The organism is Amycolatopsis echigonensis, from assembly GCF_014174495.1.
Classification (GTDB): Bacteria; Actinomycetota; Actinomycetes; order Mycobacteriales; family Pseudonocardiaceae; genus Amycolatopsis; species Amycolatopsis echigonensis.
In genome coordinates this window covers 1-57671 of record NZ_JACJHR010000024.1, presented here as the reverse complement: position 1 = coordinate 57671, position 57671 = coordinate 1, and the positions used below count along the sequence as shown (strand labels likewise).

General features: G+C 69.3%; 44 protein-coding genes and 1 other RNA gene (1 of these 45 running past the window's edge). 31 read left to right on the top strand and 14 right to left on the bottom strand.

Annotation, left to right across the window (positions count from 1 at the left end; all coding sequences use genetic code 11):
• From H5411_RS18450 to H5411_RS18435, 4 genes are all read left to right on the top strand, one after another.
• Positions 1 to 110, top strand: partial view of a Nif3-like dinuclear metal center hexameric protein gene (locus H5411_RS18450; protein ID WP_183124441.1) — the end only. It extends 709 nt beyond the left edge of the window; the window shows 110 of its 819 coding nt (coding positions 710-819); the start codon falls outside the window, past its left edge; the stop codon is at positions 108 to 110.
• A gap of 17 nt (positions 111 to 127) precedes the next feature.
• Entirely contained in the window at positions 128 to 865 is a 738-nt protein-coding gene (locus H5411_RS18445; RefSeq protein ID WP_183124440.1) for a zinc ribbon domain-containing protein, read from the top strand.
• Positions 862 to 2019 carry a bifunctional RNase H/acid phosphatase gene (locus H5411_RS18440; protein WP_183124439.1) on the top strand — a complete coding sequence of 386 codons (1158 nt, stop codon included), beginning with the start codon at positions 862 to 864 and terminating at the stop codon, positions 2017 to 2019. The genes H5411_RS18445 and H5411_RS18440 overlap by 4 nt, the downstream gene beginning before the upstream one ends.
• A gap of 179 nt (positions 2020 to 2198) precedes the next feature.
• Positions 2199 to 3944, top strand: a complete 1746-nt coding sequence (locus H5411_RS18435) for a hypothetical protein (RefSeq protein WP_101435687.1) — start codon at positions 2199 to 2201, stop codon at positions 3942 to 3944.
• Here the strand turns inward: H5411_RS18435 and H5411_RS18430 are convergent.
• On the bottom strand, positions 3941 to 5119 hold the full coding sequence (locus H5411_RS18430; protein WP_183124455.1) for an SLC13 family permease: 1179 nt from the start codon (positions 5117 to 5119) through the stop codon (positions 3941 to 3943). The genes H5411_RS18435 and H5411_RS18430 overlap by 4 nt on opposite strands.
• A gap of 77 nt (positions 5120 to 5196) precedes the next feature.
• Positions 5197 to 6327: a dimethylsulfone monooxygenase SfnG gene (gene sfnG / locus H5411_RS18425; RefSeq protein ID WP_183124438.1), complete on the bottom strand. Its 1131-nt coding sequence runs from the start codon at positions 6325 to 6327 to the stop codon at positions 5197 to 5199.
• Between the two features lie 109 nt (positions 6328 to 6436).
• Between sfnG and rnpB the strand changes: the two genes are divergently transcribed.
• From rnpB to H5411_RS18375, 10 genes are all read left to right on the top strand, one after another.
• An RNA gene (gene rnpB / locus H5411_RS18420) (RNase P RNA component class A) lies at positions 6437 to 6830 on the top strand.
• Positions 6831 to 6852: 22 nt separating this feature from the next.
• On the top strand, positions 6853 to 7710 hold the full coding sequence (locus H5411_RS18415) for an SCO6745 family protein (RefSeq protein ID WP_183124437.1): 858 nt from the start codon (positions 6853 to 6855) through the stop codon (positions 7708 to 7710).
• A 480-nt stretch (positions 7711 to 8190) separates the two neighbouring features.
• Positions 8191 to 8460 (top strand): hypothetical protein, encoded by a 270-nt coding sequence (locus tag H5411_RS18410; protein WP_101435684.1) that lies wholly within the window; start codon positions 8191 to 8193, stop codon positions 8458 to 8460.
• A gap of 12 nt (positions 8461 to 8472) precedes the next feature.
• Positions 8473 to 8961, top strand: coding sequence for a hypothetical protein (locus H5411_RS18405; protein WP_101435683.1), 489 nt, complete (start codon positions 8473 to 8475; stop codon positions 8959 to 8961).
• A gap of 3 nt (positions 8962 to 8964) precedes the next feature.
• Positions 8965 to 11922 carry an ATP-binding protein gene (locus H5411_RS18400; protein WP_101435682.1) on the top strand — a complete coding sequence of 986 codons (2958 nt, stop codon included), beginning with the start codon at positions 8965 to 8967 and terminating at the stop codon, positions 11920 to 11922.
• 46 nt (positions 11923 to 11968) lie between these two features.
• Positions 11969 to 14047: a magnesium transporter gene (locus H5411_RS18395; protein WP_183124436.1), complete on the top strand. Its 2079-nt coding sequence runs from the start codon at positions 11969 to 11971 to the stop codon at positions 14045 to 14047.
• Between the two features lie 3 nt (positions 14048 to 14050).
• Complete coding sequence (locus tag H5411_RS18390) at positions 14051 to 14650, top strand: hypothetical protein (RefSeq protein ID WP_183124435.1); 600 nt, start codon at positions 14051 to 14053, stop codon at positions 14648 to 14650.
• A 2-nt stretch (positions 14651 to 14652) separates the two neighbouring features.
• Positions 14653 to 15651 carry a C40 family peptidase gene (locus H5411_RS18385; protein WP_183124434.1) on the top strand — a complete coding sequence of 333 codons (999 nt, stop codon included), beginning with the start codon at positions 14653 to 14655 and terminating at the stop codon, positions 15649 to 15651.
• 2101 nt (positions 15652 to 17752) lie between these two features.
• Entirely contained in the window at positions 17753 to 17929 is a 177-nt protein-coding gene (locus tag H5411_RS18380; protein ID WP_183124433.1) for a hypothetical protein, read from the top strand.
• Between the two features lie 24 nt (positions 17930 to 17953).
• Positions 17954 to 18151, top strand: coding sequence for a hypothetical protein (locus H5411_RS18375; RefSeq protein WP_037815747.1), 198 nt, complete (start codon positions 17954 to 17956; stop codon positions 18149 to 18151).
• Positions 18152 to 18317: 166 nt separating this feature from the next.
• Here the strand turns inward: H5411_RS18375 and H5411_RS18370 are convergent, their stop codons facing one another.
• Positions 18318 to 19277, bottom strand: coding sequence for an ATP-binding protein (locus tag H5411_RS18370; RefSeq protein WP_101435678.1), 960 nt, complete (start codon positions 19275 to 19277; stop codon positions 18318 to 18320).
• A 113-nt stretch (positions 19278 to 19390) separates the two neighbouring features.
• On the opposite strand from H5411_RS18370, the gene H5411_RS18365 reads away from it, so the two are divergent.
• Positions 19391 to 20809, top strand: coding sequence for an RNB domain-containing ribonuclease (locus H5411_RS18365; RefSeq protein WP_376772175.1), 1419 nt, complete (start codon positions 19391 to 19393; stop codon positions 20807 to 20809).
• Positions 20806 to 21570 (top strand): helical backbone metal receptor, encoded by a 765-nt coding sequence (locus tag H5411_RS18360; RefSeq protein WP_183124432.1) that lies wholly within the window; start codon positions 20806 to 20808, stop codon positions 21568 to 21570. The genes H5411_RS18365 and H5411_RS18360 overlap by 4 nt, the downstream gene beginning before the upstream one ends.
• Here H5411_RS18360 and H5411_RS18355 read toward each other — a convergent pair.
• Together H5411_RS18355 and gabT are read right to left on the bottom strand one after the other, a co-directional pair.
• Positions 21551 to 22978 carry an aldehyde dehydrogenase family protein gene (locus H5411_RS18355; RefSeq protein ID WP_183124431.1) on the bottom strand — a complete coding sequence of 476 codons (1428 nt, stop codon included), beginning with the start codon at positions 22976 to 22978 and terminating at the stop codon, positions 21551 to 21553. The two genes, H5411_RS18360 and H5411_RS18355, sit on opposite strands and share 20 nt — an antisense overlap.
• The gene (gene gabT / locus H5411_RS18350; protein ID WP_183124430.1) at positions 22975 to 24330 is read right to left on the bottom strand and encodes a 4-aminobutyrate--2-oxoglutarate transaminase; all 1356 of its coding nucleotides are present in this window, start codon (positions 24328 to 24330) and stop codon (positions 22975 to 22977) included. Before gabT ends, H5411_RS18355 begins: the two co-directional genes overlap by 4 nt.
• A gap of 104 nt (positions 24331 to 24434) precedes the next feature.
• On the opposite strand from gabT, the gene H5411_RS18345 reads away from it, so the two are divergent.
• Positions 24435 to 25865, top strand: coding sequence for a PucR family transcriptional regulator (locus tag H5411_RS18345; RefSeq protein ID WP_183124429.1), 1431 nt, complete (start codon positions 24435 to 24437; stop codon positions 25863 to 25865).
• Here the strand turns inward: H5411_RS18345 and H5411_RS18340 are convergent.
• Both H5411_RS18340 and H5411_RS18335 read right to left on the bottom strand, forming a co-directional pair.
• Positions 25843 to 26610: a cache domain-containing protein gene (locus H5411_RS18340; protein WP_220817103.1), complete on the bottom strand. Its 768-nt coding sequence runs from the start codon at positions 26608 to 26610 to the stop codon at positions 25843 to 25845. The genes H5411_RS18345 and H5411_RS18340 overlap by 23 nt on opposite strands.
• Positions 26611 to 26616: 6 nt before the next feature.
• Entirely contained in the window at positions 26617 to 27360 is a 744-nt protein-coding gene (locus tag H5411_RS18335) for a FadR/GntR family transcriptional regulator (RefSeq protein ID WP_101435673.1), read from the bottom strand.
• A gap of 113 nt (positions 27361 to 27473) precedes the next feature.
• On the opposite strand from H5411_RS18335, the gene H5411_RS18330 reads away from it, so the two are divergent.
• The 5 genes from H5411_RS18330 (at position 27474) to H5411_RS18310 (ending at position 33056) form a co-directional block, all read left to right on the top strand.
• Entirely contained in the window at positions 27474 to 28889 is a 1416-nt protein-coding gene (locus H5411_RS18330) for a gamma-aminobutyraldehyde dehydrogenase (RefSeq protein WP_183124427.1), read from the top strand.
• 32 nt (positions 28890 to 28921) lie between these two features.
• Positions 28922 to 29998, top strand: coding sequence for an ABC transporter ATP-binding protein (locus tag H5411_RS18325; protein WP_183124426.1), 1077 nt, complete (start codon positions 28922 to 28924; stop codon positions 29996 to 29998).
• Between the two features lie 26 nt (positions 29999 to 30024).
• Positions 30025 to 31230: an ABC transporter substrate-binding protein gene (locus H5411_RS18320; RefSeq protein WP_183124425.1), complete on the top strand. Its 1206-nt coding sequence runs from the start codon at positions 30025 to 30027 to the stop codon at positions 31228 to 31230.
• Between the two features lie 125 nt (positions 31231 to 31355).
• Positions 31356 to 32237, top strand: coding sequence for an ABC transporter permease (locus tag H5411_RS18315; RefSeq protein WP_183124424.1), 882 nt, complete (start codon positions 31356 to 31358; stop codon positions 32235 to 32237).
• A gap of 15 nt (positions 32238 to 32252) precedes the next feature.
• The gene (locus tag H5411_RS18310; protein WP_220817101.1) at positions 32253 to 33056 is read left to right on the top strand and encodes an ABC transporter permease; all 804 of its coding nucleotides are present in this window, start codon (positions 32253 to 32255) and stop codon (positions 33054 to 33056) included.
• Positions 33057 to 33120: 64 nt separating this feature from the next.
• Here H5411_RS18310 and pip read toward each other — a convergent pair whose 3' ends face one another.
• Complete coding sequence (pip, locus tag H5411_RS18305) at positions 33121 to 34068, bottom strand: prolyl aminopeptidase (protein ID WP_183124422.1); 948 nt, start codon at positions 34066 to 34068, stop codon at positions 33121 to 33123.
• A 149-nt stretch (positions 34069 to 34217) separates the two neighbouring features.
• A complete protein-coding gene (locus H5411_RS18300) occupies positions 34218 to 35192 on the bottom strand; it encodes a right-handed parallel beta-helix repeat-containing protein (RefSeq protein ID WP_183124421.1) in 975 nt (324 codons plus the stop codon).
• Between the two features lie 233 nt (positions 35193 to 35425).
• Between H5411_RS18300 and H5411_RS18295 the strand changes: the two genes are divergently transcribed.
• Both H5411_RS18295 and H5411_RS18290 read left to right on the top strand, forming a co-directional pair.
• Positions 35426 to 36373, top strand: coding sequence for an undecaprenyl-diphosphate phosphatase (locus tag H5411_RS18295; RefSeq protein ID WP_183124420.1), 948 nt, complete (start codon positions 35426 to 35428; stop codon positions 36371 to 36373).
• 41 nt (positions 36374 to 36414) lie between these two features.
• Positions 36415 to 37329, top strand: coding sequence for a cytochrome c oxidase assembly protein (locus tag H5411_RS18290; protein ID WP_244194590.1), 915 nt, complete (start codon positions 36415 to 36417; stop codon positions 37327 to 37329).
• Positions 37330 to 37361: 32 nt separating this feature from the next.
• On the opposite strand, the gene panB is transcribed toward H5411_RS18290, so the two are convergent.
• Complete coding sequence (panB, locus tag H5411_RS18285; RefSeq protein WP_183124419.1) at positions 37362 to 38252, bottom strand: 3-methyl-2-oxobutanoate hydroxymethyltransferase; 891 nt, start codon at positions 38250 to 38252, stop codon at positions 37362 to 37364.
• A gap of 298 nt (positions 38253 to 38550) precedes the next feature.
• Here panB and lysX point away from each other — a divergent pair, with 298 nt between their 5' ends.
• The 3 genes from lysX (at position 38551) to H5411_RS18270 (ending at position 44045) form a co-directional block, all read left to right on the top strand.
• Positions 38551 to 41874 (top strand): bifunctional lysylphosphatidylglycerol synthetase/lysine--tRNA ligase LysX, encoded by a 3324-nt coding sequence (gene lysX, locus H5411_RS18280; RefSeq protein WP_183124418.1) that lies wholly within the window; start codon positions 38551 to 38553, stop codon positions 41872 to 41874.
• Between the two features lie 973 nt (positions 41875 to 42847).
• Positions 42848 to 43456, top strand: coding sequence for a hypothetical protein (locus tag H5411_RS18275; protein ID WP_183124417.1), 609 nt, complete (start codon positions 42848 to 42850; stop codon positions 43454 to 43456).
• Positions 43457 to 43463: 7 nt separating this feature from the next.
• Positions 43464 to 44045 (top strand): DinB family protein, encoded by a 582-nt coding sequence (locus tag H5411_RS18270; RefSeq protein ID WP_101435663.1) that lies wholly within the window; start codon positions 43464 to 43466, stop codon positions 44043 to 44045.
• A gap of 645 nt (positions 44046 to 44690) precedes the next feature.
• Here the strand turns inward: H5411_RS18270 and H5411_RS18265 are convergent.
• From H5411_RS18265 to secA2, 3 genes are all read right to left on the bottom strand, one after another.
• A complete protein-coding gene (locus H5411_RS18265; RefSeq protein ID WP_183124416.1) occupies positions 44691 to 45224 on the bottom strand; it encodes a methylated-DNA--[protein]-cysteine S-methyltransferase in 534 nt (177 codons plus the stop codon).
• Between the two features lie 788 nt (positions 45225 to 46012).
• On the bottom strand, positions 46013 to 47731 hold the full coding sequence (locus H5411_RS18260; RefSeq protein ID WP_183124415.1) for an NAD+ synthase: 1719 nt from the start codon (positions 47729 to 47731) through the stop codon (positions 46013 to 46015).
• Positions 47732 to 47840: 109 nt separating this feature from the next.
• Positions 47841 to 50180 carry an accessory Sec system translocase SecA2 gene (gene secA2 / locus H5411_RS18255; protein WP_183124414.1) on the bottom strand — a complete coding sequence of 780 codons (2340 nt, stop codon included), beginning with the start codon at positions 50178 to 50180 and terminating at the stop codon, positions 47841 to 47843.
• A gap of 99 nt (positions 50181 to 50279) precedes the next feature.
• Here secA2 and H5411_RS18250 point away from each other — a divergent pair, with 99 nt between their 5' ends.
• Positions 50280 to 51902 (top strand): alpha/beta hydrolase, encoded by a 1623-nt coding sequence (locus H5411_RS18250; RefSeq protein ID WP_183124413.1) that lies wholly within the window; start codon positions 50280 to 50282, stop codon positions 51900 to 51902.
• Between the two features lie 202 nt (positions 51903 to 52104).
• Here the strand turns inward: H5411_RS18250 and H5411_RS18245 are convergent, their stop codons facing one another.
• Entirely contained in the window at positions 52105 to 52740 is a 636-nt protein-coding gene (locus tag H5411_RS18245) for an LppX_LprAFG lipoprotein (protein ID WP_101435659.1), read from the bottom strand.
• Positions 52741 to 52832: 92 nt separating this feature from the next.
• On the opposite strand from H5411_RS18245, the gene H5411_RS18240 reads away from it, so the two are divergent.
• The 3 genes from H5411_RS18240 to H5411_RS18230 all read left to right on the top strand — a co-directional run bounded on the left by H5411_RS18240 (position 52833) and on the right by H5411_RS18230 (position 57153).
• Positions 52833 to 54113 carry an MFS transporter gene (locus H5411_RS18240; protein ID WP_101435658.1) on the top strand — a complete coding sequence of 427 codons (1281 nt, stop codon included), beginning with the start codon at positions 52833 to 52835 and terminating at the stop codon, positions 54111 to 54113.
• Positions 54114 to 54178: 65 nt separating this feature from the next.
• Entirely contained in the window at positions 54179 to 55522 is a 1344-nt protein-coding gene (gene glnA, locus H5411_RS18235; RefSeq protein WP_101435657.1) for a type I glutamate--ammonia ligase, read from the top strand.
• 44 nt (positions 55523 to 55566) lie between these two features.
• Positions 55567 to 57153: an amidase gene (locus H5411_RS18230; protein ID WP_101435656.1), complete on the top strand. Its 1587-nt coding sequence runs from the start codon at positions 55567 to 55569 to the stop codon at positions 57151 to 57153.
• Positions 57154 to 57671 lie beyond the last annotated feature (518 nt).

Here is a 57671-nt window from a genome sequence, read left to right as displayed (position 1 = left end):
GGTGCGGACAGGCCTCGGCCCTTGTCGGCGCGGCCTTTGCGGGTACCGTCGAAGCTCACGTCTCCACGCGGTGCACCGACCCGTGGACCATCCGCGCTACCGCCCAGTAACTAAATCAGGGAGCACAGTGAAGGCCGACCCCGCCGTCCAGCGTCAGCTGCTCGAACTCGCGAAGGTGGACGCCGAGCTCTCGCGCGTCGCGCACCGCCGCCGCACCTTGCCCGAGCTCGCCGAGATCGAGGCCGGGGAGAAGGCCGTCCGGGACAAGCGCGACGCGCTCGTGTCCGTCCAGACCGCGACGTCCGACCTCGACCGGGAGATCGCCCGGCAGGAAAAAGAGGTCGAATCGGTGCGGGCGCGCGTGGACCGCGATCGCAAGCTGCTGGAGTCCGGATCGGTCGGCGCCAAGCAGATGACCGACATCGAGCACGAACTGCAGACGCTCGGCCGCCGGCAGAGCGCGCTGGAGGACGACCTGCTGGAGCTGATGGAGCAGCGCGAGGCACTCGGCCTGGACGCGCAGCGCACCAGCGCCGAGGTCGAGAAGGCGGCGCAGGCGGTCGAGGCCGCCAAGGCGCGGCGCGACGAGGCGTTCAAGGACCTCGACACCACCGAGGCCCGCCGCAAGGAGGACCGCGCGAAGCTGCTGCCGCGTTTCCCGGAGCCGCTGCTCAAGCTGTACACCCGCGTCTACGACCACAAGGGCATCGGCGCGGCGCTGCTGCGGGCCCGCCGCTGCGGCGCCTGCCAGCTGGAAATCGACCGCAACGCCATCTCCGAGATCAAGGCCGCGCCCGAGGACGCGGTCGTGCAGTGCGAGAACTGCGGCGCGATCCTGGTCCGCACGCTGGAGTCGGGCCTGTGACCGACCGGGTGATCGTCGAGGCCGACGGCGGATCGCGGGGCAACCCCGGTCCGGCCGGCTACGGCGCGGTCGTCAAGGACGCGGCCACCGGCGAGGTGCTGGCCGAACGCCACGAATACCTCGGCATCGCCACGAACAACGTCGCGGAGTACTCCGGGCTCGTCGCCGGGCTCGCCGCGGCCGCCGAACTCGGAGCGTCCATTGTGGACGTCCGGATGGATTCGAAGCTCGTGGTCGAGCAGATGTCCGGACGGTGGAAGATCAAGCACGCCGCGCTGCAGCCGCTCGCCGCGCAGGCGCGCGAGTTCGCGGCGGGCTTCCAGCGGGTCGGCTACACCTGGATCCCCCGCGCGGAGAACGTGCACGCGGACCGGCTCGCGAACGTCGCGATGGACAGCGCCGGGTCCGCCGCCACCTCGCCCGCCCCGGTCGCCGAGGTGCGGGAAAAGGCCGGGACCGCGAAGACCGAGGTCACGGAAACGGACCGGGTTTCCCCGGCGGGCTGGACCGGAGCCCGCGGCACGCCCACCAAACTGCTCCTGCTGCGGCACGGCCAGACCGAGATGTCGGTCGACCGCCGCTACTCCGGGCGCGGCGACGTCCCGCTCACCGAGCACGGCCGGGGGCAGGCCGCCGCGGCCGCCAAACGGCTGGCCGCGATGCCCGGGCTGATCGGCGACGACGGCGAGCCGGCTCCGATCGTCTCGTCGCCGCTGATCCGCACCAAGCAGACCGCGCAGGCGGTCGCCGACGCGCTCGGCGGCCGGGTCGAGACGCATCCCGGGCTCATCGAGACCGACTTCGGCGAATGGGAGGGCCTCACCTTCGCCGAGGCGGCGCGACGGGACCCGGACCTGCACCGCTGCTGGCTGAGCGATTCGTCGTGCCCGCCGCCCGGCGGCGAGAGCTTCGACGCGGTCCACGAACGGGTCGGCAAGGCCCGGCGCGACCTGGTCGAACAGTACGACGGGCGCACGGTCCTCGTGGTCAGCCACGTGACGCCGATCAAGACCCTGCTGCGGATGGGGCTCGACGCCGGGCCGTCGCTGCTGTTCCGGCTGCACCTGGATCTGGCGTCGCTGTCGATCGTCGAGTTCTACCCGGACGGCAACGCCTCGGTCCGGCTGGTCAACGACATCTCGCACCTCTCCTGAGCAGCACTTATGTGAGGTGGATCACGGTCGGGGATAACGTGTGAAACGGCCCCGATGAGGTATTGGCTAGAGTGCGGTGTCGACCGCGGCGCCGCGGCGCCGGTCCCGTCCGGGACCTCAAGGGGGGCGCAGGCTCGTGCGTTTCTTCGGCATCCACAAGTGGAAATAGTGACGAGGACATGACGGCTAGCGCACTCACCGCAGTATCCGAGCCCGACCTGCCGGGGGAGGAGACGACCGACCCGCCCGCGCGGTTCAAGCTGAGCTGGCTGGCGTCGACGCTGGCGGTGCTGGCCGGAGTGGCCGCGGTCGCCTGGCACGCCACCCGCTACGGGCACTGGATCGTCGACGACGCGGCCATCACGTTCTCCTACTCGCGCAGCGTCGCCGAAGGACTCGGCCCGGTGCTGGCCCCCGGCCAGCCGCCGGTGGAGGGCTTCTCCGACCCGACCTGGATGATCCTGCTCGCGCTGGGCAAGGTCGCCGGCCTGTTCGACAAGGGCCTGCTGTTCGGCATCCCGGACTACGTGCTGTTCCCCAAGCTGCTCGGCCTGTTCTTCGCCGCGGGCATCCTGGTGCTGTGCCACCTCGTGGCCCGCCAGGTGTTCCGCAGGCACGCGTGGGCGATCACCCTGGCCACCGGCCTCGGGCTGGCGGCGATCCCGTCGTTCGTGATCTGGGTCGTCTCCGGCCTCGAGAACTCGCTGTTCGCGTTCTTCACCACCGCGCTGGCCGCGCTGCTGTTCACCGCGCTGCGCAAGGAAAACCCGCTGTCGTTCAAGGTCGCGATCGTCGCGGGCGTGCTCGTCGCGGCCGCCGCGCTGACCCGGCCGGAAGGCCTGATCTACGCCAGCGCGTACCCGATCGTCCTGCTGTTCGGCGTGAAGCGCGAAGGGTTCTGGCGCAGCTTCCGGTCCGCGCTGGTGTCCATCGCGGCCTTCGGCGTGCTGTTCGGCGGCTACGTCGTCTGGCGGTACACGGAATTCCACCGGCTGCTGGCCAACCCGTCGGTCGCCAAGAAGCAGGGCCTGCCGACCTTCGGCTCGATCATCCGGCCGCACCAGCTGGTGGAGTACGCGGGCGTCGCGCTGACGCTCGTGGTTGTCGCCGTGGTCGTCTGGGCGCTGGTCAAGGCGCCGTGGCGGCGTCCGCTGATCGGGCTGGTCACGCCGCTCGCGCTCGGCGTGATCGCGTACGGCGTGATGGTGCCGGACTGGATGGCGCAATACCGCTTCGCGACGCCGGTGTGGGTGCTCGGCACTTTGTGCGGCGTCATGGCCTTCGCCGAACTGCTGCGTTCGCTGCCGAAGGTGCAGTGGCGGGCGGTCGCGGCGCTCGTGCTCGCCGCCGCGTCGGTCCCGTCGGCGATCGGCTTCGTGCAGCAGTCCGACGAGTTCATCAAGAACCCCACCGTGCCGGCGTGCCTGATCGCCGACCGGTTCGGCCGCGGCTTCAACACGTACGCGGACATGCTCGGCCTGCAGCACGCGTCCCTGCTGCTGCCCGACCTGGGCGGTTCGTCGATGACCAGCCGGCTCGAGCTGGTCGACATGGCCGGTCTGGTCAACGCGCCGATCGCCGACCTCACGCACAAGGAAGACATCGAAGGCCTGCGCAACTACGTGTTCGACACGGTCAAGCCGACCTTCATCCACTCGTGGGGCCCGTGGGCGGACGGCAACGAGATCAGCATCGACCCGCGCATCGACCGGGACTACCTGCCGATCCTGATCTACCCCGGCCCGGGCAAGCGCCAGGGCGACTTCGTCCGCAAGGACGCGGTCACCGACCCGGCGAAGCTCGCCGCCGTCCAGCACTACGCGCAGGTCACCATGATGAACGTGGAGGCGCAGCGGTTCGGCGACGGTCTCGACGACTGCGGCCCGACGCTGTCGCGCGGCAGCACGATCGCCCCGCGCGGCTAGAGCACCAGCCACAACGCACACGTCGCCGCTGCCAGCGACAGCGGCGTCGTGAGCGCTCCGAGCTTCAGGAATTCGCCCACCGGCGGATGCTGCCCGTGCCGGACCACGACACGGCGCCACAGCAGCGTCGCGAGCGAACCGAGGTACGTCGCATTCGGGCCGATGTTCACGCCCAGCAGCACGGCGAGCAGCACGCCCTGATTCGGATGCGGTCCCAGCACGGACAGCAGGATCAGCGTCGCGGGCAGGTTGTTCACGATGTTCGCCAGCACGGCCGCGAGGCCCGCGGCGAGGAGGAGTTCGGGCAGCCCGGCCGTCGTCGGCAGGATCGTGCGCAGCAGCCCGCCGAGAACATGCTCGTCGACCGCTTCGACCACCACGGCGAGGGCGAGCACGAAGAGGACCAGCAGCGGGGACGCTTCGGTGATCACCTGCCACGGCCGGATCTTCCGCTCCGCCAAGGCTTTCACGGCCAGGACGAGCGCGGTGAGCGCGGCGATCCAGACCGGTTCGACGTGCACCAGCTGTCCGGTCGCGAATCCGATCAGCATGACCGCCAGCACGATGAGGGTGAAGATCGGCGGTTCGCGGTGTTCGGGTCGGCGAGAGCTGACCGGTTCGCGGAGATCCTTGCGGAAGAACCAGGCGAACGCGGCGAGTTCGACAGCGAGGGTGACCAGCCACGGCAACGCCATCAGCGCGGTGAAACCGGCGAAGGTGAGGCCGGAAGTGGTGAAGGCGAGCAGATTCGTCAGGTTGGAGACAGGGAAGAGCGTGGAGGCGGAGTTGGCCAGGTGCGCGCACGCGTAGACGTGCGGACGCGCGGTGAGCTTCAGTTCCGCGGCGGTGGCGAGGACGACCGGGGTCAGCAGGACGACGGTCGCGTCGAGGCTGAGGACGGCGGTGACGATCGCTGCCGCGGCGAAGGTGAGCAGGAGGAGCCGCGGCTGCCGTCCGCGGCAGATTTCGGCAAGCTCGGCGCCTAGCCAGGTGAAGACGCCCTCCGCCGCGGCGAGGTGGCTGACCAGCAGGATCGCCGCGAGAAAGCCCATCGTGGGCAGCATCTGGACGACCCGTTCGCCTGCTTCGGGCAGGGAAGTCAGGCCGAGCGCGAGGACGATGCCGGCGGCGGGGACCGCGAAGACCGCTTCCGGGAGGCCGCGCGGGCGCGCCATCGCGAACCACAGCGTTCCGGCCAGAAGCAGCAGGGACAGGGCACCGTTCACCCCCGAACGCTAGCCGCAGAGAGATCTCAGATCCCCGCCGGTTCCGGGATTCCCGCCCCGCGCGCCAGCACCCGCTCCTTCTCCCGGATCACCGGAAGCACCTCCCGGCCGAAGTGCTCGACGTCCTCGAGATAGTGCAGAAACCCGAGCAGCAAGAGGTTCGCGCCGCGTTTTTTGTATTCGATCGCCCGGTCCGCGATCTGCTCCGGCGTCCCGATCAGCCCGGTCCGGAATCCGTCGTTGTACTGCACCAGGTCGGCGAACTCCGAATCCGCCCACATGCCCTTGGCGTCCGAAGTGGACTTCCCGGCCTGCGCGACCGCCGAGCGGAATCCCTCGACGGCGGGCACGTTCGCCTTCGCCACGATCTCCCGCAGCACCTCGCGCGCCTCGGCTTCGGTCTCGCGGGCGATCACGAACCCGTTGAGCCCGAACCGCACCGCGTGGTCGTTCTCCGCGGCGTACCCGCGCACCTCGTTGACCTGCTCGCTGAACCCGGCGAAATCCTTGCCATTGCTGAAATACCAGTCCGAAACGCGTCCGGCGAGCTTGCGCGCCGCGGTGGAGTTCCCGCCCTGGAAGACTTCCGGATGCGGTCGTCCGGGACCGGCGACCGGCTTGGGTTTGACGTCGAAATCGTGGATCCGGTAGAAATCGCCGCCGAACTCGGCGTGGTCGTCGGTCCACAATCGCTTGAGCACCCGGATGAACTCCTCCGAGCGGCGGTAGCGCTCGTCGTGTTCGAGCCACGGTTCGCCGAGCCCGGTGAACTCGTCCTTGAACCAGCCGCTGACCACGTTCACCGCGGCCCGGCCGCCGGAGATGACGTCCGCGCTGGCGATGAACTTCGCGAGCACGCCGGGCTGCCACAGTCCGGGATGGACGGCCGCGATGACCTTCAGCCGCTGCGTCGCGAGCAGCAGCGCCAGGCTGAAACCGGTCGATTCGTGCTGGTAGGCAGCACCGTAGCTGGCGGTGTAGCGGACCTGGGTAAGCGCGTAGTCGAAGCCGTTGTTCTCGGCGAGCACGGCGAGTTCGCGGTTGTACTCGTAGCCCCAGTCGGTGCGCTGTTCGATGTCGCTGGTGACCAGGCCGCCGCTCACATTCGGGACCCAGTAAGCGAATTTCAGCGGTTCCTGCGGTTCGGGTGCGGTCATGGCGGGAGTGAAACAGCGGCCAGGAAGGGGGTCAACGCGCGTCCACGCGGTGGAATGTGCCAACCCGTGCCGGGCTCGCGCGGTCTCCCGGGTAGGCTGTTTCGGCGGACGAGCTGGCAGGACGGTCGCGGCCCGGGTTCTCCCGGTCCGAGGAAAGTCCGGACTCCGCAGGGCAGGGTGGTTGCTAACGGCAACCCGGGGCGACCCGCGGGACAGTGCCACAGAAAACAGACCGCCTCCGTCTCCGGACGGGGGTAAGGGTGAAACGGTGGTGTAAGAGACCACCAGCATCCCGGGTGACCGGGATGGCTCGGTAAACCCCACCCGGAGCAAGGCCAAGAGGGAGCTTCGCTCCTGCGCAGGCGATCGAGGGCGGCCCGTCCGATGCCTGCGGGTAGGCCGCTGGAGCCTGCCGGCGACGGCAGGCCGAGATGGATGACCGTCGCCCGGTCCGCCGCGAGGCGGCCCGGGAACAGGATCCGGCTTACATGCCAGCTCGTCCGCCCGATCGCTACGATCGGGCGCATGGGTCAAGCCGTCGCCGCCGCTGTCGCCTTCCGCACCGCCTTCGACGCCCTGCACGCCCCCGTCTACTTCGCGCCGGAGACTCAGCAACGGCTCGCCGCCGCCGGGCTCAAACCGGGGTCGATGACCTACTTCGCCAGCCGCGCCGCGGCGATGGGACAGGTCGGAGCGGGCACGGTCACCGCCGCGTTCTACAGCTTCAACCCCGGGCTCGTCGCCCACTTCGTCCCGCGCGTCTGGACGATCGCCACCCCGGAGACTGTCCTGCAAGCGCGGCTCGCCGCCGTCGACGAGATCTACCGCCGGCTGTTCGGCGACGAGCTGCTCGCGTCCGCGGAGGTCGCCGAAGCTGCCGCGCTTGCCCGGGAAGCCACCGAGGGCTGCCGTCCGGAGGGGCGTCCGCTCTACGCCGCGCACGCGGACCTGGAGTGGCCCGAACAGCCGCACCTCGCGCTCTGGCACGCGATCACCCTGCTGCGCGAGCACCGAGGAGACGGGCACGTCGCCGCGCTGATCACGAATGGCCTGTCCGGCCTCGAGGCGCTGGTAACGCACAGCGCGACCAGAAACGGAACCCCGCCGGACGCCGCCAAACGCACTCGCGGCTGGAGCGACGAGGAATGGGACGCGGCCGCGGCGCGGCTCGCCGTCGACGGAATCCTCGACGCGGACCGTGCGCTCACCGAGCGCGGACTGGAACTGCGCGAGCGCGTCGAGTCGGCGACCAACGCGGCAGCGCAGGGCCCGTGGCGGCACCTCGGCGACGAGAAGACAGCACGGCTGGAGCAGCTGTGCGCTCCGCTCAGTCGCCAGGTGATCGAAGCGGGCGCGATCCCGAGCGCGGCGTTCCGCGCCTGATCCGTGCGACGGTCGGGAACTGCCCGGGATCACGCTTTGTAGTGAACAAATGCGCACATCGGACGTGATGGTGACCGTTATCGCATCAGAGAGTGATCAATTCCGGATTGTTTTCCACCCCGGTTGTCACTCACCGGACTCGCGGCGGAACGCCGATCGGGGCATGCCACACTGGTGTCTGCCCGACACGCCGGTTCGCGGCGCACTGAGAGTGAGCACCGCGCGTTTTGCGGAGCCGCACCGCCGGAGCACTGCGCAATCCGGGTGGCTTGGGTTATTCCGGAGCACCCTTGCCACGATGATGGAGGGCGAGGAATCCTGACCACCGGACCGCAGTACCCGCCCCTTGACCACAAGTCGACTTCGACCGATATCTACGCAGCGCGCTTTGACCATTACCCCTTGTAACGCCATGATGGTGTTCGTAGCTTCGCCGAAGCCAGAACAGCGCGGCGCCAACCGTGCACCGGGAGTATCGCGATGACCAGCATGACCGCCCTCGAGACTCTTGCGGCCGGAGGAGAGCTCGGCACCGGCAACGTCCGTACCTGGCTGCTCGACAACGTCATCCCGCTCGTGCTGCTCGCGGTAGCCCTGCTGCTGCTGTGGCTCGGCGGCGGCAAGGGCGACAACGCGGGCGTCATGCGGCGGCTCGCCGGCGTGGTCATCGCGCTCGCGATCATCGGTCTCGCGGTGAGCGGCGCGGGCGTGAACGTGGGCCAGTGGATCGCCGGCCTGTTCACCGGCTGAGGCGGAGCAGGCGTGCGGATCAGGACCGATGACGAGGTGTACCGGGTCGATGCCGTCTGGCTCGGCCCGCCGAAAGCGACTTTTCCCTGGCGAGCCCGGTACGTCGCGTGGCTCGTCGGCATTCCGGTCTTCCTGGTCGTGCTCACCGTGGAGCGGTGGGTCGGCTGGAGTTTCGGGTTTTTCTCCACGGCGTGGGCGTTCGTGGCCACGATCGCGATCACCCGGCTGATCACCGCCAAGATCAGCCACGAGCGCCCGCTGGGCGCGGTGATCGCGATGATGGGCCAGGAATTGCGCACGCCGAGAGAACGGACCTCGGGCACCGGCGGCGCGGTGAGCGCCAGCCGGGTCCGGGTGCGGGCGGAGCGCCCGCTGCCGAAGCACAAGAGAAGGCGGCAATACCAGCACCGCGACCCGCGTCGCGGTGCTGGCGCGAGTGCCGGGAACCAGGGAGCACCACGAGCGCGCCGGAGCCGCCCCGCGGCTCGGGCCGGGAGGTAGTCGTTGTTCGGTCGCGGCGGAAGCCGAGGGAAGCGGGAGCAAGACGTCCCTGCCGGTGCGTGGAACGCGCCTCCGCAGGGCCGTCCGCCGTCCGGCGGCAAGAAGTCCGGCGGCAAGGGCCGCAGGCTGCCCGGTGAGCAGGCGATACCGGCGTACACGCCGTCGATCGCCGCGCGCAGCATCGACGGGCATCTGCTGCGGACCGGGTACGAGGTGTACGCCTGGTACCGGCTCGCGCCGCAGCGCTGGTCGTTCCGTTCCGATTCGCAGCGCCGGGACCTGATCGCGGCCATCGCGGGCCAGTACGCCGAACTGCAGGGCCGCTGGCTGCACCTGCGCGTCACCAACCGGCCGTACCCGATCCGGATGTGGGCCGAGGCGCACGTGCACAACGCGGTCGGCAGGCCGCCCGACGTGCCGGGCGCGCTGTCGTTCGACGACTACCTGATCGGCGAGCAGCAGCAGCTGATGGGCCGCTCGATGGCGGAAAAAGAGGTCTACCTCGGCGTTCAGGTGCAGACCCGGCGCATGGTGGACCGCGCGGTCGAACGCGCCGCTCCGGTGCTGCGCCGGATCCTGCCCGAGGCGGTCGACGCCGAACTGGCCGCGCTCGACTCCGAGATCGAGCACCTCGACCAGGTCATCGGCAGCGCCGGGCTGGAGGGCCGTCCGGTGCACGCCGAGGAGATGTCCTGGCTGATGCACCGCTCGTGCTCGCTGGGCCTGCCCGCGCCGCGCAACATGCCCGCGGTGCCGGGCGCGGCGTGGGAGCCCGAGGACCTCGCCAGCTTCACCGACGCGGCGGACTTCCACGCCGACCCGTACGCGCCCACGGTCACCGTGCGCGGCCGCACCGGGTCCAACGCCGGCGTGTCCCGGCATCTCGCGGTGCTCACCGTCGGCCAGATGCACGGGCTGCAGATCCCCGAGGTCGACGACCCGTGGATCCAGCACGCGGACCGGCTGCCCGCGGCGGTCGAGGTGTCCGCGCGGATCTACGTGCGGCGTCCGGAAGAGGTGTCCGGCGAACTGCAGCGGCAGATGAACAAGGTCCGCTCGCAGGTCAAGCACTACACCGACGAACACGAGCTGGAACCGCCGCAGTCGCTGGCCCGTCAGGCCGGCCGGGTGCTCGAGATCGACGACGAGATGACGTCGGGCTTCACCGCGCTGGCCACCCGCGTGCGGTCGTGGTGGCGGCTCGCGGTGTCCGGTCCGACCGAGCGCGACGCGCTCCGGCTGGCCCAGCAGCTGCTCGACCTGTACAAGCCGAAGATCGCCATCGAACACCCCGAAGCGCAGTACGCGATGGCGCGCGAGTTCATCCCGGGCGAGCCGCTGGCCTCGGGCGCGTACATGCGCCGCGGTTCGGTGGTGTGGACGGCGTCCGCGGTGCCCACCGCGACCGCGGAGGTCGGCGACCGGCGCGGCATCCTTCTCGGCGAAACCGTCACCGCGACGCGGCGGCCGGTGGCCTGGGACCCGTGGATGGCGCAGGAAATCCGCGACGGATCCGGCCTCACCGCGATGGTCGCCGGCCTCGGCGGCGGCAAGTCCTTCCTCGGCGGCGGCATCGTCTACAAGACGCTGCGGGCCGGGGCGCATTGGACGATCCTCGACCCGTCCGGCCCGCTGTCGCGGCTGTGCGACCTGCCGGAACTGCGGCCGTACGCGCGGCCGATCAACCTGCTCAACGCCCAGCCGGGCATCCTCAACCCGTACCGGGTGGTCGCCGATCCGCTGATCGAGCACTTCATGGACGAGGAGGATCCGGAACGCTCGTGGCGGCGCGAAAAGGCGCTGGCCGGAGCGACCCGGCGGCGGCTCGTGCTCGACGTGCTCACCGGCGTGCTGCCGTACGAGGTGTCGCGGATGGCGCAGACCCGGATCGTGCTGCTTCGCGCGGTGCGCGCGGTCGGCGGCCGGTTCGACGCCGACCCGGGCCAGGTCATCGACGCGCTGCGGCGGGATTCGAGCGAGCACCACGAGCACGCGGTCGTGGTCGCGGACTTCCTGGACGAGATGCGCGAGCGGATGGCGCTGCTGATCCCGGAAACCGACGCGGACCCGTACTCCGAGACCCGCGACGACCGGATGACCGTGCTGACCATGGCGGGCCTGACCCTGCCCAAGGACGGCGTGCCGCGCGAGTACTGGACCGACGCCGAATCGCTCGGCGTGGAAATGCTCAACCTCGCGGCGTGGCTGACCCAGCGATCGGTGTACGAGAAGCCGAAGGAACTGCGCAAGGGCGTCTGGATCGACGAGGCGTTCTTCCTGTCCGAGGTGCCGACCGGGCGCGTGCTGATGAACCGGTTCGCGCGCGACTCGCGGAAGTGGAACGTCCGGGTGCTGCTGTCGTCGCAGATCCCGGCGGACTTCCTGAAGATCCAGGGTTTCGTGGCGCTGCTGGACTCGGTGTTCGTCGGCAGGCTGGACGACGACGACGCCCAGGCCGACGCGCTGCGGCTGCTGAAGGTGCCGGTCGGCGTGGGCTACGAGCAGGTCGTCGCCGCACTCGGCCGCCGCCCGGGCGCGCAGCGCGGGCTGGAGCGCGACATGGAGCCCCGGCAGTTCATCTTCGGCGACGGCGCCGGCGGCGTGGAACGCATCCGCGTCGACTTCTCCGGCCCGCATCTCGACCCGTTGCGCGCGGTCATGGACACCACCCCGGGCTCGCCCGACGCGCGCACCAAACCCGGCAGCGAACTCGTGGCACCCCACGAGGACGAGGCCAAACCGTACGTCCCCGCCCCACCGGAGGACGACGAGCTGGAACACGACTTCGAACTCCAGGCGGAACTCGAGGTCGGTCTCGCCGACGAGCAGCTGCTGGGCTCGCCGGACCCGCTCGCGTCCGAGACCGGCGAGGTGGAGGGTGCAGTGCGCAACGGACGGCAGGAGGACCGGCACGCCCGCGCGGGCGGCAAGGGCGGCGGCACCGGCAGGGATGCCGCGTGAACCCCGGTGATCCGGGCCGGCCCGTGCCGGCCGTGAGGAGGCCTGCGTGAACACCGTCTTCACGCTGGCGTTCGTCCTCGCGTTCGCCGCCGGCTGGCACGCGCTGCGCAAACGCGTCAAGGAAGGCCCGAAGCCGGGCGGCCGCCGTCCCAACCGGCGTGCGGCGTTGCTGGCCGTGGTGGCGGTGATCGGGCTGCAGACGGTGCTGTTCGCCCCGGCGGCCAATGCGGCGGCTTGTGGGGAACCGCCGAACCCGGAGCGGCCGGGCTCGGGCATGGTGGGCGCCCTCGATCCGCCTGAGGGACACGGCGAGCCGGGCAGCGCCTACATCGACTACAGCTACGCGGGCATGGTCTGGAACACCTACCAGACCAACTGCACCGCGCTGTCCGCCATCGCGTCCCCCAGTTCGACCATCGACACCTGGGCCGGGAACCAGCTGTTCAACGTCGGCAAGAACATCGTCGGCGCCACGAACTCGCTGCACTACACCGTTCTTGAGGGCGGGCTGCTGAACCCGATTTACAACGCGGTGAAGTCGGGCGCGGAAAAGGTGTACAGCAACATCTACACGCAGCTGTTCGGCCTGGTCGCGCTGATCTTGTCGATCATGCTGTTCCGCAACATCTGGCGCGGCGACCTCGCCGGGGTCAGCAAGCGGGCGCTCTACGCGTTGGCCGGGGTCTGGCTGGCCGCGTCGTCGCTCGCGATGCTGCGGTATTTCGATCCGATCGACAAAGCGATCGTGCAGACGACCACCAACATCCAGGCGGGATTCGTCGACGAGTCGCAGAACCGGATCGTGCGCGACATCCTGCCGACCGATCTGCACAACCAGGTTGTCTACGACAACTGGCTGCGCGGCGAATTCGGCTCGCCCACCGCTCCGCAAGCCCAGCAATACGGCAAGCCGCTCTTGGACGCGCAGGCGTTCACCCGCGATCAGCTGGTGAACGGCGACGACGGCAAGCAGAACGTCGTCGACGCCAAAAAGGCCGCCTTCAAGGACATCTCCACCAAACTCGGCCCCGCCACCGGTTACTTCACCGGCGAATCGGGCGGCCGCACCGGTGCCGGGTTCCTCGCGCTGGGCCAGAGCCTCGTCTACTCGCTCTTCCAGCTGCTGGCCAAGGCGTCCGTGCTGCTCGCGCAGGTGCTGATCCGCCTGTTCGCGCTCACCGCACCGCTGATCGGCCTGGTCGCGCTGCTGAACCCGGAGATCCTGCGCCGCGTGCTCAAGGTCGCCGGCGGCATCGCGTTCAACCTGGTGGTGCTGTCGGTGCTGGCCGGCGTGCACGCGCTGCTGCTGCAGGCGATCTTCGCCGCGGGCGACGGGCTCAATCTGCTCACCAAGATGGTCCTCGCCGGGCTCATCACGGTGCTGCTGTTCCTCGTCGGACGCCCGGTGCGGCGGCTGTGGCAGATGGTCGAGATGTCGGTCAGCATGGTCGGCGGCGCGGTGCCGACGCCGGGCGGCGGGCTGTTCTCCCGGTTCCGCCGGAAGAACGAGCCGACGCCGCAGGACCAGTTCTGGCAGAACGTCCGCGACACCGACGACGTCGTGGACGGCGAACAGCGCGGCCCGATCGGCGCGACCGTCGGCGGCGGCCGGTACCGGCCCGAGGCGGCGGTGTTCGCCAGCTCGCAGCGGCTCGACAACGGTTCCCGCGCGGCCCGGCCCGCCGCGGCCTGGTCCGGGGCTCCGTGGCCGGGCGCCGTCGGTCCCGCGCAGTCCGCCGCGGGTGCCCTGCCCGCGGGCCGCGGGGGCGATGCGCCGGTGTTCGGCCAGTACCACCCGGTCGCCGGTGCGCCCGGCGACTACGTGATGGCGGGCGCGCGCTGGCCGGTCAAGGAAAGCCGCCAGGTCGACACGTCCCCGGTCGCCGACCGGCGGTGGAGCGACGAGCCGGAACCGGTGGTCGTCCCGTCGCGGATGAGCGCGCCGGACCGCGGTTACTCGGCCCCGGCTCCGGACCAGCCCGGGTTCACCGTGCCGACGCAGGGCATCCGGGCCCAGCCGCGCCGGGTGGATCCCGAGGTCGTGGCCGGGAAACCGGTGTTCGTGCTGTACCGCCCGTCGCGCGGCATCGAGGTCCGCGACACCGACCAGGTCATGGGGCGGTGACCGATGCCGATCCGCACCAACCGCGGCCGGACCGCGGTCTACCGCCGCCTGTGGGGCTTCCCGCTTCGCTCGCCCCGGCACCTCGCGGGCACCCTGGTGTTCCTCGCGGTCGTGATCACCGCGCTCGGCATCGGCCTGCCCAAGGTGCTTGGCAAACCGGCGTCCGCTCATCCGGGAGGGATTTCGCCGAGTTCGTCGGCCGGGCCGCACACCGGCGTCGCGGCCCCGGTGCCGAGCACGGAAACCCTGCCGACCCGGCTGTCCCAGCCGCTGGCCACCCCGACGTCGGCGGCTCCGAGCCCGGAGGCGCTGAACGTCGCGAAGCAGTGGGCGACGGCCTGGGTGCGCCATCCGGCGGGCATCTCGAACGCTGACTGGCTCAACGGGATGCGCGGGCTCACCACGGACGAGTACCTCCCCATCATGTCCACTGTGGACCCCGCGAACATCCCGGCGACCAAGGTCACCGGCGAGCCGACGGTCACCCAGTCCTACTCCAGTTCGGTCAAGGTCGTGGTCCCCACCGACGGTCCCAGGCTCAGCATCACCGTGGTCAAAACGAACGCGGGATGGCGGGTCTCGGACTATGACCAGGCGAGCTGACCGTGAAGCTGGCCATTCTCGTCTCGGTGGTGATCGCCGCCGTTTTCGCCACGGTGCTCACCACCAGCGTCGTGACCAAGGCCGTGAACGACCAGCAGCAGGCGGCGGCCGGCGGCATCGCGCTGAGCTCGTGCGACGCCGCGCTCGGCCCCACCCAGCCCGGACAGCCGGAGCAGGGCGGGGCGGACGCCGCCGAACTCGACCAGGAATCGCGCAACACGGTTTCGCTGATCATCTCGATCGGCAAGCAGCGCAGCCTGTCGCCGCGCGCGTGGCAGGTCGCGATCCAGGCCGGGATGACCGAATCGCGGCTGCACAACGTGAACTACGGCGACCGCGATTCGCTCGGCATCTTCCAGATGCGCCCGTCGATGAACTGGGGCACCGCGGCCCAGGTCACCGACCCGAACTACGCGATCAACAAGTTCTTCGACGTCCTGCTCGCCGTCCCGGACTGGGAAAACCTGCGTCCCGGCGACGCGGCGCAGCAGGTCGAGCGGTCCGGCTTCCCGGACCGCTATCACCGGTGGGAGGCCATGGCGGCCTCACTGGTGCAGAACATGGGCCAGATCGCGGACGTGGCCGGCTGCGGACAGGGCATGGGAGCCGCGCTGCCGCCGAGCCAGGCCGCGGCACAGGCGATCAAGTTCGCGCTCGGCGAGCAGGGCAAGCCCTACGTCTGGGGAGCGACCGGCCCGAACTCCTACGACTGTTCCGGCCTGATGCTGCGCGCCTACGAGTCGGCGGGCGTGATCCTGCCGCGCGTGTCGCAGGACCAGTACAAGGCGGGCGCGATGCTGCCGGTGCGCGAAGCACAGCCCGGTGACCTGATTTTCCTCGCCACCGACCCAGCCGACCCGACGACCATCCACCACGTCGCGATGTACCTGGGAGACGGCAAGATTGTCGAGGCCCAGCAGACCGGCGTGCCGGTGCACGTGCGCCCGTTCTCGTTCGACGAGCACGAAGTCGTGCCGCAGGCGGTGCGCCCCGGCGTCTAGCATGGGTGCGGGAGGCACCGGCTCTTGACCCGCGGACGCCCAGTGCGGCGGGTCCGGATTCACCCCGAAGTCGCGGCCTGTCCACGAGCACGTGGCCGCGCGCTGGCAGAGGATGGCACACGTGGCACGGAAATTCGGCAAGCGAGGCAAACCAGGCCAGAGCGAGCCCCAGGACCCGGCGGCGCTGTTCGGCGCACCGCAGCCGCCGCGCCAGTCCGCGCACCCCGCCTCCAGCACGCCGTTGGCGGACCTGCTGAACCAGGGACTGCCCGGCGTGGACGGCGGGTACGTCGTGCTGCCGCGTTCGCTGGCGGAGGGCATGTCGCTTCCGTGGCAGCAGCAGATGGCGGCTCTGCTGGCCCAGTTCCACGGCGAGCACGCCCGGTTGTCGTGGCCGATCTACCGGGTCGTTCCGTCCCGTTACGAGCGGTTGGTCGATCTCGACGAGGAACAGCTCGCGGAGGCGGGCTATCTCGTGGAGATGGACGCCGAGGGGGAGATGGTCTACCGGGAGCGGAGCGGCCGGAAGGTTCAGGACCCGGACCGGACGACGGTGCTGGTGTCCTGCCTGGACCCGATCCCGCGTCCCGCCGCGGCTGGTCCTTCAGGGGAGGCACCGCTCATGGGCCCGTTGGCCGCACCGGTGCCGATGAACATCGGACCAGCGCCGGTGTGGCGGTCCGTGCCGCACGGGCCCGAGGGCTCGGCCGGGGACGCTGGTTCTGCGCAGCCGCCGACGAGCACCACCCAGGCAGCGGGCGGCCCGGCGCAGGGCTCGGTCGCACGTCCGCCAGAGGATGCGGTGCGTTCCCCGGCGGCTGCGACCCAGGCTCCGGCTGCGGCACCTTCTCCGCAGGAAGAGCCGACTCCGCCTGCTGAGCAGACCTCGGAAGCCGCGGGTTCGGATACGCCTTCGAACCTGGAGGCACCCAAGGCGGCTGTCGAAGCACCGGCCACCGCGGAGCCGGTCGAGCCTGCTCAGCCTGTGACGGAAGAGGCAGCACCGGCCAGCCCGGCCCCCGCTGTGCCCGAGACCAGCGCGCCCCCAGCCCCCGTGGGCGGCGCCGCCCCAGCGCCGATCGATCCGCAGCTGCGGGCGAGGCAGGCATGGCAGCCGAAGCCGTACGTGCACGAGCCGCGCCAGCCCGCACGACCGGCGGAAGCGTTGCCGCAGCAGGGATATCCGCCGCACGGTCGACACGAGGCAGTCCAGCAGCAGGGATGGCCTGGGCAGAACCCGGCGTCGGCCCAGCAAAGTCAGGCTCCTCAACCCGGGACGCAGCACTATGGCCCGGTTCCCGCTCAGCATGCCCAGCCGTCGGCACCGGAGCGCCCTGCGACCCCGCCGATGCCTGCCGCGCAACCGCCGACAGCACCGGCTCAGCAGACCTCGCCCATGCCACAACCCCAGGCTCAGCCCGGAGCTCAGCAGCCGGTCGCTCCGCCCAGCGCGGAGCCGACAACTCCGCCTGCGTCCGGTGCGTCGCAACCGGTTCCGCCCGCGAATCCGGCACCGCACCAGGCTCCGTCGGCGACTCCTCCTGCGGCCAGCGCGGAGTCGGCAGGCCTGTCTGCGCCTGGTGTGTCGCAACCGGTTCCGCCTGCGAATTCTCCGGGGCAGCAGCCAACAGCCTCTCCTGTGCCCGGTGCCGAGTCAGCAAGTCTGCCCGCGCCTGGTGCGTCGCAACCGGTCCCGCCCGCGAATCCTCCTGTGCAGCAGCAACCTTCTGCGGCGGGTGCGGAGTCGGCAGACTCGCCTGCTTCTGGCTTCGCCCAGCCGGTCCCGCCCGCGAATTCTCCGGGGCAGCAGCCGACAGCCTCTCCCTCGCCCAGCGCGGAGCCGGCGAGCGCGCCCGCGGCGCAGCACCAGGTTCCGCCTGGGGCCCCTCCCGCGCCCAGTGCACAGCCGACGCATCCTCCCGCGCCCGGGGCTCCCTTCCCGCTGCCCCAGCCCAGCGGCCGCAGGCGGTCGACTGAGACCGGGCCGGACGGGCGGCCGTTGCCGGTCTTCCCGGGGCAGGGTCCAGCAGGGCCGCCGCCCGCGCGGACGTATCGGGATGAGCGGCCGGTCTTCCCTGGCAAAGAGTCAGCCGTACCGCCGGTGCCGGACTACGGCGCTTCTTCTCCGGCGGACGACACGGCGACCCCGCCTCGCGGAATCCCGGTCGGGGACGCTCGCGGGTGGTTCGACGAGCACCCCGACCACGAGGACGACGGTCCCGGCGACTTCGGGCCCACCGGGCAGCCCACCGAGGTCCCGTTCCGCTGGCGCAAATGAGCGGGAAAGTGTCAGGCTGAACCCATGTCTGACGACCCGAACCCGGACCAGGGCTGGTACTACAACACCCGCACCCACGAAGTCGAGCACCTGGAACGCAGCCGCGGAGTCGACCTCCTCGGCCCGTACCCGGACGAGGCCACGGCCCGTCGCGCGCTCGACATCGCCCGCGAACGCACCCGTCAAGCCGACGCCGCCGATCGTTCCTGGGACGGCGACTGACCGACCGCGTGACGGGGCCAAGCCGTCGGAACTCCGGTGGCTGGTCGCGGAGTGCGCGCAGCACGGGATGAAGCGCACGAAATGGGTGCTCATTCCCCAGACAGCAGTAACCGCCGACCGGACAGGTCACGTCCGGTCGGCGGCAGGAACGTCAGCCCGGAACAGCTCACCCGGCGACCAACGCCGGATCCAGCACGAAGTCCGGATCCACCTGTCCCTCCAGATCCGCCCCCACGCGCCCGTTTCCCCAGGCCCGCGCGTTCCGCAGGTGGAATTCCACCCCCTGCCGCTGGTACCGCGCCCAGTCTCGCGGCGTCTTGTCCACCAGGTCCCGCATCGCGGCGAGCGTCGCCAGGTTGCGCGGCTCCAGTTCGCCGATCGGCCGGGTGGTCCCGCGTTCGGCGGCCCGGACGTGGCCGGACGTCGTCATCCACCCCAGCAGCGCCGAACCCAGCTGCTCGGTCAGGAAGTCGACATCGTCGCTGTCGGTGACCTTGTTCCCGACCGCCACCAGGTGAACGCCGAAGTCCCGCGCGTGATCCGCGTACTGACGGTAAACACCGACGCTGCGCAGGGTCGGCTCGCACACCAGGAACGTCACGTCGAAGCGCGTGAACAAACCCGAGGCGAACGCGTCGGCTCCGGCGGTCATGTCCATCACGACGTACTCATCCGTGCCGTCCACCAGGTGGTTCAGCAGCAGCTCGGCCGCACCGACCTTCGAGTGGTAGCAGGCCACGCCCAGGTCGTCCTCGTCGAACTGGCCGGTGACGCCCAGCCGGACGTTGCCGAGCGAGCGGAAGCAGGCGTCGAAGATGGGGTTGTCCTCGAAGGGCCGCACGAGCCGCGAGCCCCGGCCGGGCGGGGTGGTCTTGATCATCGCTTCGGCGGACGGGATCCGAGGGTTGTCGCCGCGCAGGTAGTCCTTGATCAGCGGCATGTGCTCGCCGAGGGTCGGCCACGCCAGCGCCTGCTCCTCGGTCGCGCCGAGGGCCACCGCCAGGTGCTGGTTGATGTCGGCGTCGATGGCCAGCACCGGTTTGCCCGCTGCTGCCAGATAAGAGACGAACAGCGACGAGAGCGTGGTTTTCCCGCTGCCGCCCTTGCCGACGAACGCGATCTTCACCGATCCGGCCCCTTCTGAAAATGAAGACGATTATCAATGCCAGGCAGGCTACACCCGACCGGCCCGCGCCCGAACGGGCGATCATCGGCGGTTCGGCGGGATAGTGTTGGACCGTGCCGCCACTCGTGCTGAGGACGCCAGCGTCGGGAGGGGACTTCGGTCGTCTCCGGGCGGAATTCGCGCTGCCGGAGTCGTTCGGGCCCGCGGTGCTCGCGGAGGCCGAGACGGCGGTGCTCGATCCGCTCGCGTCGGCGGGCGGCCGCGAGGACGCCACTGACCTGCCGTTCGTCACGATCGATCCGCCCGGGTCCAAGGACCTCGACCAGGCGATGGTGATCGAGCGGCGCGGCAGCGGGTTCCGGGTCCACTACGCGATCGCGGATCTGGCGGCGTTCGTCCCGCCGGGCGGTGCGCTCGATCACGAGGCGCGGCGGCGCGGGCAGACGCTGTATCTCCCGGACGGCAACGTCCCGCTGCACCCGCCGGTGCTGTCCGAGGGCGCGGCCAGCTTGCTGCCGGGCGAGGTCCGGCCCGCGGTGTTGTGGACCATCGACGTCGACGACGGCGGCGAAATCGTCGGCACCCGGGTCCGTCGTGCGTTGGTGCGGTCGACGGAGCAGCTCGACTACGAGGGGGTCCAGTCGTCGCTGGACGCGGGACGGCCGCATCCGTCGGTGGCGGCGTTGCCGGAGCTCGGGCGGTTGCGGCGCGGTCTCGCAGTGCAGCGCGGGGCGGTCGAGCTGCAGCTGCCGGAACAGGAAATCAGCGGCAACGGCGACAGCGGCTGGATTCTCGCGCGCCGGCCGCGGACGGCCGTCGACGCGTGGAACGCCGAGATCTCGTTGCTCACCGGGATGGCCGCGGCGCGGATCATGATCGACGCCGGGATCGGGGTGCTGCGGACGCTCCCGTCGCCGGAGCCGGACGCGGTGGAATGGCTGCGCCGGTCGGCGGCCGCGGTCGGACTGGCCTGGCCTGCCGAGCTCGGGGTGTCCGAGTTTCTGTCTACTTTGGATCCGGGACAGCCCGCGTCGATGGCGTTGTACGCGGACACCACGCGACTGTTGCGGGGTGCGGGTTACACGGCTTTCGCCGGGGAATTGCCCGCGGTTACCACGCACGCGGGGATCGGCGGGGCGTACGCGCACGTCACGGCACCGATTCGGCGACTGGTCGACCGGTTCGGCACTGAGGTGTGCCTGGCGGTGACGGCCGGACGCGAGGTGCCGGATTGGGTACGGGAGGCACTGTCCGAGGTGCCGGCGTACATGTCCGCTTCGGACAGTCTGGCGGCGCGGGTGGAACGCGCGTGCATAGACCAGGTCGAGGCGTGGGTACTCGCTGAGCATGTGGGTCGCGAGTTCACCGCGGTGGTGTTGCGTGCGGACGAGACGCGGGCGGAGATCCTGGTCGAGGACCCGCCGGTGATGGCGAAGTGCTCCGGCGCGAAGTTCCCGGAGGGCGAGCGGATCGCGGTGCGGCTGACCGAAGTGGACGTCGAGCAGCGGAAGGTGTCGTTCGAACGGGTATGAGGAACGCGGAACTGGTCGATGATCTCGGCGAGCCGGTGCCGATCGAGGGCACGCCGCGGCGCGTGGTGTCGCTGGTGCCGTCGCTGACCGAGGCGGTCGAGGTGAGCGCACCGGGGAGGCTGATCGGGGCGACGGACTACTGCACGCATCCGGCCGGCCTGGACGTGGAGCGCGTGGGCGGGTCGAAGTACCCGAAGCTGGACCGGGTGCTGGCGCTCGAACCGGATCTGGTGCTGGCGAACTCCGAGGAGAACCGGCCGGAGGACGTGGAAACCCTGCGGGCCAACGGGATCCCGGTGTTCGTCATGGCCGCGGCGGAATCGGTGCCTGCCGCGCTGGGTTCGTTGCGGCGGATTTTCGGCCAGGTGTACGGCATCGACGAACCGGAATGGCTCGACACCGCGGACGAACTGTGGCGCGAGGTGGAACCGGTGCGCTACCGCGCGGTGATTCCGGTGTGGCGCAAACCGTGGATCGTGCTGGGCCGCGACACCTTCGCCGGCGACATGCTGCGCCGGGTCGGGGTCGAGAACGTCTACTTGGGACACTCCGAGCGCTATCCCCGCCCGTCGCTGGAAGAACTTCAGAAGACCGGGGCCGACCTGGTCGTACTGCCCGACGAGCCGTACGAATTCACCCAGGACGACGGCCCCGGCTTCTTCCCGGAGATGCGCCCGGTACTCGTCTCCGGGCGCTACCTCACGTGGTACGGACCGTCTCTTGTGGACGCCTACGCGGCGCTCAGAGAGTCAGTCCGGTAAGGACAGTCACGCGTTCTTCGGTGAAGTCCGCCATCGCCGCGGCCGGGCCTTCGCGGCCGACGCCGGAGTCCTTCACTCCGCCGTAGGGCATCTGGTCGGCGCGGAAGCTCGGCACGTCGCCGACCAGCACGCCGCCCACCTTGAGCCGTGCCGACACGTCGAACGCGGTCGGCAGGTCGCGGGTGAACACGCCGGTCTGCAGGCCGAAGCGGGACGCGTTGATCCGCTCGACGCCGTCGTCCACAGAGGACACCCGAACCAGCGAGACCACCGGGCCGAACACCTCGTCCGCCATCACCGAAACGTCCTCGGGGACCTCGGAGAGCACAGTCGGCTCCACCGTCGCACCCGAACGGCCACCGCCGGCGAGCAGCTTGGCGCCAGCGACAACAGCGTCAGTCACCCAGGATTCGACGCGCGAAGCGGCCGCCTCGTTGACCAGCGGGCCCACGTCGACGCCGTCCTCGCGCGGGTTTCCGGTGCGCAGCGCGGCGACCTGCTCCAGCACCTTCTGCTGCAGCTCGTCGTAGACGTCGGTGTGCGCGTACACGCGCTGCACCGAAATGCACGACTGTCCGGCCTGGTACATCGCGAACGTCGCGATCCGCTGCGCGGCGAAGTCGAGGTCAGTCCAATCCGGACAGACCAGCACCGCGCCGTTGCCGCCGAGTTCCAGTGCGACGTGCTTGCGCGGCACGCTGTCGCGGATCGCCCAGCCGACCGGCACCGAGCCGGTGAACGACACGACCGGCAGCCGCGGGTCCTTGACCAGTTCGGCGGTGGCCTCGTTGCCCAGCGGCAGGATCGACCAGGTGCCCGCCGGAAGGCCGGTCTCGGCAAGGATTTCGCCGAGCACCAGCGCGGTCAGCGGCGTCGCCGGGGCGGGCTTGAGCACGATCGGCGCGCCGACCGCGATCGCCGGGGCGACCTTGTGCGCTACCAGGTTCAGCGGGAAGTTGAACGGCGTGATGCCCAGTAGCGGACCGCGCGGCACGCGCCGGACGAGCGCGAGCCGCCCGGTGCCGCCCGGGTCGGTGTCGAGGCGCTGCAGGTCGCCGGAGAACCGCCGAGCCTCCTCGGACGCCCAGCGGAATGTCGACACCGCACGGCCGACCTCGCCGCGCGACCACTTCAGCGGCTTGCCCGATTCGGCGGTGATCAGCTGCGCGATCTCCTCCGCCCGCTCGGAAAGCCGCCGCGAAATGTGGTCGAGCGCGCCCGCGCGAACGTGTGCGGGCAGCGTCGCGAACTCGTCGGCGACGTCCGCCGCGGCCTGGACCGCAGCCTCCACTTCGGACGGTCCGGGCACGTAGTGCGAACCGGCTTCGGAACCGTCGAACGAATGCCGGACAACGGTCGTTTCGCTGCTGGTGACCGGCTTTCCGGCCACCCAGAACGGGAAAGTCACTTGCGGGCCTCCGTGCGGATCGCGTACTCGAGAACGGCGAGGCCTTCGTCGAGCAGCTCGTTGGACAGGGACAGCGGGGGAAGCAGCCGGACGACGTTGCCGTACGTGCCGCAGGTCAGCACCACGACGCCCTGTGCATGGCAGGCGGCGGCGATGCGTTTCGTGAGGTCAGCGTCCGGCTTGTTCGTGCCCGGCTTGACGAACTCGGCCGCCAGCATCGCGCCGCGTCCGCGCACGTCGCCGATCACGCCGGTTTCCGCGGCCAGCGACCGAAGTCGCGGCAGCATCTGCTCTTCGATGCGCCGCGCGGAACCGGCCAGGTCCTCGTTGCGCATGGTCTCGATCGCGCCCAGCGCCGCGGCACACGCGATCGGGTTGCCGCCGTAGGTCCCGCCGAGCCCGCCCGGGCCGACCGCGTCGAGCAGCTCCGCGCGACCGGTCACCGCGGCGAGCGGCAGACCGCCCGCGATGCCCTTGGCCGTGCAGACCAGGTCGGGGACGACGTCCTCGTGCGCCGAGGCGAACCAGTTGCCGGTGCGGCAGAAGCCGGTCTGCACCTCGTCGGCGACGAACACGACGCCGTTCGCCTCGCACCAGGAGGAAATCGCGGGAAGGAAACCGGGCGCGGGCTCGATGAACCCGCCCTCGCCCTGGATCGGTTCGAGCACGACGGCCGCGACCTGGTCGCCGCCGATCTGCTTCTCGATCCGGTCGATCGCCTGCCGCGCGGCCTCCGGTCCGGCCAGCCCGTCGCGGTACGGGTACGAGCCCGGCACGCGGTACACCTCGGGCGCGAACGGCCCGAAACCGTGCTTGTAGGGCACCGATTTCGCGGTCATCCCCATGGTCAGGTTGGTGCGGCCGTGGTAGGCGTGGTCGAACACCACGACGGCCTGGCGACCGGTGGCGGTGCGGGCGATCTTCACCGCGTTCTCGACCGCCTCGGCACCGGAGTTGAACAGCACCGACTTCTTCGCGTGATCGCCCGGCGTCAGCTCGCCCAGCGCCTCGCACACCTCCACGTAACCCTCGTACGGGGTCACCATGAAACAGGTGTGGGTGAACAGCGACGCCTGCTCGCGCACCCGGTCGACGACCTCGGGCGCGGAGTGCCCGACGCTCGTCACTGCGATCCCGGAACCGAAGTCGATCAGCACGTTGCCGTCGGCGTCGGTGAGCAGCCCGCCGCTGGCGGAGGTGATGTAGGCGGGCAGCGTCGACGCGACCCCGGCGGCGACCGCGTTCACGCGGCGGTCCTGCAGCGCGCGGGAGGCGGGTCCGGGGATCTCGGTCTGCAGCCTGCGCTGCCGGGGTGCCGGAGCCTGCGGCTCGGCGGCGGTGCTGGTGGTCAAGGCTCGCTCCTGTACGCGTGGGTGGGTCGCCCCTCAGGATGGGGCCTGCCCCGCCCGCCGTCAGCTGGCCGTTCTGTCCAATTCGACGGCTACAATTGGCCGTTATGGCACTCACCCTGCGGGCGCTGGCCGCCGAACCCGCGCTCGGCCTGCGCGTGGTCGCGGGCGAGGCCGGGCTGGACCGCCCGATCGGCTGGGTGCATCCCACCGAGCTGACCGATCCGCAAAGCTTCCTCGAAGGCGGGGAACTGCTGCTCACGACCGGTCTGACGCTCTACAGCGCGACGTATGAGCCGTACGTCCGGAGGCTGGTCGACGCGGACGTCGCCGGGCTCGGGTTCGGCGTCGGGCTGAGCCACGCACAGGTGCCGGACGCGCTGGTAGCGGTCGCCGACGAGGTCGGATTGCCGGTGCTGGAGGTGCCGCGGCGGACGCCGTTCATCGCGATCACGCGCGCGGTGTCCCGGTCGGTCGCGGCCGACGAGTACGCCGCGACAGTGCGGATCGGCCGCGCCCAGCAGGAGCTGACCCGGACCGCGGTCGGGCGCAGCGGCGCCGGGGGAGTGGTGCGGCGGCTCGCTCGGCTCATCGACGGCTGGGTGGTGCTTTACGACTCCGCCGGACGCGTGCGTGAGGCGTCGTCGGCCAAAGCACGCAGCGTCGAACTGGACGTGACCGGTCTTCGCGCGGGCACGCGCGTGGTATCTCATGGCGACGACGAGGTCGTCATCCAGACTCTGCACACGCGGGGCGCGTTGGCGGTTGGTACCGCGGAGCCGTTGGACAGCACCGGACAGCACATCGTCAACACAGCGGTCTCGCTGCTTTCTCTTGCCCTGGAACAGGACCGGGCCCAGCGGCTCTCGCTGTCCCAGCTGCATACCGGCGTTCTGGAGCTGCTCGCCGCGGGTCAGCACGAGCTAGCCCGAGAGGTCGTGCCGGATCTTCCTCAACAGCCGTGGACGGTGCTCGCCGTGGCCGGGAGCAAGGCCGCTCGTAACACGCTGTACGAGCGGCTGGAAACCCTTGCCGGGCAAGTGTTCGCCGCTCACCGCGGCGACAAGCTGATCGTGCTGGCGGAGAACGACGAGGTGAGCGAGATCGCCGCGGAGACCGGGGAGTTCCACAGTGGACTGTCCACGGGGGATTTTCCGGCCGCGCTTCGGCAGGCGGAAGAGGCGGCCGAAGCGGCGCGCACGCAGCGGGTGCCGATGCTGCGCTACGCCGATCATGCCGGAGCCGGACTGCTTGGCTTGGTCGATCAGCAAGCCGCGCAAGCGTTTTCCGATCAGCTTCTCGCGCCGGTAAGGGAGTTCGACCGGACCGGCCGCGGCGACCTGGAGCTGTCGCTGCGCTGCTGGCTCGAACACCACGGCCATTGGGACCTCGCCGCGACGAAGCTCGGCGTGCACCGGCACACGTTGCGCAACCGGGTCGCCAAAACGGCTGAGCTGCTGGGCCGGGACCTCGACGCACCGGGCGTCCGCGCGGAATTGTGGTTCGCGCTCCAGGTCAGGTCGTGGCCAGCAACGTGATCGGCGAATCCCCGCACCGCCGCAACGTCATCCCGCTCGGCGCCGTATACGGTTCCGCCCCGGACGCCCACCAGGCGGGCACGTCGATCTCGCGCACCAGCGACCCGGTCGCCTTCCGCACGCTGTTCGACACGATCACCCGGCCCTGCGCGTTGAGCAACGCGGCGGTCCGGCCGAGCGCGCGAAGCCGGCGACTCACCGTGCGCTCGAATTCGCGCACATACACGTCCGCACCAACGACCCCGGCGAATTCCTCACCGCGCGTAACGGGAACGGTAAAGGTGAGCGTGTACTCGTCGGTGCAGAGATAGTCCACGTACGGCCCGTTGACGTGGCGGCGTCCGCTGTCGCGCGGGACGGTGAACCACGATTGCCGCGTGTAGTCCAGGAAATTGGGGCTCTCCGGATCGAGGCTGATGAGCAGCTGTTCCGGCGAACCGTCGTCGGTGCGGCAGGAAGTCCACCATTCGAAGCCGAGTTCCTGATCAGCCAAGACATTCGGCGCGCTCACGAAGCCCGCGCCGACCACGAGGCCGCCGAGCGCCTCGATGACCTGCGGCCGGATCGCGTGCAGTGCTTCGGCGGACAGGTCGCCGGTTTCGGCGAGCAGCGCTTCGGCGGCGGCCAGAACTGGTTTCAGGCGCGCGAAAATCTCCTCGACGAGGGAGGAAACCTGGGTCACTACCTCTTCGCCGGTCAGCGTGCGGGTGTCGGTCACGATGCTCACCTCGTGATGCGGGGTCATCGGAGCTTACGGCGTTTCGAGGGACAGGTGCAGATCCGCGAGCCGGTCGAGCGCTCCGAGGAGGTGGTCCTCGGTCAAGGCGCGCGCCCGATCGCCGTCGGCCGAGGCGATCGCGGAGACGATCGCCTGGTGCTCAGCGTAGGACCCCCGGCAGGTTTCCTTGTCGCCGAGGGGCGCCCACAGCAATACGCCGTGTTCGCTCTGCAGCTGAACTTCCTGGTTGGTGAGCCGCGGGGACTGTGCGGCGGCGGCGACTTCGAGGTGGAAATGCCGCTCCGCACGGGTCGCGTCCGGGCCGCTCGCGCCGAGGAGGTCTTCCGCGGTGAGTCGCAGCCGTTCGAGATCTTCGGGGGTGCTGCGTTCGGCGGCGAGCTTCGCGGCCGAACCCGCGACGGCGAGGTAGTGGTCGCCGAAGTCGCGAAGTTCAGCCATTGAGACCAATCGCAGGCGTTCGGCCCACGAACTCTGCGCGGGCCAGTCCGGGGTGCGCACGAAGCTGCCGCCGCCCCGCCCGCGCCGCGTTTCGACGAGGCCCTGTTGCCGCAGCACCGCGAGCGCCTCGCGCACGGTGACCGTGGAGACGCGGAACTGAGCGGCGAGTTCGGCCTCGCTCGGCAACTGCTCGGCGTCGTCGAGGAGACCCAGCGTGATGGCGTCGAAAAGCCGCGCCGCGACCGCCTCCGCGCGCCCCACCTGGTCCAGCGGGGCGAACATCGCCAGTCGTGCGCTGTTCGACATCTCCTTGCGCATCGTTGGTCCACCCGTCTCGGCATCCGTTGGAGCCAATCCTGCCCCAGGGCCTTGTCATTTGAAATATGGAGTTATATGTTTCATCCTGCCACGGAGAGTCAGGAGGCGCACGCGTGCAGGAGTTGAAGCACTACGTCGGCGGGACCTACGTCGACTCGCTGTCCGGAAAGGTCGCGGAAATCGTCGACCCGGTTACCGGCCGTGCGTACTGCACCGCGCCGGTGGCCGGCGCCGAGGACGTGGACCGCGCGCTCAAGGTCGCCGCGGAAGCGTTCGAAAGCTGGCGCGAGACCACCCCGGCGCAGCGGCAGCTCGCGCTGCTCAAGATCGCCGACGCGCTCGAGGCGCGGAGCGAGGAGATCATCCGCGTCGAAGCGAAGGACACCGGAAAGCCGTTCGCGCTGACCATGGAGGAGGAGCTGCCCGCGGTCATCGACCAGGTGCGCTTCTTCGCCGGCGCCGCGCGCGTGCTGGAAGGCCGTTCGGCCGGCGAGTACATGGAAGGCCACACGTCGTTCATCCGCCGTGAGCCGGTCGGCGTCTGCGCGCAGGTGACGCCGTGGAACTACCCGCTGATGATGGCGATCTGGAAGATCGCGCCGGCGCTCGCCGCGGGCAACACCATCGTGCTCAAGCCGTCCGACACCACGCCCGCCTCCACGCTGCTGCTCGCCGAGATCTGCGGCGAGCACCTGCCCGCGGGCGTGTTCAACGTGATCTGCGGCGACCGCGACACCGGACGTGCGTTGGTAGAGCACGACATTCCGGCGATGGTGTCGATCACCGGCTCGGTGCGAGCGGGCATCGAGGTGGCCGGTTCGGCGGCGCACGACGTCAAGCGCGTGCACCTTGAACTGGGCGGCAAGGCCCCGGTGATCGTGTTCCCGGACGCCGATCTCGAAGCGGCCGCCGAAGCCATCGCCGCGGCCGGGTACTTCAACGCGGGCCAGGACTGCACCGCCGCCACTCGCGTGCTGGTGCACGAAGACGTGCACGACACTTTCGTCAACGCGCTCACCCGGCAGGCCGAAGCGAACAAGACCGGCACGGGCGACGACGTCGCCTTCGGTCCGCTCAACAACGCCGCACAGCTGGAAAAGGTCTCCGGCTTCATCGACCGGCTGCCGGAGCACGCGACTGTCCACTGTGGAGGACGGCGTTCCGGTGACGAGGGCTACTTCTACGAGGCCACCGTGGTTTCCGGTCTCCGGCAGGACGACGAGATCATCCAGAACGAGGTCTTCGGCCCGGTCATCACGGTGCAGCGGTTCACCGAGGACGACGAGGCGCTCAAGCAGGCCAACGGGGTTCCGTACGGCCTCGCCTCCTCGGTCTGGACCAAGGACCACCAGCGCGCCATGCGGTTCTCGGCGAAGCTCGACTTCGGCTGCGTGTGGATCAACACGCACATTCCGCTCGTGGCCGAGATGCCGCACGGCGGGTTCAAGCGGTCCGGCTACGGCAAGGACCTCTCGCTGTACGGCCTCGAGGACTACACCCGCGTCAAGCACGTGATGAGTGCGCTGTAGCCGTCGTGACCAGATCCATCGGAAGGCCCGTCATGCCCCATCAAGCCCCCGCCGAGACCCGGTCGCCGGGAAGGCGTCCGCAGACCGGACAGCCGGCGATCCGGCTCACCGGACTGGAAAAGCACTTCGACAAGGTGCGCGCCGTGGACGGGGTCGACCTCGACATCCCGCCCGGCGAGTTCTTCTCGATGCTCGGCCCGTCCGGTTCCGGCAAGACCACCGTGCTGCGGATGATCGCCGGGTTCGAACTGCCCACCGCGGGCACGATCGAGCTCGAAGGCAAGGACGTCAGCCAGCTGGCTCCGTTCGACCGAGACGTGAACACGGTTTTCCAGGACTACGCGCTCTTCCCGCACATGACGGTGCAGCAGAACGTGGAGTACGGCCTGAAAGTCAAGCGGGTCGCGAAAGCCGAACGCCGCGAGCGCGCGAAGGAAGCGCTGCGCACGGTGCGGCTGGAGGATTTCGGCGATCGCAAACCGTCGCAGATGTCCGGCGGGCAGCGGCAGCGCGTAGCACTTGCCCGTGCTCTCGTGAATCGCCCGAAAGTGTTGCTTTTGGATGAACCCCTTGGCGCGCTTGACCTCAAGCTCCGCCAGACCATGCAGGTCGAGCTCAAGCAGATCCAGCGCGAGGTCGGCATCACCTTCGTCTTCGTCACCCACGATCAGGACGAGGCGCTCACCATGAGCGACCGGATCGCCGTGTTCAACGCGGGCCGCATCGAACAGGTCGGTACTCCGGTCGAGGTGTACGAACGCCCGGCAAGTGCTTTCGTGGCAGGCTTCGTCGGCACGTCGAACCTGCTCAGCGGGCGCAGCGCGGAGGCGGTGATCGGCAGGCCGGGGCTGTACAGCATCCGGCCGGAGAAGATCCGCATCGACGGCGATCTCGCCTCGCCGGCGGGCCCCGGGGAGACTTCCGCGACCGGTTCGGTGACGGATGTCGTATATGCCGGGTCGACAGTGCGCTACGCTGTCGCGCTCGATGCCGGGGGCCAATTGTCCGTTGTCCGCCAGAACACCAGTGAGCCGACCGAGTTCGCCGACGGTCGCGTTCGCCTGCGCTGGCGCCGCGAACACAGTTTCCGGGTCCCCGAAGCCGGCTAGTTCCTCACGGGAAGGTTTCTCTCGCTATGAAGAACAGGAAGACGCTGCTCGCAGGGCTGTGCGGCGTGAGCCTCCTGCTCGCTGCCTGCGGCACCTCGGGCTCCGACTCCAAGGGGTCGGCGCCGGGCGCGCAGGGCTTCACGCCGCCGAAGCTGGCCGCGCTGACGCAGCTCGGTCAGCCGGAAGGCCAGCTGAACGTGCTCGCGTGGCCCGGTTACGCGGAAAACGGCTCGAACGACGCGAAGGTCAACTGGGTCACGCCGTTCGAGCAGCAGACCGGCTGCAAGGTCAACGTCAAGCCGTTCGGCACCTCGGACGAGGCCGTGACGCTGATGAAGACCGGGCAGTACGACGTGGTTTCGGCGTCCGGCGACGCCTCGCTGCGGCTGGTCGCCTCGGGCGACGTCGAGCCGGTGAACACCGCGCTCGTCCCGAACTACAACGACATTTACCCGTTCCTCAAGAACAAGTCGTGGAACAGCGTCAACAACGTCGCCTACGGCATCCCGCACGGCTGGGGCGCGAACGTCCTGGCCTACCGCACCGACAAGGTGCAGCCGGAGCCGAAGTCGTGGTCGCCGATGTTCGACGAGAAGTCGCAGTTCAAGGGCAAGGTCATCGCGTACGACTCGCCGATCTACATCGCCGACGCCGCGCTGTACCTGATGGCGCACCAGCCCGACCTCGGCATCAAGAACCCGTACGCACTGGACGACAAGCAGTTCAAGGCGGCCACGGACCTGCTCAAGAAGCAGCGCCCGCTGGTCGAGGAGTACTGGTCGGACTACCTCAAGGAAACGCAGTCGCTCAAGAGCGGCGACGGCGTGATCGGCACGGCCTGGCAGGTGACGGTGAACCTCGCGAAGAGCGAGGGCGCGCCGGTCGCGGCCACGGTGCCGAGCGAGGGGGCGACCGGCTGGTCGGACACCTGGATGGTTTCCGCGAAGTCGCAGCACAAGACGTGCGCGTACAAGTGGATGGACTACATCACGAGCCCGAAGGTGAACGCACAGGTCGCCGAGTACTTCGGGGAGGCCCCGGCGAACTCCAAGGCCTGCGCGGAGTTCAAGGACAAGTCGCTGTGCGACACCTACCACGCCAACGACGCCGCGTACGCCGCCAAGATCCAGTACTGGACCACGCCGATCCCGCAGTGCCTCGACGGCCGCACGGACGTCAAGTGCAAGGACTACGGCGACTGGACCCGGGCCTGGACCGAGATCAAGGGCTGATCGACTCTCGCGGACGCCGGTACCCACCGCGCCGGCGTCCGTGAGTCCGCCGAGGGCCGCGGGCCCTCCCCAAAGTTCCCGCGGCCCTCGGCTTTTCTCCCCTCTCCACCGGAAAGTGCTACGACATGACCGCCGTGAGCCCGCCGAGTCACCGCATCTCGGCTTTCTTCCACCGCAAACCCCAGCTGCGCCTCGGCCTTCTGCTCACCGCGCCGATGCTCTGGCTCGGCCTGGCCTATCTCGGCGCGCTCGCCGCCCTCTTCATCACGGCCTTCTGGTCCACCGACGTCTTCACCGGCAAGGTGGTCACCGACTGGTCCTTCGACAACTTCGTCACTCTTTTCAGTGATTCCGTGTATCGCACGATCACGTTCCGCACCGTCGGCATCGCGTTGCTGGTGACCGTGATCGACGCGGTGATCGCGTTCCCGATGGCCTTCGCGATGGCCAAACTCGCGTCGCCCAAGGCGCAGCGGGTGCTGGTGATCATGGTGATGACGCCGCTGTGGGCGAGCTACCTGGTGAAGGCGTACGCGTGGCGGACCCTGTTGTCCGGCAACGGGGTGCTGAACTGGCTGCTGAACCCGCTCGGCATCTCCGGGCCGGGATACGGCGTCACCTCGACCGTGATCACGCTGTCCTACCTCTGGCTTCCGTACATGATCCTGCCGATCTACGCGGGCCTCGAACGGCTTCCGGTGTCCTTAGTGGACGCTTCCGGCGACCTCGGCGCGAAATCGTTCCGCACGTTCCGTTCGGTGATCCTGCCGCTGACGTTCCCGGCGATCGTCGCGGGATCGATCTTCACCTTCTCGCTGTCGCTCGGCGACTACATCGCGGTGAAGATCGTCGGCGGCACCTCGCAGATGCTCGGCAACGTCGTGTACGACAACATCGGCGCGGCCAACAACCTGCCGTTCGCCGCGACCGTCGCGACGGTTCCGGTCGTGATCATGCTCGTCTACCTGGCCGCGGTGCGTCGCACCGGTGCGCTGGACAACCTCTAGGAGACCGCCGTGCGGATGTCGAAACCCGCCCGGGTGCTGTTGTGGACCGCGCTCGGAGCCGGATTCGCGGTGATCTACTTCCCGCTGCTGGTGGTCCTGCTGAACTCGGTGAACGCGGACACCACGTTCGGGTGGCCGCCCAAGAGCTTCACGCTGGAATGGTGGGGCCGCGCGGTCACCAACGAGGGTGCGCTGCACGCCTTGTGGACCAGTGTCGTCGCCGGGCTTTCGGCCACCGCGATCGCTTTGGTGCTCGGCACGATGGCCGCGTTCGCGTTGCAGAAGTACCGGTTCTTCGGGCGCAATTCGCTGTCGCTGCTGGTGATCCTGCCGATCGCGCTGCCCGGCATCGTCACCGGTATCGCGCTGAACAACGCGTTCCGGACGATCTTCGGCCTTGACCTGGGCCTGATGACGGCGATCGTCGCGCACGCCACGTTCTGCATCGTGGTCGTGTTCAACAACGTGGTCGCCCGGTTGCGCCGGATGGGCGGGAATCTCGAAGAAGCGTCGATGGACCTCGGCGCGGACGGCATGACGACGTTCCGCCTGGTGACGTTCCCGATGCTGCGGTCGGCGTTGCTGGCGGGCGGATTGCTGGCGTTCGCGCTGTCGTTCGACGAGATCATCGTGACGACGTTCACGCTCGGCACCGGCATGGAGACGCTGCCGATCTGGATCTACAACAACCTGTTCCGGCCGAACCAGGCCCCGGTCGTCAACGTGGTCGCGGCGGTGCTGATCATCGTCTCGACGGTGCCGGTCTACCTGGCACAGCGGCTTTCCGGCGGCGACAGCTCCAGCGGCGGCCGGATCTAGCTCCGAAGGGCCGGGAAGGACTTCTTGCGGGAATCTGGTTCCCGCAAGAAGTCCTTCACCGTTTTCAGCGGAAGCTGTCGGTCGCCTCGCGGAGGGCGGCGAGGATGCCGGGGTCGGTGACGGCGTGCCCCGCGGATTCGGTGAGTTTCAACGTCGACCCGGGCCAGGCCCGATGCAGTTGGTACGCCGTGATCGGCGGGCAGACCGCGTCGTAACGCCCCTGCACCAAGACGCCCGGAATCCCGGCGAGCTTCCCCGCGTCGCGGATCAGCTGGCCTTCTTCGAGCCACGCGCCATGCTGGAAGTAGTGCACGGCAAGACGAGCGAACGTCAGCGCGAACTGCGGGTTCGCGTATTGGTTCACAAAGGACTGTTGCGGCAGCAACGCCACCGTCGCGCCTTCCCAGACGCTCCAGGCGATCGCGGCCTGTTCGCGGACCGCGCGGTCGGGGGAGTGGAGCAGTTCGGCGTACCCGGCAAGCGGATCTTCCCGCTGCCGCTCGTTCAGCGGCTCCAGGAAGGCGTCCCACTCCGCGGGGAAGAGATTCGCCGCGCCGCCGCGGTAGAGCCAGTCCAGTTCCCGCTGGCGCACGGTGAAAATGCCGCGCAGCACCATTTCCGACACTCGCGACGGATGGGTTTCCGCGTACGCCAGCGCGAGCGTCGAACCCCACGACCCGCCGAACAGTTGCCAGCGCTCGATGTTCAGCCGTTCGCGCAGCAGCTCCATATCGGAGACCAAGTGCCACAACGTGTTCGCCGACAGATCGTCGTCGCCGGCGTTGGGGGTGCTGCGACCGGAGCCGCGCTGGTCGAACAGGATGATCCGGTACGCCTCGGGGTCGAAGTGCCGCCGGGTCATCGGGGCGGTGCCGCTTCCCGGCCCGCCGTGCAGCACCACCACCGGCTTCCCCTGGGGGTTCCCGGCTTCCTGGCAGTAGATCCGGTGCCCGTCGCCGACGTCCAGCATGCCGTCGGCGCGCACCGGGGTCGGCGGGTAGAGCTCGTCCATGACCGACACTCTTCCCGAACCCCGGCATCCGCACCGCACCCGGGGTCGTGAGTGCTGATCGCGGTAAGAACCTGATCAGCACTCACGAGGAGGAGGGTGGGGGCCCGCCCCCGCCGCCGGGCTGAGCGGGCCCCCGTCTGTGATCGCGGTTAGCAGCCTGGTGTCGCGGCTACGTTCGCGAAGCCCTTCCCGGCGTTCGTCACCTTGTTGCTGGCGCAGACCTTGTTCCCGGTGGCCGCTTTGACCACGTAGAAACCGTAGGCCGAGGGCGCCTGCACGTCCGCGGTGTTGTCCGAGAAGGTGTTGTTCTGGCCCCAGCCGTCGACCTGCACGTGGACTTCGAACGCCCCGTAGGTCGCGTCGTGCACGAAGACCTTGCTGCCCTTGTTGCCGGTGACCAGGTACCCGTTGCCCTTCACGTCGACCCAGCTGTCGGCGTAGTTCTCGCCGCTCTGGCCGGTGCCGTCGAAGGTGTTGCCGCGCAGTTCGCCGCCGGTGGTGCCTTCCTTGACGTCGATCGATTCCGCGCGCACGTTCGGCCCGATCTTGTTGCCGATCGCCTTGTTGCGGTCGCTGTGGTCGGGCTGTCCGTTCGGCCAGTTGCTGTTCGCCGAACCGAAGTAGATGCCCTCGCCGAAACCGCCGTTTTCCTTGCCGGTGTCGGAGATTTCGGAGTTCTGCACGACGTTGTCGCTGCTGCCGTGCTGGAAGTGGATGCCCTCGTTGCCGATGCCGGTCACCTTGAGGCCGTCGATCAGCGTGTGGTTGACGCCCAGCGCCATCACGCCCTTTTGGCCGCCGGTGACGGTGAAGCCGGACAGCGTCCAGTAGCTGCCGGTCAGTTCGATGGTGCGGCCGCCGGACGCCTGCACGACCGCGCTGCGCGGGCCGGTGAGCGTGATGCGCCCGTTCGCGGTGCCGTTGGCGGCGGCCTTGAAGTTGCCGGTGTAGGTGGTGTTCGCGGCCAGCTGGATCGTGGTGCCCGGCTTGGCCGAGGCCAGTGCCGTCTTCAGCTCGGCGGAGTTCTTGACCGGGACGGTCCCGGCGGACGCCGCGGGTGTGGCGAGTGCGAGCAATGCCGCGGTTCCGGCGGTTGCTGCCAGAACTCGATAGCGGACGCGCATTCCAACCCTCCTCGTCGAGGTTCGATGACTTCGGATGCGGCGTGCGCTCACGCTATGGCATCAGGAGAACACTGGTCAAGTACATGATTGATGTTCATGGATGTGAACACGGTGAACAACGAGTGGCCGGAAAGTGTCGCCTGTGACTGTTCCCGCCCGGCTTGCTCGGAGTTAACCCGGTCCCCGGTACCTTTCCGCGGAATGCCCGAACTGCGGCGAGAAAGGCTTCGTGAATGTCCGCGGTCAGCTACCTCGAGTCCATTGTCGTCGGCGCTTTGCAAGGCGTGTCGGAATTGTTTCCGGTGTCCAGTCTCGGGCACAGCGTCCTGTTGCCCGCGCTCGTCGGCGGAAGCTGGGGACGCGACCTGAGCATCGGGAAGGACTCTCCGTATCTCGCGGTGCTGGTGGCGATGCACGTCGCCACCGCGATCGCGCTGATCCTCTTCTTCCGGCGCGACTGGGTGCGCATCGTCACCGGCCTGTGGACGTCGATCCGCCGCCGGGAGGTCCGCACGGCAGACCAGCGGCTCGCGTGGCTGCTCGTCCTCGCCACGATTCCGGTCGGGATCGCCGGGCTGCTGCTGGAGAGCCTGCTGCGCGACGTCCTCGGCAAACCGGTGCCGTCGGCGATCTTCCTGGCGCTCAACGGCGGGGTGCTCTACGCCGCGGAGAAGTTCTCCCGCAAGCCCAAGACGGCGGTCTCTCGCGAGGAGGAGACGATCGACTTCAGCGCCGAGGACACGATGGTGATGCGCGCGGTGACCGTCGACGAGGCCACTGACGTCCGGCTGTCGAAGCTGAGCGTCAAGGAGGCCGTGCTCATCGGTTCGGCGCAGATCCTGGCTCTGCTGCCCGGAATCAGCCGCTCCGGCATCACCATGGTGGCCGGTCTGCGGCGCGGGCTCGACCACGAGGACGCGGCCCGGTTCGCCTGGTTGCTGGCGACGCCGGTGATCCTCGCCGCGGGTGCGTTGAAGATGCCGACGCTCTTCACGCCGGAGAACAAGCCGTCGCTCGGCCCCGCCCTGGTCGGCAGCGTGGTGGCGTTCGTGGCGTCCTACATTTCTGTCCGTTTTCTGACGAAATACTTTGAAACGCGCACCTTGACCCCCTTCGCCATCTACTGCGCGGTCGCCGGAATCGGCAGCTTGATCTTCTTCGCGGTGTCAGGGGCGGCGTAAGGCGCGAATTCGCCGGGTGCACACTTGAAGGTATCGAAACCGTGCCTGACCTGCCGCCGCTGAGCGGATCGACGTTCTTCACGGCCTGGACCTTCGACGTCCCGGCCGTGCTAGTCGCGCTCGCCCTCGGCGTCGGTTACGTCGCGGCGGCCCGTCGTCAGGAGTGGGCAGCCGGGCGGACGACGGCATTCCTCACTGGGCTGGCCACGCTCGTCCTCGTCACGTGCTCGTTCCTCGGCGTGTACGACACGACGCTGTTCTGGGTGCGCGCCACACAGAACACCGTGCTGCTGATGGTCACGCCGCTGCTGCTCGCGCTGGGCGCGCCGGTGACGCTGCTGATGCGCACCGCGCCGCCCAAGCTCGCCAACTGGCTGCGTACGCACGGCCGTGGCCGCTTCGCGCAGTTCATCACGTTCCCGTTGTGCGTGACCGTGGTGCTGATCGCACCGTTCCTTCTCATCTACCTGACGCCGCTGTACGAGCTTTCGCTCGACTCAGCGGTCGTCGGCGGTCTCGTACGCGTAGCGCTCGTACTGGCCGGCTTCTTGTACTTCTACAGCCGTGTGCAGCTCGATCCGACGCCGCGCAACGGCTCTCACCTGGTGTCGGTGTGGATCTCGTTCACCGAAGTGGTGTTCGACGGCGCGCTCGGGCTCGTGCTGTGGCTCGGCCCGCTGCTCGCGCCCGCGCACTACGACGCGGTGCACCGCGACTGGGGACCGGACCGGCGCACCGACCAGATCATCGGCGCGGGCGTGCTGTGGATCGGCGGAGACGTCGCCGGGCTGCCGTTCGTGGGCGCGCTCTTCATCAGGTGGGCACGCGACGACGAGAAACGGGCGAAACGGCTCGACAAGAAACTGGACGAGGAGGCAGCGGCAGGCGAGGCACCGGCGAAGGGATTGTGGTGGGAGAACGACCCGGACCTCGCCGAACGGTTCCGCCGCTCGTGAGTGCCGGTGCGAACCGGCACTCACGAGGCAGCTCAGTGGAACGCGTGCTCAGGCGCCGGGAACTCGCCGCGCCGGACGTCCTCGGCGAACGCCGTCGCGGCACTCTGCAGCACCCCGGCGACGTCGGCGTACCGCTTCACGAACCGCGGCGCCTTGCCGCGGCGCAGCCCGGCCATGTCCTGCCAGACCAGCACCTGGGCGTCGCAGTCCGGGCCGGCTCCGATGCCGACCGTCGGGATCTTCAGCTCGTGCGTGACGCGCTTGGCCGCCTCGGCGGGCACCATCTCCATCACGACCGCGAACGCTCCGGCTTCCTGCAGGGCCAGCGCGTCGGCGAGCAGCTTCTCCGCCGCTTCGCCGCGTCCCTGCACCCGGTAGCCGCCGAGGTTGTGCTCGCTCTGCGGGGTGAAGCCGATGTGGCCCATGACCGGGATCCCGGCCGAGGTGAGCGCCTCGACATGCGGGGCGAACCGGTGCCCGCCCTCGAGCTTGACCGCGTGCGCGCGGCCCTCCTTCATGAACCGGACGGACGTGGCCAGCGCCTGCTCCGGGGAGAGCTGGTAGGAGCCGAACGGCAGATCGGCCACCACGAGTGCCCGTTTCGCCGCCCGGGTGACCGAGCGGACCAGCGGGAGCAGCTCGTCGACGGTGACCGGCAGCGACGTGTCGTAACCGAACACGTTGTTCGCCGCGGAGTCGCCGACCAGCAGCACGGGGATGCCTGCTTCGTCGAAAAGCTCGGCGGTATACATGTCGTAAGCGGTGAGCATCGGCCACGGTTCGCCGCGGTCCTTCAGTTCGCGCAGATGATGAATCCGGACTTTTCGCGGCTTGCTCGTGCCGGCTCCCGTCGCGGGGCCGGTTCCGTAAGGGGCGGCCACCTCGCCGGCGGCGCCGTCGGGGTGGGCAGACTGGGCAGACATCGTCGTCGACCGTCCTTCCCTCGAGGCCTCGCGGAGGTCCCCGGGTCGTGGAGTCAGTACCGGACACAGCGTGACACGCGCGCGGGAGGCCCCCAAGGTCGTGCGACCAGCTTCACACGGCCGGGGAGCGACAACCGTTTCGCTCCCTGTGACGTCTTGATAGGCACCGGACCGATATGCGCCCGGTGGTGAGAAAGTCCGGCGTGTCCCTCCGCGGAGTGGCCGCGCCGCAAGAAAGCCCAGCTGCCGCCCCACCACCTCCCTCAACGGAGCGGCTGCGCCGCACAGAAAGGCTCCAATGGGAACCCCAGTGAGCGCCCGCCCGCGCAGCCTCGGCTGGAAGGCCCGCGCCGGCGGTCTCGTGGCCACGGTCGTGCAGCTGGCAGCGCTTTTCTCGGTCGTGCTGCTGCTCTCCGGCGGACGGCACGGGCACCTGCTGAACGGCATCGACATGGCGTTCGGCGTGGTGAGCGTGCCGACCAGTTCGAGCCTCGTGATCATCCTGCTGCTCGTCGTGCTCGGGGCGGCGCTGCGCAGGCGCAAGAAGGCCGCGCTGTACGTGCTCGTGCTGTTCCAGGTCGCCGGACTGGTGACCACGCTGGTCCTGCAGGCGCTGCTGCTGTGGGCTCCCGACCTGCTGACTCTCAGCGCCCGGCAGATGCGCCACATCCCGACCCAGGTGGGCGCGCTCGCCATCGCCGACGCGATCTCGATCCTGCTGATCGTGTTCCTGCTGGCGCTGCGGCCCGCGTTCCCCGCCCGGCTCGCCCCTGGTGCCTGGTGGAACGGGCTCACGGTGCTGTTCGTCGGGTTCATCGGGGTGATCGTGCTCGGCTGGGCGCTCACCGAGGTGTTCCCGGGCAGCCTCGGCGACGCGTGGGAGCGGTTCGCCTGGGTGGTCAACCACGCCACCGGCGAGAACCTGCAGCTGCGCCGGATCGGCATCGGCGAGGGTCCGGCGTGGATCGACGTGGTCCTCGACCTCGGCGCGACCTTCGTGTGCACCGCCGCGCTGTACACGCTCTTCCGCGGCGTACGCAGCCGTCGCATTCGGACAGATGGCGAAGAACTGGAGTTGCGCCGTCTCCTGGGCGAGTTCGGCGAGGACGACTCTCTCGGCTACTTCGCCACGCGCCGCGACAAGAGCGTCATGTTCGCGCCCAACCGTCGCGCAGCGGTGACGTACCGCGTGCTCGCAGGGACCACAGTGGCGAGTGCGGACCCGATCGGCGACCCAGACGCGTGGCCGGACGCGGTGCAGGCGTGGCTCCACGAAGCGCGTACGTACGGCTGGACGCCAGGCGTGCTGGGTGCGAGCGAGAAGGGCGCGAAGGTGTACGCCGCGGCGGGGCTGCGCGCGCTGCAGATCGGCGACGAAGCGGTCCTCGACGTCCGAGAGTTCACACTCACCGGCCCTGAGCGGAAGTCCGTGCGACAGGCGGTGAAACGGATCCAGCGCGCCGGGTACACCGCGCAGGTCCGGCGACACAGCGAAATCCCCGAAGACGAGATGGCGCAACTGCTCGCCCGCGCGCAGCAGTGGCGGGTGGACGAGACCGAACGCGGCTTCTCGATGGCGCTCGGCCGTCTCGGCGACCCGAGCGACGGGCGCAGCGTGATGGTCGAGGCGTACGACGCGCGCGGCGAACTGCGCGGCCTGTTGTCGTTCGTGCCGTGGGGCCGACGAGGACTCTCTCTCGACCTGATGCGCCGTGACCGGGACGCCGAAAACGGGCTCAACGAGTTCATGGTCGCCGAGGTCGTCGCGGCCGCACAGCACATCGGCGCGCAGCGGATCTCGCTGAACTTCGCGATGTTCCGCGCGGTGTTCTCCGAAGGCGAGCGCATCGGCGCCGGTCCCGTGCTGCGCGCGTGGCGGTCGGTGCTCGGCGTCGCTTCGCGGTTCTTCCAGCTGGAATCGCTGTACCGGTCGAACGCGAAGTACGGCCCGGATTGGGAACCGCGGTTCCTCTGCTACTCCTCGGCGCGACGGCTGCCGCGGGTCGGCATCGTCGCGGGCGCGCTGGAGGGCTTCGTGCCCACCGGGCGCGCGCGGTCGCTGCGGCTGGAGAACGTGGGGGAGGACTTCGTCGCGCAGGTCCGGCGGATCGACGAGGAAGCGGCGCAGGTCGTGCCGCGCGCCAAGCGTCGTCCGGAACAGGTCCGCGTGCGCGTGGCCAAAGTGGACAAGCTCCGGGAACTCGGGGTGGACCCGTACCCGGTCGGCTTCTCCCGCGAGGACCACCTCGGCGAGATCGTGCGCGCGTATTCCGGGCTGGAACCGGATTCGCACACCGGAAAACACGTCCGGGTGGCCGGGCGGGTGCTCGCTCTGCGCAGCCTCGGCGGGCTGTGCTTCGCGCGGATCAAGGACTTCTCCGGCGAACTGCAGCTGATGCTCGACGCGAAGGTCCTCGACCTGACCGGCTGGCGCACCGGCGTCGACCTGGGCGACCACGTCGGCGTGAGCGGTGAGGTCATCACCTCCCGCCGCGGCGAGCTGTCGGTGCTCGTGGACGAATGGACCGTCACAGCGAAGTGCCTGCACCCGTTGCCGGACAAGCGAAAGGGACTCACCGACCCGGAGACGCGCGTACGTCAGCGCTACTTGGACCTGGCGGTGAACCCGGACTCCGCGAACATGCTCCGCCTGCGCTCGACGGTCGTCCGCGCCGTCCGGGAACGCCTGCACCGGGACGACTTCCTCGAGGTCGAAACCCCGATGCTGCAAACGATTCACGGCGGTGCCAACGCGCGGCCGTTCGTCACGCACATCAACGCGTACGACATGCGGATGTACCTGCGCATCGCTCCGGAGCTGTACCTGAAGCGGCTGTGCGTAGCCGGCGTCGAGCGGGTTTTCGAGCTGAACCGGAACTTCCGCAACGAGGGCGTGGACGCGACGCACAACCCGGAATTCACGATGCTGGAGGCGTACCAGGCGTACGCGGACTACAACGCCATGCGCCACCTGATGCGCGACCTTATCCAGTACGCCGCCGAAGCCGCGTACGGCGCACAGGTCGTGCGACGCCCGGACGCCGACGGCCGCATCGTCGAACACGACATCTCCGGCGATTGGCCCGTGATCACGGTGCACAAAGCCGTGTCGGACGCCTTGGGCGAGGAAATCGACTCGCACACCCCAGTGGCCACGCTGCGAAAACTGTGCGCCGCCGCCGGAATCCAGGCGCCGGAAGAAGCCAGCGCGGGCGACCTGGTCCTGAAAGCGCACGAGCACCTGGTCGAGGGTTCGACGGTCCTGCCGACGTTCTATACGGACTATCCGACCGAGGTCTCCCCGCTGACCCGCCAGCACCGGACCGACCCGCTCCTGGCAGAACGCTGGGACCTGATCGCCTTCGGCTCGGAAGTCGGGACCGCGTACACGGAACTGACCGACCCGCTCGAACAGCGCCGCCGGTTGGAAGCACAGTCGTTGCGCGCCGCGAGCGGGGACGTCGAAGCGATGGAACTGGACGAGGACTTCCTGCTGGCGCTGGAACACGGAATGCCCCCGACCGGCGGGCTGGGCCTCGGAGTGGACCGGCTGCTGATGATGCTGAGCGGAACGTCGATTCGCCAGACGGTGCTGTTCCCGTTCGTCCGCCCGCAGGGGTGAGGGGCCGGTCCGCCTGGTCTTGAGCCCGCCGGTTGGGATGTTCGAAGGCGACTCTCTGGCCGGTGTGAGATGTTCGCTCGCGGCTCGCGGCTCGCTGCCCTGCCCGCGGCTCGCTGGTGAGTTCCTGCCGTGGCTCGCCGATGGCCACTAGCCGCCCCTTCCGGCCGCTCGCAGTTGGCCGCTGCGCGGCTGGCTTTCCGCCGCTGCTGCGGCGGCCTCTGCCGTAGCTTGCTGCTTGTCGCCCGTAGCTGGCCGCTGCCGCGCATATCTCCCCGTCGTCCCTGCAGACGACTTCCGCCGTCGCTCGCTGATCGCGGCCCGTATCTGGCCGCCGCAGATGGCTTCCCGCCGCTGCCGCGGACGACTTCTGCCGTTGCTCGCCGTCACTTGCTCCCCGCCGGCCGCAGCTTCTGGCCGCCATGCCGCAGACGGCTTCTCGCCGCAGCATCCCGCCGCTCGCAGCTTCCCTCCGCCGCGGACGACGCTGCTGCTTGCCGCCCGCAGCTTTCGGTCGTCCGCAGCTGCCAGCCGCCGTTAGCGTGGACGACTTCACCTCCGTAGCTGGCCGTATCTCGCAGTCGCGTGCTGCCCGCCGTGTGCCGTCAGCCCTCGGTCCCGCCGTGAATCGCCCTCCGTGGCAAGCCGTTCGCCCTTTGCCGGACGCGACTCTTCCGCCGGTGCCCCTCCGCAACATCGCTGCCCTCCGTCGCAGCCACCCGGCCGCCCTCCGCAAACCAGCCGCGCCGGAACCCCACCGCCATCCGGCTTCCGACCCCGCCTCCCGCCACTACCCGGTCAAGCCCGACCCCGGTGCCGAGGCAGGTATTGGCAGGCTGCCAATCACGGTCCGGTAGCCTCCACCAGGGATTCGGTGCGTGAGTTCGCGGTAGCGGATGGTGTCCGGAACCTCCGGTAAGTCACGGGTGTGACACCATCCGGCACTTCGTCGCAGAGATTCGCTTAGGGTGGGCAAGTGCGTGCTGCGCGGGTGGCTTCGATTGTCCTGCTCGGACTGGGTTTGGCGGGATATTCCGCGTGGCTGCTGGAGTTTTTCATGCAGACCGGGGTGTCGCCGACCGAACAGCCGGTCTGGGATTTGTTCTACGCGCAGCCCGTCTTCCAGGTCGCGACCGCGCTCGGCGGCCTGGCCTTTTTCCTCACCGGCCCCACCCTGATGCGGCTCGCGCCAGTGCACTGGACCGGGCGGCTGACGTCCGTCTCGGTGTCGGCGTTCGGGATCGTGCTGATGGTGTACGCCGGGGTCCCGGAAACCGTCGTGACGCCGCATCTGCTGAACGCGGCTTTCGCCCTCGGCGCATTGAGCCTGGTGTTGTGGTGGCCCGCGGGCTGGCGAACGTGGGCAGTGGGCGGCTTGGCGATCGTGCTGGTCGCGTGGGCGCTGATGGTGGTGTCGATGCTGGCCGGGCACCTGGAGGGCGTGTTCACCCGGGTTCAGCTGGTGGTGCACGCGGTGGAGCTCGTCATCGGCGGCGCGTACGTCGTGCAGACTCCGGTTCCGGTCAGCGGCCGAAAATTGTCGGTGGCGGATGCGATGCTGCGGAGCAACAGACACCGGAAGTGAGGCCCCCATGGCTGGCAAAGTCTCCCCGACCCCCGACGAACGCGGCGGTCTGCTCGGTTTCCTCGCACAACAACGTCAGGCGATGAAGGTCGCCGCGTACGGCCTGACCGACGACCAGGCGCGCGCCGTGCCCAGCGCGAGCGCCCTGAGCGTAGGCGGGCTGCTGAAACACGTCTCCACCACCGAAAGCGGCTGGATCGACCTGGTGCTGAAAATCGAGCCCAAGCCGTTCGCCGAAAGCATGGCTTCCTACCAGGAAAACTACCGCCTAGGCCCGGACGAGACGCTGGAGTCGGTCATCGCCGCCTACGACCGAGTCGCCGCCAGAACCGAAGAGGTCATTGCCGGGATCGAGGACCTGAACCAGGAAGTCCCGATCCCGAAGGACGTCCCCTGGTATCCGCACGACGTGCCGGCCTGGTCCGTCCGCTGGGTGCTGCTGCACCTGATCGAGGAAACCGCCCGGCACGCCGGTCACGCCGACATCGTCCGCGAGTCCATCGACGGCGCCACCGCCATGCCCCTCCAAGCCGCGGCAGAAGGCTGGCCGGAGACGAACTGGCTGAAGCCCTGGAAGCCGGCGGAATGAGCTGACTCCTGCACCGGGCCTGATCGCACCGGCCAACCAGAGCCGTCCGGACCCGGCTCTTCCGGCCGGTTCGCTGTCGGCCGGACTGCTGACCTGGTTCGCCGACGGCTGGGCTGGAATGGCTGGGTCGGCGGGCTGCTGTGGTCAATTGGCTGGGGCCCACTTGAGTTGGGAGTTGAAGCGGCTGTCGGTCGACTTCGCCTGCCTGCCGCCGTTACATCGAAGCTCGCCGAGCCAGGCGATCTGGCCAGGCTGGTCTTGGGAAGGCGCTGGCGAGCGGAACTAGGCGGCAGGGGTATTCGGCTGGCTCGGATCGGTGAGTCAAACCGGTTGGCCCGCTCAGGTCGGATGCTGGCGGCCGTGCCGCACCGCTGGCCTGACTGGTGAGCGTGGCTGAGCGGCCGGGCTGAATGCGGACGTTGAGGTCATCGGCTGACTGACAGCGACCAGACTGCCGGGACCAGCAAGCTGGCGACTGGGCAGTTTCGGCCGCCTACGTCCTTTGCTCGACGAATTGGTGCGCACGGCTGGCGTCCAGCGGCACTGGGGGTGTCGCTGGAATCCAGCCGAGCGCACCAAACCTTCCGGCAGCCCCAGGCGTTGCCTTCGAGAGCAAGAGGCGTACCGGTTTCTGGAGCCAACCACTCAGAACAGCGTCGGTTCCTCCGGGATCGCCCCTTCGATCACCAACATCCGCCGTTTGGTCTCGACCCCGCCCGGTGCCGAAAAGCCGCCAGTGCTCTTGCCCGCGCCCAATACCCGATGGCACGGCACGATGATCGGAAACGGGTTGTTCCCCATCGCCTGCCCGACAGCCTGCGCGGAGCCCGGCGCACCCAACTGATGCGCGATATCCCCGTACGTCAGCACCTTCCCCGGCGGAATAGCACGCGCGACGTCGTACGCGCGCCGATTGAACTCCGGCACATCCCGGTAGTCCAACGGAGCCGTACGCAAATCGCGAGCCTCTCCCGACAGCAGCGCGACGACATCGTCCACCACCACGCGCAGTTCCTCCGGCACCGGCGATTCCACCGCGTCCGGAAAGCGTTTCGCGAGGTGCGCGCGTGTCCGCTCAGCACTGCTCCCCGGCAATGCGGTTCCGATCACCGCACCGTCCCGCCAGGCGAGGCCGCACGCCCCGATCGGGGTGTCGAACACCGTGTACCCAACCGTCATACCGCCAGCGTACGACCCGGTACCGACAGAAACTGGCGAGAAAACGACACGACCCTGAAGCCACACCGAACCCGGTCGACTGAATCAGGGGCCAGCCCGAACCCGGAGCTTTCGATCGAAATCCCGCCCGAAGACAAGCCTCAAGCAACCGCGTCCGAAGCCCAGTCGACCAAGTGCGGAACCCGGCCACCGTCAGAAATCCAGCACGCCGTCTCCGACGCTCGCCCCACGGCACGCAGCCGTCCAGCTTTCGGTGGCCACGGACAACCGCGCTTGGCAACACCGCCAACTACGCGGGACAGCGTCGTGCGCTATGCCCCGAGGGGGAGTGCGCCGAAACTCGGCCGTCCGAACAACCGCGTCGAGCGCTCCTGCAGACCGCGCTGAAACCCAGTAGCCCAAGCGCGCGGCAACTCGGTGGAGGCCCGCGAACCGACCGTCCGAACAACCGCGTCGAGTGTTCCTGCCGACCGCGCCGAAACCCAGTAGCCCAGCGCAGCAACTCGGCGAAGTGCCCGTGGCCCGGCCGTGCGAGCGACCGCGTCGGGTGTTGCTGCCGAACCGTGCCGAAATCCGGTCAACCTAGCGTTCGGCAGCTCGGTGAAGTGCTCGAGACTCGGCCGTGCGAACACCACGCCGAGCGGGGCGGCTGACCGCGCCGGAACCCAGTCGGCCCGCGCGCGGCGAGTCAGCAACGCGGCGAAGCGCCCGAGCCCCAGCCATCCGAGCCAGCCACCCCCCGGCCGTCCGCGGCCCGAGACTCAACCAGCCGAGCCGAAAAACCCCGCTCAGGACTTCCGTTCTCGCCACCCGTTGGTCATCGGAAGCCGCCGGTCTCGGCCGAAGGCCTTGAACGTGATCTTCGTGCCCGGCGGGTACTGCCGCCGCTTGTATTCCGCCCGGTCGACCATCCGCACTACCCGGTCGATCGTCTCCGGATCGAACCCCGCCTCGATCAAGTCGACGTAGCCGCGGTCGTTCTCGACGTAATCGTCCAGGACATCGTCCAGCAGTTCGTAGTCCGGCAGCGAATCCGAGTCCTTCTGGTCCGGGCGCAGCTCCGCCGACGGCGGTTTCGTGATCGAGTTTTCCGGGATCGGCGGCGTTTCGCCGCGCTTGGCCGCTTCCTCGTTCCGCCACCGCGCCAACTGCCACACGTGCGTCTTGAACAAGTCCTTGATCGGCGCGAAAGCTCCGACCGCATCCCCGTAAATAGTCGAGTAGCCGACAGCCAATTCCGTCTTGTTGCCGGTCGCCAGCACCAGGTGTCCGTCCAGATTGGACAGAGCCATCAGCAGCATCCCGCGCACCCGCGCCTGGATGTTCTCCTCCGCGAGCCCGGTCAGCTGCAGCTGGTTGACATAAACATCGACCATGTCGCCGATCGGCTCGACCCGGTAGTGGGCACCGATCCGCTCCGCCAAGTCCGAAGCGTCGTCCCGCGAGTGCGACGACGAGTACTTCGACGGCATCGAAACGCCGTACACGTTGTCGCCGCCAAGCGCGTCGGCCGCGAGGGCCGCGCACACCGCTGAGTCGATTCCGCCGGAGAAGCCGAACGTGACCGTCGAGAAGCCGTTCTTGTGCACGTAATCGCGCAGTCCGACGACCAGCGCCGACCACACCTCGGCCTCGTCCGACAGCGGTTCGCTGATCGTCGGGGTAAGCGGTTCGTACGCGGGCAGCGGCGAATCGGTCAGCACCCGCCGGTGCACTTCCAGCCCGTCGAAAGAGCCCGAGGCGGCTGCACTGGCAACCGGCAGGTCCAGGTCCAGCACCAGCAGGTGCTCCACGAACTGAGGCGCCCGCGCGAGCAGCGTCCCGTCCGCGCCGACCACCAGCGAATCGCCGTCGAAGACCAGATCGTCCTGCCCACCGATCTGGTTCGTGTACACCAGCGGCGCGCCCGCCTCGGCGGCCCGGCGGGCGATCAGCGGCAGCCGCTGCTCGTCCTTCGACCGTTCGTACGGCGACGCGTTCGGCGCGACCACCAGGTCGACCCCGGCCTTGCCCAGCGCGGAGATCGGACCGCCGTCCTGCCAGATGTCCTCGCAGATCACCATGCCGATGTCGACGCCGTGCAGCCGCAGCACCTCGAGTTCGGTGCCCGGTTTGAAATACCGGTGCTCGTCGAACACGCCGTAGTTCGGCAGGTGGTGCTTGAACTGCCGGGCCACGACCTCGCCGCGGTAGAGAGCCGCCGCGGCGTCGCGCGGGCCGACCTCGTCGTGGTCGAGGTAGCCGACGTACGCGAGCACCTCGCCGCAACCCGCCTCGTCGAGCCGGCGCGCCAGTTCGGTCACCGAGCGCCGGGACGCTTCGGCGAACGTGCGCCGGAGCGTGAGGTCTTCGACCGGATAACCGGTCTGGGACATCTCCGGGAACACGACGACGTGCGCGCCCGCCTCGGCGGCCTTGCGGGTCCACTCGACGGTGAGCGCGGTGTTCCCGTCGATGTCACCGACGGTGGTGTTGACCTGGGCGAGTGCGATGCGCAGTTGCGGCATGCCGCCATTCTGTCCCACCGCACCGACAGAAACTACGCGGAGGTGAGCCAGAGAACGGCGAAGGGCCCCTCACCCGCGGCGAGGAGCCCTCCGGACCAGGAACCAGAAATCAGGACTTCTTCATCCGCATCATGCTGCGCACCTTCTTGACCGTCTGCTCGAAGTCCGAGTCGAACGGGTTGTCGTGCACCAGGTACGTCCACGTCGTGTTCGCCCGCCGCACGCCGACCTCCTCGAGATCGAGGCCGTTGTCGGTGATCTCGGCTTCCTCGAGCGTCTTCGCCGCGCGCGAGGCGGATTCGGCGATGATCTTGTGGAACTCCGGGATCGCCGCGCGGTGGAACTCGTCCAGCGGGGTCTCGCGAGCCAACGCGCGCAGGTGGATGCTCTCGCGCACGTCGGTGAGGTACGCCAGGTGGTCCGACCACAGCTGGTCGAGGTGGAACAGCCGGACCTCGCGGCACACCTGCTCGAGCCGCTCGTCGTCGTCCAGCTTTTCCTTCAGCTCGGCGAACTTCTCCGGCTGCGCCTTCTCCAGTTCCTCGGCCGCGAGTCCGGTGTGCAGCACCTTGTCCCGGTGTTCCAGCAGCTCCGCACGCTGCCGCTCGATCAGCCGGGTGTAGCGCCAGGTGTTGCGGTGGATCTCGAGGTCGACACCCTCGGCGACGCGCTGGGCGTGGTTGAGCTGCCGGTGCGCGGCCGGGTCGGTGATCTCGCCGGTCTCGGGGTCGGCGTCGATGCCGTCCGGCAGGTCCGGCGCGTTCGACAGCACGAGGTCGTCGTTGAGGCTCGCGAAGAAGATCGCGCTGCCCGGGTCGCCCTGTCGTCCGGACCGGCCGCGCAGCTGCCCGTCGAGCCGGCTCGACGGATACCGCGCGGTGCCGATCACGTGCAGGCCGCCCAGCTCGGCGACCTCTTCGCGGCTCGCGCCGTCGCTGCCGCCGAGCCGGATGTCGGTGCCGCGGCCGGCCATCTGCGTGGACACGGTGACCGCGCCCTTCTTGCCCGCCTCGGCGATGATCGCGGCCTCTTCGGCGTCGTTGCGCGCGTTCAGCACGACGCACGGCAGGTCGGCCTTCGCCAGTTTCTCCGCCAGTTCCTCGGATTCGGCGACGTCCTGGGTGCCGACGAGAATCGGCCGCCCGGTCTCGTGCACCGTGCGGATCTCTTCCTCGATCGCGCGCAGCTTCTGCGACGGCGAGGCGAAGACGCGGTCCGGCAAGTCCTCGCGGACGTTCGGGGTGTTCGGCGGGATGTCCGCGACCTCGAGTTTGTAGAACTCGCGCAGCTGCTCGGCGACTGCCACCGCAGTACCGGTCATGCCCGCGACCTCGGGATAACGCGCGAGCAGCGCCTGCACGGTGATCGAGTCGAGGATCTCGCCCCGGTCGGTGGCCGTGACCTGCTCCTTCGCCTCGACCGCGGCCTGGAGGCCGTCCGGCCAGCGCTGCAGTTCCGCGACCCGGCCGCGGGCGGCGTTGATCAGCTGGACCTTGCCGTCGCGGACCAGGTAATCGACGTCCCGGGTGAGCAGGGCGTGCGCGTGCAGCGCGACGTTCACCGCGGCGAGCCGGTCCGAACCGGACTCGTCGTACAGATCGACGCCGCCGAGCGACTTCTCCACGACCGAGGCTCCGGCGCTGGTCAGCCACGCGTTGCGGCCCTCGGAGTCGGTCTCGTAGTGCAGGCCGAGCCGCAGCCGCCGGACGATCTTGGCGACCTCCTCGTCGGCGTCGTTGTGGTCGATCGAACCGGCCATGACCAGCGGCACGCGCGCCTCGTCGACCAGCACCGAGTCGGCCTCGTCGACGATCGCCACCTCGGGGGCCTTCTGCACCAGGTCGTCGGGGTGCGTGACCAGACGGTCGCGCAGCACGTCGAAGCCGATTTCGGCCACCGCGCCGTAGGTGACCTCCTTGCCGTAGGCCTCCTTGCGCTCCTCCTTCGAATGCGCCGGTTCGACCCAGCCGACGGTGACGCCGAGCAGGTCGTACACCGGGCCCATCCACTCCGCGTCGCGGCGGGCGAGGTAGTCGTTGACCGTCACCACGTGCACACGGCGGCCGCGCAGCGCGTACCCGGCGGCGGCCAGCGCGCCGGCAAGCGTCTTGCCCTCACCGGTCTCCATCTGCACGACGTGGCCGGTCAGCAGGCCCATGGTGCCGAGCAACTGCACGTCGAAGGCCCGCTCGCCGAGCGTGCGCCGGGCGGCCTCGCGGCCGAGCGCGCAGATCTCGATCAGCTGGCTGTCGGTGAACGAGGCGGCCCCGCCGATGGCGTCCCGCAGCTTGCCCGCACGCTCGGTGAGTTCGGCGTCGTCGAGCTTCTCCAGCTCCGGTTCGAGCTTCTCGGCGGCGGGCAGCAGCGCTTCGTAGCGGGTCAGCTCGACGCTGCCCGGCCGCTGGATGATCCGGCGGAGCCGCTTGCCCACTCGGCTGATCAGTGCCACCCCTGGTCTCCTCGTGTCGATGTGTCTCCGGTCGCACCCGCACTGCCCAACGCGCCGACGGTGCGTTCGAGTTCCGCGCCCGGATGGCACGATCAAACCGTGTCCCGTCATCCCAGCGCCAGCCCGAAAGCCCATCCGAAAGTCGCGTTAGCGGCTGCCGGCCTGCTCGCGACCACGCTCGCGGCGTGCTCGTCCCAGCCCGACCAGGCCGCGCCCGCGCCGACGGTCGAATCGCACGCGCCGGTGGGCCCGGTGCCCGCCGGACTGGCGCGGTTCTACGGGCAGGGCATGACCTGGTCCGCGTGTGCACCCTACGCGACCTCGGACGACGCCCGGTCGGCCTTCAAGGCGCAAGGAATCGAATGCGGACGCCTCACGGTTCCGCTGAACTATGACAAACCGGACGGGCAGACGATCACCATCGGCGTGCTGCGGCACCGCGCGAGCGACCCGGGCAAGAAAATCGGTTCGCTCGTGGTGAACCCGGGCGGACCGGGCGCTTCGGGCATGGTCGCCGCGGCGGGCCTGCTCGACCAGGTCTCGAAGTCCGAACTCGGCGACCGGTTCGACCTCGTCGGCTTCGATCCGCGCGGGATCGGGGCGAGCGAACCGCAGATCCAATGCCTGACCGGGCCCGAGCGCGACGCCGAACGCGCCGACGACAGCGAGACCGACGGTTCTCCCGCGGGCGTCGCGAAGCAGGAATCGGAGCAGAAGGATTTCGCCGCGAAGTGCGCACAGCGGACGAAGTACGGCGACGACATGCTCGAACACATCGGCACGCGCGACGTCGTTAAGGACATGGACGTGCTGCGAAGCGTCCTCGGCGACGAGAAGCTCACGTACCTCGGTTACTCGTACGGAACGCGCATCGGCTCCACGTACGCGGAGGCCTTCCCGAAGAACGTGCGCGCGCTCGTTCTCGACGGCGCCGTCGACCCGACGCAGAGCCCGGAAGACTCGCTCGTCGCGCAGGGCCAAGGCTTCGGCGGCGCGTTCAACGAGTTCACGAAGTGGTGCGCGGCGCGTCAAGACTGCGCACTCGGCCATGACCCAGCCGCGGCGACGAAGCAGTTCCAAGACCTCACGCGCCGGCTGATCGACTTCCCGGTGCCTGTCGGCGACGGCCGCAAGCTGTCCTACGAAGACGCCACCACCGGTGCCATCCAGGCTCTCTACCAGCAGAACCTCTGGGAGTACCTGAACACCGGGCTGACCGAGCTGAAACTGGGCCGCGGTTCCACGCTGGAGAAGCTGGCCGACATCTACAACGAGCGCAATCCGGACGGCACCTACGGCACCACGCAGGACGCCTTCATGGCGATCCGTTGCGTCGACGACCCGCGAGTCACCGATCCGAAGCAGATCCTCGAAGGCCAGGAGAAATACGTAAAGGCCGCGCCCTTCCTCGACGACGGCCGTCAACCCAGCTCCGCCCGCGACGCGTGCGCGTTCTGGCCAGTGCCGAACACGTCGAAGCCGCATGAGCCGAACGTCGAAGGCCTGCCGAAAACCCTGACGATCTCGACGACGAACGACCCCGCGACGCCGTACCAGGCGGGCGTGAACCTCGCGAAGGCGCTGAAGGGCTCGCTGCTCACCTTCGAGGGAACGCAGCACACGGTGTTCTTGCAGGGCAACGCGTGCGTCGACAAGGTGGGGACCGCTTACCTGATCGACGGCACGACGCCTCCGGACGGCACTCGCTGCAAGGCCAGCTGAGGTTGCGCTGGCTCGCGACAGGTGCCGTGGCGACGACGCTCGCTGCTACGGCTTGCGCGAGCCAGCAACCGACGCTCGCAATTCGTACCTCGGCTGCACGCGAAAGGCCTCAACGCCGCTGCTGACTGTCGACGACGTACGCCTGTGTCGACAAAGCAGCAACGGCCTACCTCGTCACCGCCGCGACGAGGGACGGCAACTGCTAAGGCTGCTGGTCGGTCAACAGCACCTCGTACATCACCGGGCTGTCGCGATTCGTCGCTGGCGGGACCTGCAGCCACATCCGGGCGAAGCGACGCGGTTCCGCCACCGTCACCCAGATCTTCACGTTCACGTCGGCGTGGATCTGCGGCACGAGCTTCGCCGCAACCGCCTGGGGCACGGTTCCGCCGACGCGGTAGCCGTCGATGTGCTGGATCGTCTCGCGGATTTCGGTTTTCGGCTGCTGGAGCGAGTCGAGGAGGCGAATCAGGCCGCCGTGCGGGCCGAGGAACCGGTCGACCGTGAAGGGTGTGGGGCCGCTCGTTTCGCGACCCTTCGCGTCCTTCGCGGTCGCGATGTGCCCGGAGACGGTGAACGAGAACGACCGATCGGTGAATTCCGCGCTGCCGCTCGCCTGCCCACCGCTCTGGAGGGTCGCGTTGCCGACGAGCTTGGTCATCGGCAGGCCGGGCAGGACCCCGTTGACGCCAACCGAGAAATGCAGGCTGGTGACTTTCGCGAAATTTGACTTGGCGGCCGCGAGCAATCCGTCCGCCGCGGGCAAGGGGGGTGCCGCGGTGCAACCGCCGACCAGCCCGAGGAGCAGCAGCGCCGGCAGGACACGTCGGCTGAGCATGGCCGAGAGCCTACTCGGCTGGCCCGATCCTTTCGGATAGTGTCCTTCCGGCCACTGTCGACGACGCCCCCGGCGCACCAGACTGACTTCTCGTGACCGTTGAGACTCGTCCCGCCCGCCGCCTGCACCGCGCCTGGTTCGTCGCGGCGGCCGCGTTCGTCGCCCTCCTCGCCGCCGCCGGCTTCCGCGCCGCGCCGGGTGTTCTGATCGATCCGTTGCACGAAGAGTTCGGCTGGTCCCGCGCCACGATCGGGTCCGCCGTCTCGGTCAACCTCGTCCTGTACGGCCTCTTCGCGCCCTTCGCCGCCGCGCTGATGGAGCGGTTCGGTATCTGCCGGGTCGCGGCTACCGCGCTGTGCGTCGTCGCTCTCGGCGCGGGCGGAACCGTCTTCATGAGCAGCAGCTGGCAGTTGATCCTCTGCTGGGGCGTGCTCGTCGGCCTCGGCACCGGTTCGATGGCGATGAGCTTCGCCGCGATGGTCGCGACGCGCTGGTTCGTGCGCCACCGAGGCGTCGTCACCGGCGTGCTGACCGCCGCTGGGGCGACGGGACAGCTGATCTTCCTGCCGTTGATCGCGTCGCTCGCAGTGGACGACGGCTGGCGGACGGCGTCGATGGTCATCGCCATCGCGGCTCTCGCGGTGGTCCCGGTCGTGCTGTTGGCCGTACGCGACCACCCCGCCGACATCGGCACCGTCGCGTACGGAGCGCCTGAAGGCACCGAAGTCGAACGCCCGGCACCGAAGGTCGGCACTGTCCGCCGAGGGCTGACCGTGCTGTTCCAGGCCGCGCGCACCCGGACGTTCTGGCTACTCGCCGTCGGGTTCGCCATCTGCGGGGCGACCACGAACGGGTTGGTCAGCACGCACTTCGTCCCGGCCGCGCACGACCACGGCATGCCGCAGACGACCGCCGCGAGCCTGCTCGCGCTGGTCGGCGTCTTCGACGTGGTGGGAACCATCGCGTCGGGATGGCTCACCGACCGTGTCGACCCGCGGATCCTGCTCGGCGTCTATTACGCGTTGCGGGGAGTTTCGCTCGCCCTGTTGCCGCAGCTGTTCACGAATTCGGTGCAGCCGAGCATGTGGGCGTTCATCCTCTTCTACGGCCTCGACTGGGTGGCGACGGTTCCGCCGACGGTCGCGCTCTGCATTCGCTCTTTCGGGGAGGCCGGTCCGATCGTGTTCGGCTGGGTCTTCGCCTGCCACCAGCTGGGCGCGGCGTTCGCCGCCTCCGCCGCCGGCGCGGTGCGTGACCAGCTCGGGGACTACGCGGTCGCCTGGTACGTCGCCGCCGGGCTCGCGGTCATCGCCTCGGTCGCGTCGCTGTCGATCACCCGGTCCAGGAAAACGCAGCTCGTGCAAGCGGCGTGAGCCCGTCTCCGATGTGGGTGACCCCGTGAAACATGGCGTTAACACGTGCTGGTTAGGGTTCGGCCATGGATCGCCAGCAGGAATTCGTGCTCCGCACTTTGGAAGAGCGCGACATCCGTTTCGTCCGCCTGTGGTTCACCGACGTGCTGGGGTTCCTGAAGTCGGTCGCGGTCGCGCCCGCCGAACTGGAGGGCGCGTTCAGCGAGGGCATCGGGTTCGACGGCTCGGCCATCGAGGGCTTCGCGCGCGTCTACGAGTCGGACATGGTCGCCAAGCCCGACCCGTCCACGTTCCAGGTGCTGCCGTGGGAGACGCCCGACGGCGGCCCGTACTCCGCGCGGATGTTCTGCGACATCGCGATGCCCGACGGTTCGCCGTCCTGGGCCGACCCGCGGCACGTGCTGCGCCGCCAGCTCTCGAAGGCCAGCGAAGCCGGGTTCACCTGCTACGTGCACCCGGAGATCGAGTTCTTCCTGCTCGCCAACCTCCCCGAGGACGGCAGCGAGCCCGAGCCCGCGGACAACGGCGGCTACTTCGACCAGGCCAGCCACGCCACCGCGACGCACTTCCGCCGCCACGCCATCGAGACCCTCGAGGCGATGGGCATCTCGGTCGAGTTCAGTCATCACGAGGGCGCCCCGGGCCAGCAGGAAATTGACCTTCGCTACGCCGACGCCCTCACCATGGCCGACAACGTGATGACGTTCCGTTACGTCGTCAAGGAGGTCGCGCTGACCCAGGGCGTGCGCGCGACCTTCATGCCGAAGCCGTTCACCGACCAGCCCGGCTCGGGCATGCACACCCACGTGAGCCTGTTCGAAGGCGATCGCAACGCGTTCTACGACGCCGAGGACCCGCACGAGCTCTCCGAGACCGGCAAGGCGTTCGTGGCCGGGGTCCTGCACTACGCCAAGGAAATCTCCGCCGTCACCAATCAGTGGGTCAATTCCTACAAACGGCTGATCAGCGGCAGCGAGGCCCCGACGACGGTGTCGTGGGGGAGGGCGAACCGCTCGGCGCTCGTGCGGGTGCCGATGTACTCGCCGGGCAAGGCGTCGTCGCGGCGGGTGGAGATCCGGACGCTCGATTCCGCGTGCAACCCGTACCTGGCCTACTCGGTGATACTGGCCGCGGGGCTGAAGGGCATCGAAAAGGGTTACGAGCTGCCGCCGCCCGCCGAGGACAACATCTGGCAGCTGTCGGACTCCGAACGCCGTGCCGCCGGCTACTCGCAGTTGCCGCAGAACCTCGGCGAGGCGCTCGCCGAGATGGAGAAATCGGAGCTGCTGCCGGAAGCGCTCGGCGAGCACGTTTACGACTTCTTCTTGCGCAACAAGCGGGTCGAGTGGGACAACTACCGGAGCGCGGTCACTCCGTACGAGCTCCGGACCTTGTTGCCGATGCTCTGACGCGGTTCCCGGGCCGTGCTCCGACGTGGGGGAGGCATCGGACCATGGGAAAAAGACTGCCCGCCGCACTCGCCGCACTGGTCGCGGCGGCGGGCTTGGCCACCGCGCCGCCGGCGGTCGCGGTGGCGGCTGAACCCGAGATCGACGCGGCCGGGCTGCCCTTCGACCTCGACCGCGCCGACATCCCGTCTCTGCAGCGCCGGATGGCGGCTGGGGAGCTCACCGCGACTCGGCTGACCAGCGCGTACCTCGCCCGGATCCGCGTGCTGGACCCGAAGGTCAACGCCGTCCTCGCACTCAACCCGGCCGCGCTCGCACAAGCCGCGGCCAGCGACGTCCGGCACCGGACCGGCCGCACCCGCGGTCCGCTCGACGGGATCCCGGTGCTGGTCAAGGACAACGTCGACACCCAGGACCAGCAGACCACCGCCGGTTCGCGCGCGCTGCGGAGCCGCCCGGCCAAGGACGCCACGCTGATCACCCGGTTGCGCGACGCCGGTGCGGTGATCCTCGGCAAGGCGAACCTTTCGGAATGGGCCAACTTCCGCGCCGCGAAGCCGACTTCCGGCTGGTCCGGCGTCGGCGGGCAGACCAACAACCCGTACGTGCTGGACCACAACCCGTGCGGTTCGTCCGCCGGATCCGCGGCAGGCGTCGCCGCGTCGCTCGCGCAGGTCGCGATCGGCAGCGAGACCGACGGGTCGATCGTGTGCCCGGCGGGGATGACCGCGACCGTCGGCCACAAGCCGAGCCTCGGGCTCGTCAGCCGCACCGGCGTCGTGCCGATCTCCGCGGAACAGGACACGGCGGGACCCATCGCGCGCAACGTCGTCGACACCGCGTTGACGCTCTCGGTCCTGCAGGGACGCGACCCGTCCGACCCGGCCACCCTGCACTATCCGTCCACCCAGCCGACCGACTACGCGAAACTCCTGCGCCCCGGCGTCCTGCGCGGCGCCCGGATCGGCCTGTGGCGGCTGCCGGTGCTCGGCCCGGACACGGACGCCGTGGTCAGCAAGACGAAGGCTTCGCTGGAACGCGCCGGCGCGACGGTCGTCGAGGTGACGCTGCCGTACCAGGACCGGCTCTCCGAACTGGAGTTCCCGGCGCTGCTGACCGAGTTCCACCGCGACATCGACGCCTACCTCGCCACGCGTCCCACCGGTCCGCGGAACCTGGCGGACCTCATCGCGTACAACCGCGCCGACCCGCTGGAGCGCACCTGCTTCGCTGGTCAGGAGTTGTTCGAGCAGGCGCTCGCCGCCCCCGGACCGAACGATCCGACCTACCTGAAGAACCGGGCCGAGCTGACCGACCTGTCGCGCCGGTCGCTGGACGAGACCCTCGCGAAGTACGACCTGGACGCCATCGCCTCGCCGACGAACCCGCCCGCCTGGAAGACGGACTGCGCTGTGGGCGACAACGACGTGATCCCGTCCTCGACGCCGGCCGCGGTGGCGGGCTACCCGGATGTCACCGTCCCGGCGGGTTCGGTCGGACCGCTGCCGGTGGGGATTTCGTTCATGGGCGGACAGTGGAGCGACGGGAAGATGCTCGCGCTGGCCGCGGACTACATGCGGGTCGCGCCGGTGCGGGTTCCACCCCGGTATCTGCCGCGGTTGCCCGGGTAAGCCTTTCGGGGTTGCCCGGAGCGGGTGAAGGTTTGTGGGCCGCCGGTCCGTGCAGGGCGCTGACCGGCGGCTTTCGTTTCCGCTCGGCTCGGTGCCCAGTGCCGGTCGCGGTGGGCCTGGATGGTCGGCAGCGCGCTGACCTGCTGGATTGGGCCGGGCGCTCGGGGCTTCGGCAGCGGACGGCTCGTTCGCCGGGGGAGACCTGGGTCACGCGAGGCCCGCCGGAGGCCCCGGCGAGCGCGGCGGGCGGCCCGCAAACCGGTCGAAATGACCCGCTGTGAACCCTCTGACCAGGGTCGATGCCGTTAAGTGACCCCCCTGTTTTCGGGGGGTTGGAAGGCATGTAATCTTCTCTTCGTCGCCAGGAACACCGGGCCGGCGGGGCCGAAAGCCTCACCGACCAGGAGCCGGGGCCGAGCGGGTTGACACCGCGAAACGGACCAGGTAATGTTCAGCGTCGGCCCACGAGCGGCCGCCGACTCCCTACGACTAGCCTTGTAGGTACCGGCATGCTCGAC

Bases quoted from the DNA above. Each gene is read 5' to 3' on its own strand.
- H5411_RS18345 (WP_183124429.1), top strand. From the start codon at position 24,435: ATGGCACTCACCCTGCGGGCGCTGGCCGCCGAACCCGCGCTCGGCCTG.
- H5411_RS18415 (WP_183124437.1), top strand. From the start codon at position 6,853: ATGGGTCAAGCCGTCGCCGCCGCTGTCGCCTTCCGCACCGCCTTCGAC.
- H5411_RS18310 (WP_220817101.1), top strand. From the start codon at position 32,253: ATGTCGAAACCCGCCCGGGTGCTGTTGTGGACCGCGCTCGGAGCCGGA.
- panB (WP_183124419.1), bottom strand. From the start codon at position 38,252: ATGTCTGCCCAGTCTGCCCACCCCGACGGCGCCGCCGGCGAGGTGGCC.
- H5411_RS18390 (WP_183124435.1), top strand. From the start codon at position 14,051: ATGCCGATCCGCACCAACCGCGGCCGGACCGCGGTCTACCGCCGCCTG.
- H5411_RS18410 (WP_101435684.1), top strand. From the start codon at position 8,191: ATGACCAGCATGACCGCCCTCGAGACTCTTGCGGCCGGAGGAGAGCTC.
- H5411_RS18245 (WP_101435659.1), bottom strand. From the start codon at position 52,740: ATGCTCAGCCGACGTGTCCTGCCGGCGCTGCTGCTCCTCGGGCTGGTC.
- H5411_RS18295 (WP_183124420.1), top strand. From the start codon at position 35,426: ATGTCCGCGGTCAGCTACCTCGAGTCCATTGTCGTCGGCGCTTTGCAA.
- H5411_RS18335 (WP_101435673.1), bottom strand. From the start codon at position 27,360: ATGCGCAAGGAGATGTCGAACAGCGCACGACTGGCGATGTTCGCCCCG.
- H5411_RS18375 (WP_037815747.1), top strand. From the start codon at position 17,954: ATGTCTGACGACCCGAACCCGGACCAGGGCTGGTACTACAACACCCGC.
- H5411_RS18430 (WP_183124455.1), bottom strand. From the start codon at position 5,119: ATGGCGCGCCCGCGCGGCCTCCCGGAAGCGGTCTTCGCGGTCCCCGCC.
- H5411_RS18435 (WP_101435687.1), top strand. From the start codon at position 2,199: ATGACGGCTAGCGCACTCACCGCAGTATCCGAGCCCGACCTGCCGGGG.
- sfnG (WP_183124438.1), bottom strand. From the start codon at position 6,327: ATGACCGCACCCGAACCGCAGGAACCGCTGAAATTCGCTTACTGGGTC.
- H5411_RS18260 (WP_183124415.1), bottom strand. From the start codon at position 47,731: ATGCCGCAACTGCGCATCGCACTCGCCCAGGTCAACACCACCGTCGGT.
- glnA (WP_101435657.1), top strand. From the start codon at position 54,179: ATGGATCGCCAGCAGGAATTCGTGCTCCGCACTTTGGAAGAGCGCGAC.
- H5411_RS18360 (WP_183124432.1), top strand. From the start codon at position 20,806: ATGAGGAACGCGGAACTGGTCGATGATCTCGGCGAGCCGGTGCCGATC.
- lysX (WP_183124418.1), top strand. From the start codon at position 38,551: ATGGGAACCCCAGTGAGCGCCCGCCCGCGCAGCCTCGGCTGGAAGGCC.
- pip (WP_183124422.1), bottom strand. From the start codon at position 34,068: ATGGACGAGCTCTACCCGCCGACCCCGGTGCGCGCCGACGGCATGCTG.
- H5411_RS18315 (WP_183124424.1), top strand. From the start codon at position 31,356: ATGACCGCCGTGAGCCCGCCGAGTCACCGCATCTCGGCTTTCTTCCAC.
- H5411_RS18325 (WP_183124426.1), top strand. From the start codon at position 28,922: ATGCCCCATCAAGCCCCCGCCGAGACCCGGTCGCCGGGAAGGCGTCCG.
- H5411_RS18265 (WP_183124416.1), bottom strand. From the start codon at position 45,224: ATGACGGTTGGGTACACGGTGTTCGACACCCCGATCGGGGCGTGCGGC.
- H5411_RS18300 (WP_183124421.1), bottom strand. From the start codon at position 35,192: ATGCGCGTCCGCTATCGAGTTCTGGCAGCAACCGCCGGAACCGCGGCA.
- H5411_RS18320 (WP_183124425.1), top strand. From the start codon at position 30,025: ATGAAGAACAGGAAGACGCTGCTCGCAGGGCTGTGCGGCGTGAGCCTC.
- H5411_RS18270 (WP_101435663.1), top strand. From the start codon at position 43,464: ATGGCTGGCAAAGTCTCCCCGACCCCCGACGAACGCGGCGGTCTGCTC.
- H5411_RS18340 (WP_220817103.1), bottom strand. From the start codon at position 26,610: ATGACCCCGCATCACGAGGTGAGCATCGTGACCGACACCCGCACGCTG.
- H5411_RS18230 (WP_101435656.1), top strand. From the start codon at position 55,567: ATGGGAAAAAGACTGCCCGCCGCACTCGCCGCACTGGTCGCGGCGGCG.